Origin of the sequence: Aurantibrevibacter litoralis, assembly GCF_034651555.1 — a bacterium.
Classification (GTDB): Bacteria; Bacteroidota; Bacteroidia; order Flavobacteriales; family Flavobacteriaceae; genus Aurantibrevibacter; species Aurantibrevibacter litoralis.
This window is the reverse complement of record NZ_JAYEEQ010000001.1, coordinates 1-57,671: the sequence shown is the minus strand read 5'-3', so window position 1 is coordinate 57,671 and position 57,671 is coordinate 1. Positions and strand designations below refer to the sequence as shown.

Sequence of the window (57,671 nt, the reverse complement as noted above, 5' to 3'; positions counted from 1 at the left end):
ATCCATTACGAGATAGATCGCGAGGAAGAATTTGGTTGGTAAAACCAAAAACAGCAACACTAAAAACAGGTCTCACAGCCTTAGATCACAACAACCCCAAAGAATTGATTGCGGCGCTTTCTAACGATAATATGTTTTGGCGCATGACGGCTCAGCGTCTCTTAGTAGAAAAAGGGGATAAATCAGTTTTACCCGCCCTTTATGCTGCTATAAAAGAAAGTAAACCGGATGCGCTAGGGCTTCATCTTGGAGCATTACATGCGCTTTGGGTTGTACAGGGTCTTGGCGTTATTCCTTCGGAAGCACAGGCAGTAGAAGTTGTGAAAGGTGCCCTTGCAAATGCAGATGGTGCGGTACGAAAAGCAGCCATACAAATACTACCAAAAAACACCGATACAGACAATGTATTGCTCAAGGCAGATATTCTGAATGATGTGGATCCGGGTGTTCAATTAGCGGCTTTACTCTATTTTGCAGATCGGGATCCCTCGGTAGAAGTTGGCAAAAAACTTTATGCCTTAAGCCTAAAGGAAGGCATAGCAAATGACGCTTGGCTCTCTAAAGCACTGTATGCCGCAGGGGCAAAACACAGTGTAGGATTTATTGGTGAGGTACAAAACCTGGATCCCCAACAACTTGAAACACCAATAGCAGAAAAAATAGACTGGGAAAGCCCACGACTAAATGATGCAGAATGGAAAACCATGAAAATACCTCAATACATAGAAAATGCCGGTCTAGATATAGATGGAATAATTTGGTTTCGGCGGGAAGTACCTATTTCTGCCGCAGACGCAGGTAAAGCCGGCACCATATCCTTGGGCCCTATTGATGATTCGGACGTGGTGTATATTAACGGTCAGAAAATAGGAAATACAGACAATTATGAAGTCCCGCGGGTATATGCTGTAAAAAGCGGTATTTTAAAGGCGGGCAGCAATACTATTGCCATATGGGTTAAAGATACCGGTAGCGGCGGCGGAATTTACGGAAATAAAGACCAATTATTTCTAAAGGTAGGTAATACCTCTCTTCCCTTAGATGGCGACTGGAAATATAAGGTAGCCGAAGATTATACCAAAAAAGAAGGCAATCAGTTTCAGGAAATTTCCATAGCAGCATTACTGGTTAAAAATTACGGGGATAAAGTAGCCCTATTAGCCACATCCCAAAGTACGGATAATGCCCCCGCCAATGTAATTCGGATTAAAACCATACAAAACGAAATGAAATTTGATATTTCTGAGTTTGTAGTAGAAGCCGGAAAATCTATAGAAGTAGTGTTTGAGAATAACGATTTTATGCAGCATAATTTATTGATTACGGAGCCTGGCACCAAAGAAAAGGTAGGGGCAGCGGCAGATAAGTTAGCCATGGATCCCAAGGGAGCCGAAAAGAACTATGTCCCCGACATGGCAGAAGTGCTGTTTTATACCCCCATCGTAGATCCGGATAGTACGTTTAGTCTCAAATTTACGGCACCCACAACCCCCGGAATGTACCCCTTTATTTGCACCTTTCCGGGGCATTGGCGCATTATGCAGGGTGTTATGAAAGTGGTGGCTGCAACCTCTTAGTCCCTTTTAAGATTCGTTTTTATTTCAAAACAAAACGCAAGTAGCGTGCAAAAAAGGCATTAAAACAATGAATACAACAACAAAATTTGGCGTAAGTACTTGGCTTTGGGAATCGCCTTTTACCTCCCAATCGGTGGCCCTATTTCCAAAAATAAAAGCAATGGGATATGATTTGGTCGAAATTCCGGTCGAAGACCCTTCGCTTATTGATGGCGAATTGGTTAAAAAAGCCTTGGAAGCGAACGACTTAGGGGTAGTAGTTTGTGGTGCTTTTGGCCCCACCAAAGATTTTACACATGAAGATAGGGCGGTGCATCAACACTGTTTTAATTATATAGAACAGTGTTTTCAACTCTGCACTATTTTGGGCGGTGGTTTTTTAGCAGGTCCTATGTATTCTGCCGTAGGAAAAGCGCGATTGGTTTCATCGGAACAGAAGAAAAGAGAATGGGACAGCGCCGTAACAAACCTTACAGCAGTCTGTAAAATGGCAGGTAGGTATGGCTTAGAAATTGCCTTAGAACCGCTCAATAGATTTGAATCCGATTTGGTGAATACCGCTGAAGATGTAATGCGCTTAGTAACCGATATTAATCAAAAAGAGGCGAAAGTATTATTAGATGGTTTTCACATGACTATCGAAGAAAAGAACATTAAAGAAGCCATAAAAACCGTGGGAAACAAACTACTTCACGTACAAGTTTCTGAAAATCACAGAGGTGTTCCGGGTACCGGACTCACACCTTGGAATGATTTTAAAGAGGGTTTGGCTGAGATTCATTATCAGGGTGCTATAGTTATAGAAAGCTTTACCCCGGAAATTAAAGAGTTGGCAGCAGCCGTCTGTATTTGGAAAAATTTGGCTCCTAATCAGGATGCGTTTGCTACAGACGGACTTCAATTTTTAAAACAAACATTTAATAGCTAAAGCATACAAAAATGAGTACTAGAAAAATTAATGTGGCGATTGTAGGCCTTGGATTTGGGGCAGAATTTATTCCGATTTATCAAAAACATCCCCATGCTAACTTGGTGGCCATATCCCAGCGAAACGAACAAAAATTAAATGAATTGGGCGACGCTTTTGGTATTGCCAAACGCTATACCTCCTATGATGAACTATTAAAAGATCCCGATATTGATGCGGTACATATCAACACCCCTATTCCGGATCATGGCATTCAATCTATAAAAGCCTTAAAAGCAGGAAAACACGTAGCCTGCACGGTACCCATGGCAACCACAGTAGCCGAATGTGAAGAAATTGTACGATTAACTCAAGAAACGGGACTCACCTATATGATGATGGAAACTGTAGTGTATGCGCGCGAATTTCTCTTTATGAAAGAGTTATATGAAACTGGAGAACTTGGCAAAATACAATTTCTAAAGGCTAGTCACCAACAAGACATGGACGGTTGGCCTAATTATTGGCCCGGTTTGCCCCCCATGCACTACGCCACACATTGTGTAGGCCCTGTACTAGCACTTACCCGCGGAGAAGCAGAATATGTGTCGTGTTTTGGCTCCGGCACTATACGGGAAGAATTAATTGCACATTACAATTCGCCTTATGCGGTAGAAACAACGCACATTAAGTTTCGAAATTCAGATTTAAGTGCGCAAGTATATCGTTCTCTTTTTGATGTAGCACGCCAATATAGAGAAAGTTTTGAGGTTTATGGTTCTATAAAGTCCGTAGAATGGCCCCTTATTGAAGGACAAACCCTAGTGGTACACACTGCGAAAAAACCGGAACCTGAAATTCCCGAAGAAGTAGAAAGCCCCGATTTTGCAAAACTTTTGCCCAAGGAAATACAACATTTTACCACCCAAGGTGTATACGACGATGAGCACGAGCACTTATCGTTTACCCAAGGTGCAGGGCATGGTGGCTCTCATCCCCATTTGGTGCACGAATTTGTAAATGCTTTACTGCAGAAAAAAGCACCATACCCAAATGCGAAACAATCGGCTAACATTACGTGTGTGGGTATTTTGGCGCACGAATCTGCTTTAAATGGAGGTGCATTAATGCGATTGCCGGAGTTTACGTTTGAGGGATAAACAAACCCGCCCTATAGCTGTGGCGGATTTTAAAAACATCATAACCAAAGATTTGGGATACATTAGCTGGACACCCTTGTAACCTTTCGGAATAGTAAGGCGATTGGGGGTGAAAATTGTATTTTGCGTTTAGATTTTTGTTCTTCGAAGTTTGTCTTGTCGTAGCATGCAGTGTGATGATATTCATAAAAATATTTTTGATTTAGGTTTCACATCCTAGAATTATCATCAACGTATCACTTCTAGGGAAAGGTTCGAAGTTTGAGGAGCCAGCGCATACGTAGATTTAAAATTAATTGGTATGGTTAGGAAGGCTACGGAGTACGCTTCTTTTTTCATTGTAACTAGTTTCATCCAACTATGCGGTAGCATTTCAGATTGGCATGCTAAAAAATCATCGAAGTATCCGTAAAAAAATAGTCTTAAATTTGCTAAGGGCTGTTCCATTTTTACTTCAATATTATTAAAGCTGTTAAATAAACAAGCAAACACCGGATTCCTTATGTACGAATATTTTTTTCAATGCCCTTACTGCTGGGAAAATATATCGATGTTATTAGATCCTTCCATTCACAAGCAAACTTATATTGAAGATTGCGAAACATGTTGCAACCCTATCGAGGTGTCCCTATGTTTTGAAGACATTGAATTGATTTCTTTTGAGGCTAGGAATATAGAGCAATAATTTATTTAGGCAGTAATGGTCAACTAAAGGGGCTATCTTTTGATTTGCCGGATGCCGAAAGACATAAAATAATAGAGGCAAACTCGTATTACACCAAAAACGAAAAGCAAAAGAAAGCCCTGAAGCTAGCCAAAGAAATGGAAACGACATTTTTCACCGCTGAAAAGGAAGGATTTTTAAGTACTTACGAAAAAAAAGAAATATCAAATGTTACAAGCTTATTAGAAATCCGTTTAGATGACGAAATTAAGCAGTACTGTATAATGGTTAACTATCGCAGGATTATGGATTATTAGATTATTTTTTAGGTTTGACTGCAAGGGGGAAAGATAAAGACATTTCTTTCCCCCTTTTTATTTAATAAAACCTCCACCGAACATTAATCGTACAAATAAACAAAACAAAAAACCGTAAAAACTTAATTAATAAGTAATTACGGTTTTTACTCGTACAGGCGGAGAGACTCGAACTCTCACACCTTGCGGCACTAGATCCTAAGTCTAGCATGTCTACCAATTCCATCACGCCTGCAAAAGTCCCAAAGGCACCACTCCGGCACATTTCGGGTTGCAAATATAGCGCAAAAATTCAATTCCGGAATACTTCAATAATAAAAAGTTGATTTTGTAAATTTAAGTCCTCTACCAATTTAGTTTCTATGCAAAAAAGTATCGATTACGTAAACGAACACAAAGACCGATTCATTGAAGAACTTGTAACCCTACTGAAAATACCTTCGGTTAGTGCCGATCCTGCGTATACGCAAGATGTGCTTAATACCGCACAGGCTGTTAAAGCATCGCTACTAAATAGTGGCTGCGATCTGGTTGAAATATGCGAAACCCAAGGATACCCTATTGTGTATGGTGAGAAACTCATTGATTCCCAACTACCCACTATTTTAGTGTACGGGCATTATGATGTACAACCCCCGGATCCGGTTCATCTTTGGAATTCGCCTCCCTTTGAACCCATCATTCAACAAACGCCATTGCACCCTGAAGGGGCTATTTATGCCCGTGGCGCATGTGATGATAAAGGGCAAATGTACATGCATGTAAAGGCATTAGAATTCATGGTGCGTACCCATCAATTGCCATGCAATGTTAAATTTATGATTGAAGGCGAAGAAGAAGTGGGCAGCAAAAGCCTCGCTGCCTTTGTTATTGAAAATAAACAGAAACTGGCAAATGATATTATCCTGATTTCCGACACAGGAATGATCGCCAAAAACGTACCGTCTATTACTACCGGGCTAAGAGGGTTAAGCTATGTGGAGGTAGAAGTTACAGGCCCAAACCGCGATTTGCATTCCGGATTGTATGGGGGTGCCGTAGCCAATCCTATTAATGTACTTACCAAAATGATTGCCAGCCTTCATGACGAAAATAACCATATAACTATTCCGGGATTTTATGATAAGGTAGCAGAGCTAAGCCCCGAAGAACGTTCTAAAATGGCCGAAGCCCCATTTGACCTACAAGAATACCAAAATGCGGTTCATATTGATGCGGTATATGGCGAAAAAGGCTATACCACCAACGAACGCAACAGCATTCGCCCCACCTTAGACGTAAATGGTATTTGGGGAGGCTACACCGGAGAAGGTGCAAAAACGGTAATTCCAAGTAAGGCCTACGCTAAAATTTCGATGCGACTGGTGCCGCATCAGCATTGGGAAGAAATTACCCAACTTTTTAAAACGTATTTTGAAAGCATCGCTCCCAAGGGGGTAAAAGTAAAAGTTACCCCACACCATGGGGGTCAGGCGTACGTAACTCCAATTGATACCATCGGATACAAAGCTGCGGCGAAAGCTTATGAAACCACTTTTGGAAAAAAACCGATTCCGCAGCGCAGTGGCGGAAGCATCCCTATCGTTTCCCTTTTTGAAAAGGAACTGGACAGTAAAACTATTTTAATGGGGTTTGGGCTAGATAGTGATGCCATCCACTCTCCTAATGAGCATTTTGGTATTTGGAATTACCTTAAGGGCATTGAAACCATCCCTTATTTTTATCAGTATTTTACAGCGATGAGTTTGAAATAGTTGATGGTTGACGGTTGATCGTTGATGGTGATTTATTAATGGTAAATGATTAATGCTGAATGTTGAATGTTGAATGGTAAAAATAATAAAACCCATAGTACCAACAAAAAAAGTGAGGCAAAAACCGGGTAGATCATTCAAGACGTTTGAAGCATAAACCTTTTTCTTAATGTGCGTTATAGTTTCTTTACAAATTTTGTAATAATCACTATTTGTTGCCCATCTACCCTACCTTCAATATACTCGGCATTTTCGCGATCCAAAGAAATCTTCCTCACGGCCGTTCCCTGTTTGGCTACCATACTGGATCCTTTAACTTTTAAATCCTTTATCAGCACCACGGAATCTCCGTTTTCTAGGATCACGCCATTGGCGTCTCTATGTACTATGCGTTCGCTATCGGTCAATCCCACCCCACTCGCTTTGGCCCATAGCAACACACTGTCTTCCAAATACATCATATCTAATAGGTCTTGTGGCCAGCTTTCCGTTTTTAAGCGATGCAACATTCGCCATACCGCCACCTTAACGGCATCATGTTCGCTCCACATGCTATCGTTTAAACACCGCCAATGATTTACATCTACCGTTTCAGGATTTTCAATTTGGCCCATACAGGTTTCGCATACAAATATGGATCCATCTACTCCGGATGTTGGCGCGTGAGCCACTTCAAAAACACCTAAATTCAATGTTGAATTACATAATTCGCAGGCTCCTCCGCTTCTGGCCATCAACGCTTCTTGTACCTTCATCCTATCTATATTTTTTTAAGTTGCAAACGTACTACTTTCTCCTATAAAGAGGGGTTGTCACTTTACAAAATCAACATTTTTTAAAAAAGTATCCAAATCCTTTGTTGTGTTGCAATATCCTCTGTTTCTATAGAGGCGCCTATTTTCCTCTTCCTTCATGCACTTTATCAACCCGATGTTCATTTTGACTTGATTTCTTCAATTTTTGCCGCAGTCTGAAGGATACATCCAAGAAATCTTCATTACTTCCTTCAGGATCGAGGCAAATAATGAAGATTTTGTATCAAACAAGCACTAAACAATCAAAATGCACAAAGCGTTTTATCCATAAGTATTTACACAAAATCGGTGTTATACTAGGGCTAAAACTACCTGCTCTAGATGACCCTAAGGTCTTTAAAGCACAATAAAAAATTTCTTGAAACTGACTATCCCCGAGGCAAGCCATAGGGTTATTTCGCCAGTTTCATTTTGGCCTTTGGGCCAAAATCCGAAATTTTGTATTTTACCTCACCCGGAACTGCAAAAAGGCAGTTCCGACCTCTCCAAAGGAGAGGTAAATAGGAAACCCCCACCCAAGGGTCGGGGAATCTTTAGATTGAAGCGACATGAAATCGAAATAAACAAACCAAATTGATCATCCGCATAAAAAAACCATCTCCAATGTGGCGATGGTATTTCTTCGCTTTACCAAAACGGTTGCAAGGGATACTGCGCCTAAACTAAATTTTTTGCCACCAAATATTCTGCAATTTGGACGGCGTTTGTTGCGGCCCCCTTTCTCAGGTTGTCTGCCACAATCCATAAGTTTAAGGTGTGTCTTTGAGTCTCGTCTCTTCGGATACGACCCACAAACACATCATCCTTGTCGTGCGCATAAATGGGCATAGGATAGGTATTGGTATCTGTATTGTCCTGAACAATTACACCCGGTGTTTCACTTAAAATTTTACGCACCTCAGACAGTTCAAAATCATTTTCAAAAGCCACGTTTACGGATTCTGAATGCCCTCCCGAAGTGGGTATCCTCACTGCTGTAGCGGTAATAGAAAAGCTTCTGTCGTTTAGTATTTTTTGAGGTTCTCTAGCCAGTTTCATTTCTTCTTTAGTGTAGCCGTTCTCTAAAAACACATCGCAATGCGGTAAGGCATTTCTGTTGATGGGGTACGGATACGCCATTTCTCCGCTTACGCCGGCCATTTCATTTTCAAGTTGCTTTACCGCCTTGAGCCCGGTCCCGGATACGGATTGATAGGTAGAAACCACTACCCTTTTCATTTTGTATTTTAAGTGCAAGGGATACAACACCATAACCAATTGTATGGTAGAACAATTAGGGTTGGCAATGATCTTATCGGCAGCAGTAAGTTCTGAGGCATTTATTTCGGGAACGATTAATTTTTTGGTAGGATCCATGCGCCATGCTGAAGAGTTGTCTACTACCGTGGTGCCCACTGCTGCAAATTTAGGTGCCCATTCCAATGAGGTATCGCCCCCTGCTGAAAAGATAGCAAGATCCGGTTTGGCATTAACTGCACTTTCCAGTCCAATTACGGTATGTGCTACGCCATTAAACATCACTTTTTTTCCTACAGAACGTTCCGAAGCTACCAAAATCAATTCTGTTATGGGAAAATTCCGTTCGGCCAATACCTTTAACATGACCTCACCAACCATTCCTGTGGCTCCTACTACTGCTACTTTCATATGTTATACTTTAACTTTTATTCGATGTAACAAATACCGTAACTGTGTCCATAGCATATTTCCCGTTCCTCTAGCATCGGTACTACCACCATGGCGTAAGGCCTAAACTACGAAAGACCAACACACAGATCGTATCATTCCTTTTATACTATTTTGGATATATCCTTATTGCAAGACCGCTACCCAAACCTTTTTAAAATGACGGCAAAGGTAGCGCAAACGCACAAGTCTGCAAATAGCAATCTAAAGAATAATTAAAATATAACAAAATGTTATTTTTGTAACATTTTAAACTGTTTAAGGTCCCACGAGATCTTAAAAGAACGCCTTACATTACCTTTCCAGGCCTGCGTATCCGTCCGTACATCATAAGATCAGGAAAGCGTGGAAGAATTTACATCTCGTGTATTGCGTAAAATAATTTCTACAAAAAACGGCATAGAAAGTACTATGCCGTTTCCAAAATATTTGTCTGCCAGAAAGGTAATTAAATGCTCTTGACCCTGACCTATAACCGAGGTGTTATTTCTTTTTAAGGAGATCCCGAATTTCGGCCAATAAGTCTTCCTGAGAGGGTCCGGCTGGAGCCGCTGGTTCCGGAGCCGGCTTGGTTTTATTATATGCCTTGATAATAACAAACATTACAAACCCCACAATAATAAGGTTTACAATGGTATTAACCCATGCTCCCCAGCGAATGGCATTCTCTGCAATGAAACCCGCTTCGCCCTCTACGCCGGAGGCGGCTGTGAGTACAAATTTAAGGTTAGAAAAATCAGTGCCACCTGTAAGTGTACCTACAATAGGCATCATAATGTCTGATACAAATCCATTGACTACGGCACCTACGGCACCGGCCATGATAACCGCGACGGCAAATTCAATGACATTGCCAGTCATAATAAAATTCTTAAATTCTTTGAGCATGATTTTGTGTTTTAATAGATTAATTGGAAGTGCAATGTAATAAAAAAATACATTTATTTTAGGTTGAATTATGCTATCCTCAGTTGTCTATAAAAATTCTTTTTACCCGTTGTGAAATGCCTGTAAGCAACTCATAGGCAATGGTATTACCCCCGGCAGCAAATTGTTCGGCGGTGGGGTATGTTCCAAACACAATCACTTCGTCTCCTTCGTTACAATCGATGTCGGTGACATCTACCATAATCATATCCATGCATACATTGCCAATAATGGGGGCTGGTTGCCCATGTATGGCCACGTAAGCGTTACCCTTGCCGTAAATTCGGCCAATTCCGTCGGCATGGCCTAGAGGTAACGTTGCGGTTTTTCTAGGCGTATCGGTTCTAAAAGCCCGATTGTACCCTACGGTCTCATGAGCCTTTATATGATGTATTTGGGAAATTACTGTTTTTAAGGTAGCTACGGGCTGCAATTGTTCATCTATTGGTTTTTCATTGCCAAATCCGTATAATCCAATACCGCTCCTAACCATGTCAAATTGTGCCTCGGGATAGTTTATAATGCCGGAGGTATTCAGTACATGCCAAAGGGGATGGTATCCCAGAAACCGATCTACTTTAGTTGCTATTTCTTTAAATATTCGTAATTGCCTTGCTGTAAACTCCCTTTCGTTTAGATCTTCGGATGCAGCCAAATGCGATAAAACCGAAGCAATTTTTACTTCGGCCACATCTTTTATACAGCGCAGTACCTCATCTATTTGATTCGCCTCAAAACCAAGCCGATTAAGTCCCGTATTCCATTTTAGATGCACAGGGTATTGCTTCAGGGTATTCGAAATTGCTAGCTGTTTAAAAGCGGATAACATTTTTAAGGAATAGATGCTGGGTTCTAACCGGTAGTCTATAAGCAGTTGAAAATTTGTAGGCAGCGGGTGTAGCACCAAAATAGGCGTTTCTATGCCCGCCTTGCGCAATGCCACACCTTCATCGGCATAGGCCACTGCAAGGTAATCTACACCTAATTGAGTGAGTTTAAGGGCAATCTTAGCGGCATCACTGCCGTATGCAAAAGCCTTGACCACGCCTAAGAACTTGGTTTTAGAATCTAATTTACCTCTTAAATAATGATAATTATGCGCCAATGCTCCTAGGTGTATTTCCAAGGTAGTTTCTGAAGTTTTAGCCATTCGCTTTCTTTTGGGGGAGCACTTCTTCTGACACCACAGGAAATTGATTTATTTTTTCGCGTAACATGGCTTTATAGTAAGCCGCTCTGCTTAAGGGCTCATAGGCCTCGGTTTCGCCGAGCAGTACTAATTTTTCATTGCTCGATTTTCTAAAACTGTAATGGGCTAAATTTCCGGTACGTGTGCAAATGGCATGTACCTTGGTTACGTATTCTGCTGTAGCCATTAAGGCCGGCATAGGACCAAACGGATTTCCTTTAAAATCCATATCAAGGCCGGCTACCACCACACGAACGCCACGGTTGGCCAAATCATTACAAACTGTAATAATTTCGTCATCAAAAAACTGAGCTTCATCAATGCCAACCACATCGCAACCATCAGCCAGCAAACGAATATTAGCAGCAGCGGGCACCGGGGTAGATCGTATTTCATTGGCATCGTGCGATACCACCAAATCATCATCATACCGGGTATCTACGATGGGCTTAAAAATTTCTACTTTTTGTTTGGCAAATTGGGCGCGGCGCAACCTGCGAATAAGCTCTTCGGTCTTTCCAGAGAACATGGATCCGCAGATGACCTCGATCCATCCGAATTGTTCTTTGTGATTCACCGTATTTTCGAGAAACATTTTGTAATTTTAGACGAAAGTTAGTTGTTTTTCGTTGTTGATTAATACAGGGATAAAATTAATAAAGATAGTACACCTTTTGTATAAAGGTTAAATAAAAAGGTAGAATTGATGAAACAAGTCATGCTAAAAAGTATAACACACAAAAGAATGATTATTGACGAGTTACATGTGACCGATGTAATAAAAAAGATATAAACACATGAAAAGAAAATTAAAAGAGGAATTGGTACGGATGTCTACTGATATCATTACCTCCAGAAACATGAACGAAATTAGCGAACTCTACGATGCTGCAAAAGCCTTGTATGAAAAGTTAGCGGTCTTAAAATATATTGAGGAAAAACTCAATGACTTGGAAGTTGATGTGAGCAAAAATGCGATTGCGAGCAAATTTGAAAAAATGGCTACTGCAGTAATCAATGAAAACAAACTTGTGCCGGAAACTAATCCGCACGAGGAAGATATTATTACTCCAGGTATGGAGACCATAAGAGATATGGTTAAGGAAATGCACAGTGGTAGTATTCCGGTAGATGAAATTTTTGCAGAATTTAAAGCAAAACCCGAATTTACCAAAAAAGAAAGTGTAGTGTCAGACAACAACGGGGCTAAAACTTCAGATTCGTATTCTAAATGGTCCGTAGAAAAACCCGGGAAAGAAATAAAAATAGATCTTAATGATCGTATCGCTTTCGTAAAACACTTATTCAACGGCAGTACGGAGGATCTTAATCGCGTTATATCGCAGTTAAACACCATTGACTCGCAGGAGCGCTCCGTAGCCTTTGTTGAAAATATGATTAAGCCCGACTACAATCAATGGGCAGGAAAAGAAGAATACGAAAGTCGCTTTATGGCACTTATAGAAAGGCGCTTTTCATAAAACCTAATGGGTATTTAAATTTTAAGAAGAACGTTCTTTTTTCAATTTTCGACTTCTTATTTTTAAACCTTAGCTTACAGCATGGGAAAATTATTTGTTGTTCCAACGCCCATTGGGAATTTGGAAGATATTACACTAAGGGCGCTTAAAGTACTCAAAGAAGTGCAGCTTATTTTGGCCGAAGACACCCGTACAAGCGGTAAATTACTGCATCATTACGGCATTACAACACCCATGCAAAGCCACCATATGCACAACGAGCACCGCAGTGTAGACAGCATTATTAAAAAACTTCGGAGTGGCGCAGATGTGGCTCTTATTTCCGACGCCGGAACCCCTGCCATTTCAGATCCCGGATTTTTAATTTGTCGCAGTTGTATAGAAAATAACATCCACGTGGATTGTCTTCCGGGAGCCACAGCATTTGTACCCGCCCTAGTGAATAGTGGATTTCCGTGCGACAAGTTTGTGTTCGAAGGATTTTTACCCGTTAAAAAGGGAAGAAAAACCAGGCTAGAAAAATTAGCCGAAGAAACACGAACCCTAATTTTTTATGAATCACCGCATAAACTTCTTAAAACCCTAACGCAATTTACGAGCTATTTTGGTGCAGACCGACCTGCTTCCATTTCTCGCGAACTCAGCAAAATGTACGAAGAAACGCGTAGGGGAACCCTAGCCGCATTAGTCGCACATTTTACAGAGAAACCGCCCAAAGGAGAAATAGTAATTGTAGTAGCCGGCAAAAAGTAGTCCCTTTTTCTATCCGTAAACCGCAATCCTTTTCGGTACGCTAAAGTGCTAATCCTGAATTGGGTTAAAAAATGGTTAAATTGTTGTATATACAATTATTGTATAGAAAAATGAACTACATTTAGTCATCTAAAAATATAAATTATGAGTTATAAAGAAAAAGCATTAGACATTTACCATCAATTACAACAAGGTAAGCTATTAGAAGCCTTTGACACGTACTATGCCGAAGATGTGGTAATGACCGAACCTAGAGGCGAAAGAGTTGGAAAAGTCGCATGTCGTGCCTACGAAGTAGAATTTTTAAACGGGGTCTCCGAATTTCATTCGTTAACTATTGACAGTATTGCCGCCAATGAAGAAGATGGGGTTACCTTTGTAGAATCTACCATGGACGTAACCTTTAAAAACGGGTACCGAGCCAAAATGGAACAAGTAGCTGTGCAACGTTGGAAAGGCGATCAGATTATTCACGAAAGATTTTACTACAACAACGCCCAAGAATAACGGCAAATTTGCAGTGTACCCCTTAAAGGTTGTTCTATGAGAACAACCTTTTTTTAGTCTAAATAGAATCATTATATGGCAATTAAACTAAAGTCGTCGCCTAAAGGCGAGGGATTTTCCACCAGAGGGATACATTAATACCCCTATCGACTACCTTATAGCCTATCTGCTAGTACTTTGTAGGTGGGATCCTCCATTACATTTACGTCTATAATCTCATCCGCATTTTGCAATAATTGCCTACAATCTTTACTCAAATGCTTCAGGTGCACTTTTTTCCCTACTTTATGATAGCGTTCTGTCATTTTATTGAGTGCCTCTATGGCCGACATATCTACTACCCTACTTTCTTTAAAATCGATAATTACCGCATCGGGATCGTTGAGCACATCGAACTTTTCGTTGAAGGCAGCCACAGAACCAAAAAATAGTGGGCCGTAAATTTGATAGTGTTTTGCGCCATTTTCGTCTATGGATTTTCGTGCTCGAATACGCTTGGCATTGTCCCATGCAAAAACCAAGGCTGCAATAATAACACCAACTAAAACGGCGAGTGCCAGATTATGTAAAAAGACAGTAACCAGCGTAACCAATACCATCACCAAAACATCGGATTTAGGCATGCGCTTGAAGGTTCGCAAACTAGCCCACTCAAAGGTGCCAATAGCGACCATGATCATTAGTCCGGTAAGTGCCGCCATGGGTAATTTTTCAATAAGATCTGAACCAAACATCACAAATACTAACAGCAAGACGGCAGCAACGATGCCGGACAACCGAGCCCTTGCCCCATTAGAAGTGTTTATTAAGCTCTGACCTATCATGGCGCAACCCCCCATGCCCGAAAACAAACCCGATAAAATATTGCCCGCACCCTGAGCCACAGCTTCTTTATTTCCGCGGCCCCGAGTTTCTGTAATTTCGTCTATAATATTAAGTGTAAGTAAGCTTTCTATCAACCCCACACCGGCTACAATAGCCGCATAAGGAACTATAAGTTTTAGCGTTTCTAAAGACCATGGTATATTTGGTATGTGAAAGGGAGGAAAACCACCTTTTATAGAAGCAATATCTCCTATGGTTCTTGTTTCTATATCTAAGGCAGTCACCATTGCAAAAACAGTAAGTATAGCAACCAAAGAAGCAGGTATTACTTTTGTTAGCTTTGGCAACCCCCAAATGATGAGCATGGTAAGGAATACTAATCCGAGTAAGATATAGAGGTAATTTCCGGTGAACCAATTTCCGGAAGCGTCCTTAAACTGATCTAATTGCGACATAAAAATAATTACGGCAAGACCATTTACAAATCCAAAAATCACGGGATGGGGTACTAAGCGCATCAATTTACCCAAGCGCAGAAACCCTGCTGCCATTTGAATGATACCTGCCAATATTACCGTAGCAAAAATATACTCTACGCCATGCGATTTCGCTAACGAAACGATAACAATGGCGATAGCGCCTGTAGCGCCGGATATCATGCCCGGCCGGCCACCCAAAACAGCAGTAACCAGTCCCATTACAAACGCAGCATACAAACCGGTTAAGGGAGATAGACCGGCAATCATCGCAAAGGCAATAGCCTCTGGAATAAGTGCTAGTGCCACGGTTATGCCCGACAAGACCTCGGTTTTATAATTAACGGTTTGTGAAAAATCAAATAAATTTAAGTACTTCTTCATCCTTCCTTTTTTGAAAGTGCAAAAGTACTCCAGCATTAAGCTTTAGGAAAATTAATTTCTATTATTACAAATTAAGCCCAGAAACCCCCTGTTATTTTGCGATAAACTCAAAACACACGCTAAACTACTACCAATTTCTCAACCCAAGTAATTTCTCTCCAAGCTCGGTGAGTTTTGCGGTATCGTATTTTGTTTGTTCCCAATTTCTGGGGTCTCCGGGAAAGGCATATCCCTCCGGAGCAATTCTATTTTTCCATGAATTTATACGCCATTCTCGTAAGGTCTCATTCTCTTCCTCTGCGGGCATCATAGAAATATACTGAGCCATACGCACTTTATCTTTGGAATTATTTGGGCGTATGCCATGCGGTTGCGTGCTATTAAAGATCAGCAAATCGCCCGCCTCTAGGGGTACTTTTACAATTTTATCTTGTAAATCGGACACATCGGGTTTAAATGGATCTCGGTCTTTGGGTTGGGTTTGCTTCCATGTTTCGTAGTTGCGATATAGCCATGGAATGCATTGAAAGCCACCCATATTCTCATCGGTTTGGTCTGCCAATGCCAAAACGCCCTGTACATTCTGCGGTTTGGTTTCGGGGTCGTAATCCCAATGTATAAAACCCTTATAGGTATACCCGGGTTGTATGGGAAAGTTTAAATTGGCTCGGTCTATAGTGACCCATAAATTTTCGGTCCCCCAAATATCTACAAAGGCATCGTACACTTTTGGCACTTGTCTGTTGTTCCACAAATGCTGATGGTTATACACTTCTACCATGCCGGTGCCCGTAAGTTCTTTCATTTTCATCTCGGCTCGTGCAGGAGCATACCAAGTCTCCGGGTGCTGAGGATCTTTTTCCTCAAATTCCCATAAAAAATTGGCTGTAGCCTTTACTTGGGCTTTGGACACCGCATTTTTAATGACAATATACCCGTTGTGTTTCCAAAAATCCCAGTCGGCCTCACTTAATACCCGAAGCGGCTGTCCATTGCTTCTATCGTTTAAATGTTTTTTACTGCTGGTCGCCGTAGATGGATTTCCGGGTATGGCCTCATGCGCCTTGTTAGCCATTTCGAATTTTGATTTTGCATTTTCCATGAGTTTGTTTTTTTTAGAATTAATTTAGTGCATGCCCTGTGGTATCAAAAGTAGTCTCCGTTGGTCACTAGTGCCACCGTAATATTGATTACAATTTGTACTTTATTGATTATTTGGCTTAAAATAGTCTAATTTTAATACAGTATAGTTAAATTTAAGACGTGCTTAGAAAGTATTCCGGGGTCATTATTTCGGAGAACTTCCTCGGAAAGATAGCAATGACAGATGCTACCCCTCCCACAATAAAACAAAACCTATCGTAGAGGTTATCATTTTTTTAAGTAGCGATGAAGATTCAATTAGAAACCATACGACCTGCAAGTGAGGGGGTTTTTCGTGTATTACATAATCCGCGATTAAACCATCTCTTTTATTGGCATTTTCATCCGGAACTAGAATTGGTATACATTGAAGGTGCTAGTGCTACACGGCACGTTGGTGACCATATTTCTACCTATGTGGACAGTGATTTGGTCTTAATTGGTCCCAATATACCACATCTTAATTTTGATTATGGTGTACAAACGAATTACCGCAAAGAAGTACTCCATATAAAGCCCGTCTTTTTGGATAAAATTATTCCTGAAATTCCGGAACTTGCCAAGATACAAGATCTTTTTAAAAAAGCTACCCACGGTCTTGCCTTTTCCGGTACTACTAAAAAAAGGGTAGGCCATTTAATGAAAGGGCTGCATGTGCTATCGGGATCGGCTTTATTTGTAGAAGTGCTTCAGATGTTACAACTTTTGGCGGGTAGTTCGGAATTTCATGTCCTGCATCACAGTCCGTTTGTGAATCCCTATAATCAAAGAGAACAAGAGCGGTTGCGTAACATACACGCTTTTATTGCCGCACAGTACCAACGGAAAATAGATGTAGATGAAATGGCCTCCCTTTGTTATCTCTCTAAAGAGGCCTTTTGCCGATATTTTAAGAGAACAACAGGCAATACCTTTATAACCTTCCTGAACCAATACCGCATCAGTCAGGCAAAACGACTATTAATGACAGGCAAAAACGTTAGCGAAAGCTGTTTTGAATGCGGGTTTGAAAGTCTTTCTTACTTTAATCGTACTTTTAAAAGAATAACAGGTGAAAATCCGTCTGAGTTTCGGCAAAAGCATTGGAGACCCTAAAAGGGTGCACAAAGCCCAGCTGTAACAACTAAAAACCGCCACGAGTAAGGAGCTCGCAGCGGTTTCTAAATAAATAACCAACCAAAAAACTTTGTATACCCAACTAGTCGGGCACAATGAGGCTTCCTGACACTGTTGCGCTATAATTGGGTATAATTTAACATTACAGCGCTATGTGTACCGTGGAGATTCCCAAGCCTATTATTGGACTTTTATCTCCTTTGTAATTTTAAGTACCTTTGACCGCGGAACTATTTAGGGAAGATATTTATAGGATGGGCAAATCTTTTAATTTTGCGGTTTTGGGAGGTGGTAGTTGGGCTACGGCTATTGTTAAAATGCTGACCGAAAACCGCGATAAGGTTGTTTGGTATATGCGAAACACCGATGCATTAGCGCATCTGAAAAGCCAAAGGCATAATCCTCATTATTTGAGTTCGGTAGAATTTGATCTGAATCAGTTGCAATTAACCGATGACATCAATACCGCTGTGGCTGCTGCCGATGTATTGATTTTTGCCATTCCTTCCGTTTTTTTGGAGGCCGAATTGGGAAAGCTTACCGTGCCTTTAGCTCCTAAAATTGTATTCTCGGCCATTAAGGGAATCGTACCGGAAACCGGTTTGATTGTCGGTGAGCATTTCAATACAAAATACCATATTCCCTTGGAGAACATCGGCGTCATAACAGGACCATGCCATGCCGAAGAAGTGGCCTTAGAACGATTATCGTATTTAACCATTGCATGTGCCGATTTGGAAAAAGCAAAAATGGTAGCAAAACATCTCAATAGCCACTATATAAAAACCAAGATTTCAGGCGATATTATAGGCACGGAGTATGCGGCAATGCTAAAAAACATCTATGCCATTGCGGCGGGCATAGGGCACGGATTGGGTTATGGCGATAATTTTCAAAGTGTGCTCATGAGCAATGCGATTCGGGAAATGAACCGCTTTATTAAAAAAGTGCACAAAATAAAGCGCAATATCAACAATTCGGCTTATTTGGGCGATTTATTGGTTACAGGGTATTCCACATTTAGTCGCAATAGAATGTTTGGGAATATGATTGGTAAAGGGTACACGGTAAAAAGCGCCATGATGGAAATGAGCATGGTGGCCGAAGGCTACTATGCCACCAAAAGCGCGTATCTTATGAATAGGGGCTTTACAAAGCCGTCTCGTACGCCCATTATGGATGCCGTCTACGGCATTTTATATGAAGGCAAAAGTGCCAAATACACCTTTAAAGAATTGGCAGATCATCTGGATTAAATTAACACTAACGCATCCTTTTTTGAACTTCAATTATCGTTGTACCTTGAGCCGATATTAAGGATATCATTCACAACCTCTAATATAATTTTTAGTGCCCTTGCTTTATACCTGATTGTTTTGCGCTAATTTCAGTATTTTCATACTTCACATTGGTAGAAATATTAAATTAAAAAGTAAAAGTTATACCTTTATAAAATTTAAAATACCTTTTAATCCCTACTTCCCGATGAAAAAAAATCTGTTTTACGCCTGCTGCTTCCTTTTTCTGTTTGCATGTAAGGAATCCAATCAAAAAAGAGAAATTCCTTCAGCCGTTGAATTTATAATAGACAGTACTGCCAAAAATCGTTTGAATACTGCCTTGGAATCGTTTGTTGCTTCGGGAAATATTGCCGGAGTTTCTGCTCTTATCATAGAAAAAGATACCGAAGTCTACTACGGTGCTTTTGGCTATAGCGACAAAGAAGCCCAAAAACCCATGGAACGAAATACCATTGTACAAATCTATTCCATGACCAAACCTGTTACCGGAACCGCATTAATGACCTTGTATGACCAAGGAAAGTTTAGGTTAGACGATCCGCTAGAACAATATGCCCCTGAATTTGCAGATATGAAGGTTTATGTGGGGGAAGATACCAATGGCAACCCCATAGTAGAACCTGTAAAAAGACCCATTACCATTAGGGATATTACGCGGCACACCGCCGGTTTTGGCCGAAATGCCGATATTCCCGGTTTGGGCAAACACATTGCCAAAGCAGACGCCCTAAATCGTGAAAACACCCTAACGCAAATGGCCGAAAAAATGGGGCAAACGCCCTTGTATTTTCATCCAGGAGAACGCTGGGAGTACGGTCCTTGTGTAGATGTACAGGCTTTTTTGGTAGAACGCATATCGGGTATGCCGTATGCTGATTATGTGAAGCAGTATGTTTTGGAGCCATTAAAAATGAAAGAAACGCGTTATTTTATACCTGAAAACGATCGGGATCGCTTTGCCGCCCTTTATATTCGCACAGGAGAAGGTGCCTTAGAACGAGATACGGTAACGTATAGCAATTATACCAAACCATGGCCGTTGACCAGAGGTGGCTCGGGGCTTACGGCGACCATAGATGATTATATGCGCTTTGCGCAAATGCTGGTTAAAGAAGGAAGTTTGGACGGCACACGTGTTTTAAAACCTGAAACGGTTCAACTCATGGCTACCAATCAACTGGATGAGCAGGTTACGGAACGTTCCTTTTTGCCCAGCAAAGGCCAAGTAGGTTTTGGAATTGATTTTGCAGTGCGACTTGCCCCTCCGGCTGCTACTTCGGAGGCCAATGGTGTGGTAGGCGAATTTTTTTGGGATGGTGCTGCGAGCACCCTTTTTTGGGTAGACCCCGTAAACCAACTTACAGCCGTGCTGTTTGTGCAACTGTTTCCTTACGACCAAATTGGATTACATAAAGCCTTTAGAGATGCCGTGTATGGCCCTGTACAGGTAGATTAAGTACTGTTAAGGTAAATTACATGAAATCGTTGATTGTTTTGGCAAACCTCGCTCCCACTGATTTCAAAATTAGTGACGCCTAAAAATTAGAGGTACAACGAACTAAAGTAGTTTTAAATCTTTAATCGTTTTAAACGCCACATCTACGTGCTCATCATTCACCACAATGGTAAATTCGTTCGTGGTAGATATCACTTCATAGAGTATTATCCCTTCCCAAGCCAAACGCTGAAAAATAAAATAGTAAATACCGGGTACGCTCACGTTCTCAGCAGGTAATTTTACAGTAATGGAAGAAAGTCCCTCGGCCTTTTGTGTGCACTTCTCATTTTTGAATAATTCTTCCACCGTTTTATCCAAAATAGCACTCACCACAATATTCATTTCGTTAACTCCGCGCGAAGAAGTGTAAAAAACCTCCTTGTTTTGATTTACGGCTTTCATCAGTTCTACCTGATTTTCCAAAATGGTATCGGAAACCAAAAAAGTAAAATCGGTTAAGGAAGAACGTACTGTTATTTCGCCGATATTCTTTAAAACTTTTATGATTTTGTGAGTGGCTCTAAATTCCAAATCATCAGACAAGCGCTTCAAGGCCATAACAATAGCTCCATTTCTAATATCCTTGCCCAGCTCACTTTCAATTTCGGGTCTTATAATTCTCGACAAAGAAGTTAAATTGATGATTCCCTGCGCTAAGGCACTTTGCAAAAATGGCTTTTTTTTGATGTAATCTTCTACAACAGATGAAATGGTTTTCATTCGTTCTTTTTAATTGGTTTTTAAAGGCTCTAGCTTCACGTGTTGTAAGGCATAGATCACTACCGTGAGACGCACATCTATCGATTCGCGTATCGCCCTTTTTGATTTTAAGGTTGTAGGCAAAAATAACAAATTGTTACAAATAACACAAACAATATTTTCCTTTAATTTCAAAAATTTTCAAAAAAGGTCATTCTAATTTGCTTTATATAAATGCATTGTAAGTTTTTACTTCTATTTTAGGGTGAAATAGCACAGCCGCTCACGAATTCCCTAAAAATGATAAAATGCATTTTCCACATGGGTTAGGGTATAGCGGTTACCTTGTTTTAGGATCGTAATAATATCAAACCTTACGTCTACATCCAAGTCATTTTGAACCACATAATGATTTGCCGCCATCACCACAAGCTTTATTTTTTTTGCATTAACCGTATTGGCAATATGCTCCAAAAAATAGGAACTTCTCGATTTTACCTCCACAATAGCCAATACCTCACCCTTTTGGGCAATAATATCAATTTCTGCTTTTTGGTAACGATAGTTTCGATGTTTTATGCGATACCCTTTTTCAATTAAAAAATCTACCGCCCGCTGTTCTCCCTCCTGTCCAAATTCATTATGCTTTCCCATAATTTTAAAGGTATGGCTATCAAATTGTTGCATTTCATCGAATAAATAAACAATTCATCGGTTTATTTAAACACAACATCGTAAATTCAGCCTCTGAATAACGAAAATAATGGGAATACTATACTTTCCAAAATATTCGTTCGTTTATATGTAACCCCATTACTATAAACCTACTTAACGTAATGTAGCCTATGGAATATTTCATTAATTGTAATACTTCGTCGCTAGCTCCCTATACCACCCCTTTGGATGCGCAACGGGCAGCGCATTTATACCGAAGACTGGGTTTTAGTGGATCTGTAGCCACCATAAATCAGGCGGTAGGACAAACCGCTAACACCTTGGTAAACACTTTAATCGACCAGGCTCTTGCTATGCCGCCCTTGGCAGCCCCTGCATGGGCTACCTGGAATAATAGCAATTATCCCGAGGACGATGATCTTAGAAATCAGCTTATACGTGCTCAGGCAGAAGATTTTGGGGTAAGTTATACCAATGCGTTACTCAACAATACGCTTAGAGATCGCTTAAGCTTTTTCTGGAGCAATCATTTTGTAACCGAATACGATGTGTATAATTGCAACGCCTTCTTATATGGATATATAAATTGCCTTCAGCGAAATGCCCTAGGTAATTTTAAAACCTTTGTAAGCGAAATTGGCCTTACCAGTGCTATGTTGTACTATTTGGATGGTGCTTTTAACAATGGCAATAACCCCAACGAGAATTACGCACGTGAACTTTATGAGCTGTTCACTTTGGGCGAAGGCAACAATTACACCGAAGCAGACATCGTAGAAACAGCCAAGGCCATTACGGGCTACGTGAACAGAGGTGAGGTGGGTTGTACCGAAGTAACGTTTGATCCTACCCGATTCAACACCGAAAACAAAACCATTTTTGGGCAAACCGGCAACTGGGATTACGCCGATGTCATTGATATCTTGTTTGAACAACGACCCAATGAAATCGCCGGATTTATTTGTAAAAAATTATATGAGTTTTTTGTACACCCAGATTCAACCGATGCCGCAGGAAATGCCCAGACCATAATTCAGGGGATGGCCAACACCTTTATAAGTTCTAATTTTGAATTGGCACCGGTGCTATCGCAGTTGTTTAAAAGCCAACATTTCTTTGATGACGAAGCCATTGGGGTTATTATAAAAAGTCCGTTCGATTTGTATCTAAATTTTATCAAGGAGACCAACTTTGCCTATGATGATAATACGGTACTAAATGTGATCGATGCCAGTGATCTTTTAGGACAAACCCTGTTTGATCCCTTTGACGTGGCCGGATGGCAGCGAAATCGGGATTGGATCAATACCAATTTTATTATAGGGAGGTGGCTTACCTTAGAAGTGTTCCTAGATCGTTTCTTTAATGAAAATCCTGAACAATTCCGAAACTTTGCTCTGGAGGCCGTTGGGCCTAGTCATAGCAACACCAGTAACCCAAGGGTTGTGGTTGAGGCTATTGTGGACAAAATTACACCTAAAGGCCTACTGACAGAAGCAGATTTTAACAACGCCCTGTCTGCCTTTATGATAGAAGATGTACCCGAATTTTATTACAGTCCGGATTTTACGCCCGACGGTGAAAGTATTTGGGCTATTTCGTACAGCCAAGAAGTACCCTCACAAGTGTACTTGCTTCTTATTCACTTATCCAGACAACCCGAATTTCAATTAAAATAAAACCTACGCTTATGTGCGATACCCCTCACCCTAAAGGTTCTTCAAAAAAGCCACGTCACCACGACGAACACGATTTTGAACACAAATACTGGAGCCGCCGTTCCTTTTTACAAGCTTTAGGCATAGCGGGCTCGGGCACCATGATGCTGGGCAGTAATTTTCTTACCGCCTCTGCCCCATCCCCCTTAACAGCGGCACTAACCGCCGCCGAAACCGACAATATTTTAATTTTGATACGATTATCGGGAGGGAACGATGGCCTTAACACGGTGATACCCATACAACAATACGACACCTACCGAAACGCCCGTCCTAACATTTATATACCGGAAAGCAAAGTGCTGAAATTAACCGACGATTTTGGCGTTCCGTCCTATATGAAGGCGTTTGAACCCATGTGGGGCGACGGTCAGTTTAAGGCGGTGCACGGCGTGGGATACCAAAACCAAAGCCTATCGCATTTTACCGGATCCGATATTTTTGCCAATACCGATTTAACGACTACCGGATTTAGTGGTTTAGATACCGGATGGATGGGGAGGCATTTTGAAAACCTCTACCCCGATTATTTATCCGATGCCCCCGGGAGCAGACCGGATTGGCCCGCCGCCATTCAAATCGGAAATTACGGAAGTTTGGTGTTTCAAGGCGAAGAAACCAACTATGCCTTTGTAACCAATAATATTGATCAATTAGAACAAATAGCCCAAACTGGGTTACAATATTCTTTAGATCCGGCTCTTTTTGACAATTGTATGTACGGAGATCAGCTTCGATTTTTACGAGGCGTCTCTAATGTAACCAACGATTATGCCGGTGTTATACATGAAGCCTATGAACGCGGACAAAATCAAGTAGCATATCAAAATAACGGATTTGCACGGCAGATGGCCCTTTTGGCGCGGTTAATAAAAGGCAATTTAGGCACCAAGGTGTACATGATATCTATGGGTGGTTTTGATACGCATGGCAATCAGCCCATAGCGCACGAAAGGTTAATGACCGACCTCTCTATAGCAGTGAACAATTTTTATGAAGATTTGGGTTTTACCCAACAGGACGATAAGGTACTAAGCATGACCTTTTCAGAGTTTGGCCGCCGTATCTTTGAAAATGGCTCTAACGGCACCGACCATGGTAAAGCTGCACCAACCTTATTTTTTGGTTCCGGGCTAAATGGCAGTGCTTTTGTGGGTGAACATCCTACATTGGACGATCCGGACGGTCGCGGAAATTTGGAATATACCATGGACTTTAGAGATTTGTATGCTACGGTAATGGCAGAATGGCTCTGTGTACCCATTCCTTTGGTAGAGCAGCACTTATTAGGACACCCTTATATGCCCGTAAACCTAGGCTTCAATTGCAGCGGCGTGGATTTTCCCGATATTGTATATAATGATGGCGCACCTACCCTGCCGACACAACCAACGCCGGTAGACCCCAACAATCCTGGCGAGGATTTACTGAACGCTATTGTGCATAAACCTTTTTATCCCAATAAAAACTCGCCCCATATTTATTTGGAAATGCCTTTTACCGCACATGTAGATATTCAGTTGTACAATATTTTAGGGCAGAATGTTGGTACCGTATATAACGAAATGGTGTTAGAAGGATCCATGGAAATTAATGTGCAAGATCGCATGCCCATGAGCCTAGCCACCGGAAAATATATTTACCGTATACAAGTGCAGAACAAAAAAATGAGTAAATCATTATTGGTCTCCTAAAAATTCCCCCAAATCTGTAAAAGTCTTCCTTACAAATTCGTTTTGTGATGAAGACTTTTTTTGTGGGATCAGTACCGGGTTTTGTAGGCAGCTTACTAATGGTTCAAAGAGCCTGTCCTGAGCCTAGCCGAAGGATTACCCCTGCCCATAAGGAACTTGCACCCTCTAGATTAATTTTTTATCTTCCGATAAATAAAAGATGCCCATGCTGGGCACACACAATGGCTATAGTTCATTGCGGCGGAAAATCCTCGCGAATTTATCCGCAACAAAACCATAGCCACAAACGTTGGGAATAATTAGAGAATGGAACGACTTTTTATAACTATACTTACAATTTTATGTTTGAGTTGTTCTAATGAGAAACAAAAGATGAAATCAGAATTAGAAAAATTAGATAGTCAGCTAAAACAAAAACGTCCAGGCTATTATGGCAAGCTTCAAAAACCATTGTCTGAAGCGCAAATTTTAGATTTAGAAACAAAATATGAAATCAAACTACCGAATGATTTAAAAGAACTTTACTTATGGAAAAATGGACAAGAAAGTAGTTGTTATGAACCGTTTGTCAATAATTCATTATTTGAACCTTTAGGGGAAGTTTTATCTGGAAATAAAGAATTCACTCAAATGATTGGTTACGATTTTGAGATTGAAAATTGGTGGAATAAAGCTTGGTTACCCATATTCGGAAATGGAGGTGGTAGTTACATTTGTTATGATATTGAAGGTGTTTTTACAGGAGAGCGTGGACAATTAATTGAATATTGGAATGAATTTGATGATAGACCAGTAATTGCACCGAATCTTTTAAGCTTTATAACAAGATTAAATCAATATTATGAAGAAACACCATTAGAAGAATTTGATGAATACTTTGATATTAGGGAAAGAATCTCAGAATGGAATAAGGAATTTATTGTAAACAAACCTATTAAAAAATAACTATTGCCAGTCTAGTAGACAGCTCCGCCATTGACTGACGGAGTGCGCCCCTGCATTGCCGGCAGCCAGGTCTCACACCACCTTACACTTCGGCTAGGCTCGGTGTAACCCAAGCGGGTCTCGTATACGGCGGTTCGTAAATTGACAGGGGGGTCAATTCTATGTAAAGCTGTAACATTGCTTGGTAGCCTATTGGTACGAAACCAAAACACCTACAGATTTTACAATCCATAATATGGGGTAACCCCCAAAAACTGTATTTTTGTGCCCAAATCGGATTTCATGGCTCAGAAGCAACAAAACCACAATAACACAACGCAACCTAACAGGTATACCATTACCGCTGCATTGCCCTATACCAATGGTCCTATTCATATAGGCCATTTGGCCGGAGTGTATGTCCCCGCCGATATCTATGCGCGTTACCTTAGATTAACCGGCAATGATGTGCTTTTTGTGTGCGGCAGCGATGAGCACGGGGTGGCCATTTCTATGAAAGCGAAAAAAGAACAAGTGTCGCCTAAGGAAATCATCGACAAGTACCATGGTATAATTAAGCAATCTTTTTCCGATTTTGGAATTTCTTTCAATAATTATTCCCGTACCTCCGCTCCTATACACCATCAAACCGCTTCCGAATTTTTTAAAAAATTATATGATAAGGGCGATTTTATAGAGGAAAACACGGCCCAATTATTTGATGAAGAAGCACAACAGTTTCTGGCCGATCGCTTTGTTATTGGTACTTGTCCCAAATGCAGTCATGTAGATGCCTACGGAGATCAATGCGAAAATTGTGGTTCTTCTTTGAATGCCACGGACCTCATCAACCCCAAGTCTACCTTATCCGGAAGCATTCCGGTGCTGAAAGAAACAACACATTGGTTTCTTCCCTTAGATCGGTACGAGGATTTCCTAAAGGAATGGATTTTGGTGGGTCATAAAAACGACTGGAAACCCAATGTGTACGGACAATGCAAATCTTGGATTGATGATGGCTTAAAACCCAGAGCAGTAACCCGCGATCTGGATTGGGGCATTCCTGTACCCCTAGATGGTGCCGACGGAAAAGTACTGTACGTATGGTTTGATGCTCCTATTGGTTATATATCGGCCACCAAAGAATGGGCCGCAAGAGAAGGAAAAAAGTGGGAACCGTATTGGAAAGATGCCACCACAAAATTGGTGCACTTTATCGGAAAAGACAATATTGTCTTTCATTGCATCATTTTTCCTGCGATGTTAAAAGCAGAAGGCAGCTATATTTTGCCCGAAAATGTGCCCGCCAATGAGTTCCTTAATTTGGAGGGACAAAAATTATCAACTTCCAAAAACTGGGCGGTTTGGTTGCACGAATATTTGGAAGATTTTCCAAATATGCAAGACGTTTTGCGCTATGCGCTTACGGCGAACGCTCCGGAAACCAAGGATAACGATTTTACTTGGAAAGACTTTCAGGCCAGAAATAATAACGAACTGGTGGCCATATTCGGGAACTTTATAAACCGTGTGGTAGTGCTTACCCATTCGTACTACGAAGGCGAAGTTCCAGAACCGGGCACGTTGAATGATGTAGATAAGGCTACTTTAGGTGATATCCAAAAATTTCCGGGTCTCATAAGTGCCGCTATAGAAAAATACCGATTTAGGGAAGGGAGTCAAGAAGTAATGAATTTAGCACGCCTTGGCAACAAATACCTGGCCGATGAAGAGCCGTGGAAAGTAATTAAGGAAGATAAAAATCGGGTTAAGACCGTTATGTTTGTTGCCCTTCAGATTGCTACTGCGCTGGCTGTATTAAGCGAGCCTTTTCTGCCCTTTACATCAAATACACTAAAAGATATGCTGGGCTTGTCCAAAAATGGAAAATCAAGCGGTAGCGGTAGTGGCGGATATGCCACAGAGGGCATAGCCAACCATTGGGATGCTATTGCTTCAAATGAGATTGTGCTCCCGGCCGGACATAAAATACGCAAAGCGGAGTTGCTGTTTTCTAAAATAGCCGACGAAACCATTCAATTACAATTAGATAAACTCAGTGCCACCAAAAAAGCCAACGAAATCATGAATAAGGAAATAGCCCCACAGAAAGAGACCATTCAATTCGACGATTTTTCTAAAATGGATATCCGTATCGGGACTATTGTAGAAGCCGAAAAGATGCCCAAGGCTAAAAAATTGCTGGTTCTAAAAGTAACCACAGGACTAGACACGCGGACAATTGTTTCCGGCATTGCCGAAAGCTTTACCCCCGAAGAAATTATTGGGAAAAGAGTGAGTGTATTGGTTAATTTAGCTCCAAGAGCCCTTAGAGGGGTTGCAAGCGAAGGCATGATTTTGATGACTGAAAATACCGAAGGAAAATTAGTGTTTCTAAATCCCGATGAACCCGCAGTAGCCGATGGCGTAGCAGTGAGTTAAACAGCGTATTCCCTTAGTTAATCGAAAAATTACAAGGAATAACCAATGCCAACAGTCCTCCTTTTTGGCAATTAGTAGGTGTACCCGCTTCCGAGAACTCATTTACAAGAAAGAAGCTTTTTCCTTTCGCAAAAAAGCTATTCTTTGTAACTTTATAAAAAATCGAAAAAATGTTATCCAAAAAATTAGAAAAAGCACTTAACGATCAAATCCGCATAGAGGCAGAATCGTCTCAGACCTATTTGTCCATGGCTTCTTGGGCAGAAGTAAAAGGGCTGGAAGGCATTGCCCGATTTATGTATACCCATTCCGATGAGGAACGCATGCACATGTTGAAACTGATAAAATACGTGAACGAACGGGGCGGACAGGCGTATGTGTCTGACCTAAAAGCACCGAAATCCGATTTTGTGTCGTTTCAAAAAATGTTTGAAGAATTGTATGCGCATGAGCAATTTGTATCAGACAGCATAAATGAACTGGTACATGTTACTTTACAGGAAAAAGATTATGCCACGCATAATTTCTTGCAGTGGTATGTGGCAGAGCAAATTGAAGAAGAGGCTCTTGCGCGCACTATTCTAGATAAGATAAATCTTATTGGAAACGACAAAGGCGGTCTCTATCTTTTTGACCGAGACGTGCAGCAAATTACAGCCGACAGTGCTGCAGCCAATGCGGCACCCTAAAATTTTAACGTAATTATTTATTTAGATTGAATTAAAATAAGTAAGTTTGTCTATGCTTTTACTATTGGCATGGGTAAGAAGAAGAAAAAAGACGCTACAAAAGGTATAAAAGAGAAAGAAGTTTTAAAAAAGCTTCAAAAAAAGGCATTACAACGGTGCAATCCGGAGAAGTGCAAAACCAAATGTTGCGAAAAATATGAAAAAGGCGAATCGAAACGCTGTGGGCGATGCCCCTGTTACGATTTGCTGCAACGTGTAGCATAAAAAAGCACCGCCATGGCGGTGCTTTTCCTTTTTTAAGATGATTAAATTAGGCATTTATTCTAGTTTAGGGCTTGCCTATAAGTAAGATTTCGTTGCATTTTACTTCGGTAACATACCTTTTTTCGCCTTCTTTAGTTTCGTAGGAGCGGTTGGTAAGTTTGCCTTCTATAGCCACTTCCTTTCCCTTGGTTAAATAATTCTCTGCCAATTCTGCGGTTTTGCCCCAGGCCACGACATTGTGCCATTGGGTTTCCGTAACCTTTTCGCCTCTAGCGTTCTTGTAGGTTTCGTTCGTAGCTATGGAAAATTTGGCAAGTTTGTTGCCGCTTTCCAAGTTTACAATTTCTGGGTCGTTGCCCAAGTTTCCAATCAACTGTACTTTGTTTCTAAGTGCGTTCATAATAAAAAAAATTAAGGTTAAACAGTTAATACTATCGAGTTCTTATGTTTCGACAGGGCAAACATAACATCCTTAAAATCAGGTATTCGGTTGGAAATTATTTATTTTCGTTTGTAATCGTTTGTAGTCGGTTGTTTTTGATTATTTAACCTTTTGGAAATAATAAGACTTCTTCAAGTTATCCACATGTTCAATCACATCCTGATTGTCAAATTTTTTTTGATAGTATGAAAGACTTTTGGTTTTAGTAATTAATTGACTTATGGCACGAACGAACTCATTTAAGGAAGTTGATGCATGAATTACCTTATTTTCATGTATGGCAACATATAAATTGCGTACTTGTTTATTCATATTCTCGTAAGAAGTTAACCAAATATAATAAATATCTCGATTATTAATTATTTACTGTTGTTAGTTTATCAAATTTAACTTTGGTAAACAATTGTCTGTTTCGTACTTTTATAGCACAAAAAACGCCGGTAGTGGAATACCGGCGTGAAAAATTTAAAACTAACTGTTGATGTTTGCTACAACCCATCTAGGAACAGCTCATGAGACCCTCTTCGACCAGTTGATTTTAACTTTTTTAAAAATTGGGCGGAATTATAATATTATTCCATTCCACCCCTTGAAAGACTATTCATCTAACAAGTTTCGTTTTGGATTACCTACTTACTTTAGTGGTAATCCGAACGGTTCTGGTAATACGAATCCTTCTAACGGGAATCGTAACTGTTCTTCTAATAACTCTAATTGCCATAACGCTTAGTGTTTTAGTTGAATAGATGTCGGATTAGGACTCTCCTAATCCCAAAAAGGCCACTGTCCTAAAGTGGTCTTTTACTTTATATCAAACTTTGACAATCATTTGTATTAAACTTCAACAATATCGTTTCTACCATATTATTAAATGTTCTATAGTTTTGGTCTGCTAACTAATTTACCTTCCACATTACATCAGGTCTAAATCTTAATGTCTTTAGAGTTATTTCAGTTTTCATGATGCATTGATTTTTAGATTAATAGATTTTCAAATTTAATGCTTTTTAAACGCATGAATCAATCGCAAACGATAAAGAATTACAAAGTTTTTAACGTATAGTGTTGAAAAGTGAATTGACTAGTAATGTTTGCTGCCTTCAAGTATGAGTTAAATTTTTTGTAGGCTTCCCTTTTTTACTAAACCAACAAACCATCACCGAAAAGCACAAACGAAAAAAAATTAACGCTCAGGCTTATAATGGAAGAAAGATGAGAAATAAAAAATAGATCGTTAAAACCCGGTCGCAACCAATCAAACGCTTCCCATAGTAAAAATACCGCCCCCAACGTTTAATCAACACCGCATTCATGCTTTGCTTTGCAAGCGGCATGAATGCTTATTTGTTGTGTGCAGTTTTTATTCCGCTATTTTTTTCTTTAAGTCCATTCTTTCGTGCAATATTCTTGTTATCTCAACATAATTTTCATTTAGAGTTCTGTAGAAAATTATATGTCGATTTGCTTTCATTCCGAGAAGTTGTCTTGAAATTCCATCATATTTTTTTCCTAATTCTGGATTTTCAGCGATTTCTTGGCAATTGGAAATAAGTCCATCGTAATATTTGTCAGCTTGTTGTTCAGACCAAACCTCAAACGTGTAATCCCAAATCTTTGATAAATCCTCGACAGCTTTGTTGGTCAGTTTATATTCAGCCATTCGAGTGCTTTCGCGCTTTTAAAGATTCAAGATGTTTTTTTGGGTCAAAGTCGTGAGCTATTCCGCTGTCAATTCCTTCTTGAATTGCTTTTTTCAATGCAATCACTTTACTTTCTTCCTCTTCTAAAAGTCTCAATCCTGCACGAATAACTTCGCTTACATTTTTGAACCTTCCTTCGCTTATTCGGCTTTGAACGAATTGGTCAAAATAATTTCCGAGTGATATTGATGTGTTTTTGTTCATTATATTACTAATTTTATCAAATATACCAAAAATTGGTATAAACGCAAAATTTTTCTCAAATTGCACACTACGGTTTAGCTATGAACAGTACGGGAGCAAACTGGCGTTTACTTTCCCCCACGCACCTAGCAAAATCTTTTGGTTTTGGTTTTCTTTTTTTTCGACAAAGCAAAATCCCAAAGATTTTGCGGTCATCATAACTATACGCAAACCCTGCGATTAAGCCCTAAAGCCTGTATTGTTTATAGATTTTGTTGAACTAAACCCCAAAGTGGTAGCCTTTCCAAACTCAAAAAAAGTACCATCTTTAGGGTTTAATCTTTCAATCTAAAGATTCCCGGACCTTTGGGTCGGGGTTTCCTATTTATCGCTCTTTTGGGGAATCGGTTCAAAAACTTCGCCGACAGTATGAACTGGCGGGAAAAAGTGAGAGTACGGTGGTTAATTACAGCCACTGTTTATCGCAAATGGCACTGCATTTTGGTTGCTGTCCGAGCGAACTTGACAAAGAACAGGTCTTGGATTATTAATACTGGCAAAACCTATTAAACCAACAAACCATCACCGAAAAGCACAGACTAAAAAAAATTAACGCTCAGCCGTAATGGACGAAAACTGCCCAAAAAACAGGAAGAAAGATGAAAAATAAAAAATAGATGGTTAAAACTAGGTCGCAACCAACCAAACGCTGTTTTGCTGACCGAAAAAGCTACTTGAAACCACTCAGAAAGTGCTTTTGACCAACAACTAGATCAAACGCTTTCCCCCATAATAAAAATTACCGCCCCAACGTTTAGTCAACACCGCGTTCATGCTTTGCTTTGCAAGCAGCACGAACGCTTAGTTGTTATCCACAGTACTTTCACTCGAATAGTCCTTTTATTGTGTTCATTGGTAGAAACATTTTTCCGCTATCTGGCAATTTAATAAATCCATATTTATCATAAAATCTTTCAGCATCTTCATCGATTGGGTCAACTACGACAGCAAACGAACCAATACTTTTTGAAATTTCATAACTCCTTTTTAAAGCATCTACTAGTAATAATTTTCCGATTCCTTGTTTTTGAAATCGATTATCTATTGCCAAACGTCCGAGAAGAGTAGTGGGAATTGATTTATATGAATTCGGTAGTTTCTTTTGAAATTCGTTTGGTATCAGTTCTTGAGATATACTATTATTGGCTAAAGTGTAATAACCTTTTAATAAATCGGTTTCCTTGTCGTTCAGAACGAAACAAGCGGATAATTTTCTTTTGATGTCTTGGTTTGCTTGTTTATGCAAATAATCATCGAGCATATCTTTTCCGCACGAGAATTCCTTTTTTCTATGGGTTGAATTTAGGTTTTCGGTCAGTTCGTTCATTAATCCAAAAGAGCTTTGTATTCATTGGCAGCATTGATAAGATTCTTATTCGCTTTCGATGAATTAGTGATTGCATCAAAGAATATTTCGCTATCTCTTTCTGACGCAATAATCCGCTCTTTTTCTGAAATGATTTCTTTAGCTTTTTCTTGTACTGTTAAAACGACAAAATCCGTTAAACTTCTGTATCCACCAACTCGTGCAGCTCTTTCAAAAAATACTTTTTGTTCTTTTGATAGTCGAGTGTCAAATCTCGCTTTGTTCTGTTTTATTTCTTTCGTTGCCATAATTATAAGTTTGTAGGAATCAAATGTACGCTTAAAATACGTACTAAACAAGTAATTGTACGGTTATTTTCCGTGAGTTTGGATTTTTTCGTGTTCTGACTAACTATTTACAATATATTTAAAATCAAGTATTTGCAAATCCAAGATCTTCATTATGTAGCCTTCCCCAAATTTATCGATTTGTTTTTTAATCCTCTTGACTAAACCCAATTTTCTCTTCGGATCTAAAAACAGATATCCTTCCAGATTGATTAAAACCAGGTCGCAACGATAAGGCATACCCGGATTATTAATTGCGCTTTGCCACTAGACAGCCCGCTACACAGGTTTAAATATTCATATTTATCCGTTTATCACTCCAAAAAGGGAAGTAAGCTCGCTCGGTATTCCCACGCCTTATACACAAATATGCCCAGGTAAATCACGGCTACCATAAATTTTAGAAAGGTCCCGGTAAGAAACCCTATAAAGGAACCAAAGGCTGCTTTAAAGGCGGTTTTTTTGTCGGCTTTATTTAAAAGCTCACCCAGCAATGCCCCAATAAATGGCCAAATGATAATACCGAAAAAACCGAATATCGGAAAAACCAAGGCGACAATCAGCCCAATCGTTGTGCCTAGCATTCCGGCTTTGCTGCCACCAAACTTTTTAGCGCCCATAGCCGGTATAACATAATCGAGCAGCAGCACCAATAGCGCTACAAGCAAGGTCGTTCCCAATATCCACCAGTCTAGCGGAATTGTACGGGTAAGATACAATAGCAAAAGTCCGATCCAACTTAAGGGTGGTCCGGGAAGTACCGGTAGAAAGCTGCCCAAAATACCGACAATGATAAAAATAAAACCTAAAAGAAGGAGTGCTAAATCCATGTAAACTGCTTTTGAATTTGACGAAGATACTGCAGATTTGTTACATTTTATCAGACTGAAAAAAAGACATACTTCGCCCCGCTTCACCTCTAAAAGTGGAAAAAGGACGCACAATTTCTTTTGAGTTAAAATTATCAACTAAAAAATTAGTTTAAACTAATTTTTTAGTTATATTTGCATAAGCGTTAAACTAAAAACATAGTTGAATGAAACAATTAACCAAGGCAGAAGAAGAGGTAATGCACCTATTGTGGGAGTTACAAAGGTGCAATGTAGCCGCTATAATTGAAGAACTTCCGGAACCCAAACCCGCGTACAACACGGTATCGACCATTGTTAGAATATTGGAAAGCAAAGGTTTTGTAGCCCATCAAAAAGAAGGGAAAGGGCACGTGTATTATCCGTTAGTAAAAAAATCGGACTACAGCCATCAAAGCCTTCATAAATTGGTGGATGGGTATTTTCAGGGCTCTTACAAGAGTATGGTTTCTTTTTTTATGAAAAAAAATGATATGAGCCTGTCCGAATTAGAATCCATATTAAAAGAAATTAAAAAGGACGAAAAATGATACCGTACATTTTAGAATGTGTTGCATTTCAGTTGGTTTTTCTGCTGGTGTATGACCTGTTTTTAAAACAAGAGACTTTTTTTCAATGGAATAGAGTTTACCTCATGGGAACTTATAGTGTGTCCTTGCTTTTGCCATGGATGAAGATTGAAGCATTGCGCACCACTTTGCCAAACCAATATGCTTTGAATCCTAGGTTTTTGTTGTCGCTAGATGAAGTGATCTTGACTACAGATGCATCAAAAAACACCTTTAGCAGTGTCTCTTGGCAAGAGGGCGTATTTCTTTTGGGAATCGTAATTTCACTACTCTTGTTTAGTTTAAAAATCTATCAAATTATAACATTAAAACGCAATGGAAGCGTCCATCGTTTCTCTGAATATACACGAGTTATTGTAGAAAACAGTACTATAGCTTTTTCCTTTTTTAAATCCATTTTTTTGGGAGATCGGGTGGCCAAAAAAGACTACGAAAACATTATTCAGCACGAGTTGGTGCATATAAAACAGGGGCATACGTGGGACTTACTATTTTTTGAACTTATGCGCATTATAGCGTGGTTTAATCCGCTGGTGTACCTCTATCAAAACAGAACATCCGAGTTGCATGAGTATATCGCCGATGCCCAAGTGGCTAAAACCAATAAAAAAGAGCAGTATCAGCTGTTATTATCACAGGTGTTCCAAACGCAACATATTTCATTCATCAATCCATTTTTTAAAACATCATTAATCAAAAAACGAATCGTCATGTTACAAAAAACAAAATCAAAAAAAGTATCGCAGTTGAAGTATTTAGTATTAATCCCAATGCTATTAGGAATGTTAGTCTATAGTTCTTGCATTGCAGATAAAGAAGGTAATACAGTAATACCGTTGAATGAACAGGTTAAAATAATATATGAAGACGGTACTAAAATCTTCACATTGGACATCAATGATTTGGACTTTGTAACGGAAGAGGAAACGAAAAGTCAAAATGACCTTTTGAACAAACTTTCAATAGCCAAGGAAACCGCACTCATTAAGATGGTGGATAAAGAAGAACGATCCATTTTAATCCAGGTAGAAGAAGGTACAATAGTTAGCATGAAAGTGGAGAAGAATATCGGGGACAGGGTCAACTTTAAGATGGAAAATACCACTCCATTTTCCATTGTTGAACAGGTACCTATTTTTCCCGGCTGCGAAGATGCGGAGGATAAGCGTGCCTGTTTTAATGAAAAAATGCAACTTCACATCAGCAAAAACTTTAATTACCCTCCAGATGCTCAAGAAAAAGGCATTCAAGGACGTGTAAATGCCTTATTTTTAATTGCTACAGACGGCAGCATACAGGATATTAAAGTAAGAGGGGTAGACAAAATGCTTGAAGACGAAGTGGAACGCATTATATTGCGACTACCAAAAATGAAACCGGGCGAATCTAATGGACAGAAAGTGGGGGTACCCTATTCTATTCCGGTTACTTTTAAGCTACAGTAACATTATTTTATCTATGTTGAAAAAAGTAACCCTTTTTATCTTCATAATCATCTTTAGTAAAGCCGAAGCCCAGACTTCGGCTTTGGCCATTGCCGATAGTTTGTACGCCACAGGGAATTATACCACTGCGATAAACCAATATGCCAAAGTAGGAACAAAACAATCCCATTTACAAATTGCCAGAGCCTATCATCATATAGGAAACTTTGATAAAGCTATAGCGCAATATGAAGCCCTAATTCTAAAAGATACGGCACTGCAAATAGCAGCGTTTGAATTGGGCAAACTCTATGTAAAGGTAAAAAACTCGGAAAAAGCGCTCCCTCTTTTTAGCGAATTGTCTCAAAGGCAGCCCAATCCCGAATATTTTTATTATTTAGGGATGGTACAGCAAGATTTGGGAAAAAATATGGAAAGTATAGCGGCATTTAAAAAAGCCGTAGTCATAGACAGTACGCATCTTAGGAGTTTGTTTCAGTTAGGCAAACATTATCTTGGTGAACGTGAATATAATCTGGCACAACAGTATATCAATAAAGGATTAACCGAATATCCTCAAGATGTATCACTGATCAACCTAAAGGCCTTAACATTCTATAACAACGACCAATACCAAGAGGCTAAACCGCTTTTTGAATTGCTCATTGACTTAGGTGAAGAAAAAGATTTTCTGTTTGAAAAACTAGCTACCTGCTATTATAAACTGTGGGAATTTGAAGCGGCTAAACATACCTATCTTCGGTTACTCGAATTTGAAAATGCAATACCAAAAGCCTACTTTGGTTTGGGTGAAGTCTATTGGCGTACTACCCAACGAGACAGTGCAGCGATATACTTCCACAAAGCCATTGCCTCTAAGAAACCTTTTTTAGCAAAAGAATATACGGCACTTGCCGGCTTGGCAAGAGAAGAAAATAAGCTTTCTAAAGCCCTAGAATACTATAAATTGGCATTTGAGGAAGATACGGAAAACCATATAAATTACTATCAGATTTGCACCGTGGCAGACCAATTATTCAAAGATCCAAAACTCAAATTGGCCTACTACGAGAAATTTATAGCCCAATTTGGAAACGACAAACCCTATTTTTCGCAAATTGTGGACAAACGAATCTCGGAGTTAAAGGAGGAAATACATTTTGTTTCGGAGTAATTTTGTGCAAAAAATCGTAATTTCCGCACAAGAAAGTATAACTCATGCGAAACATTTTGGTTTTATGTGCTTTATGTCTCTTTAGCTCCTGCGATTGGTTCTCCTCTAAGGAAGAAAAAATACAAAAACTGGTAGATGAAGAGTTAAAGAGCATAGATTGGAACGATGTAGACCAATACCCTTTGTTTGCAGATTGTGATGAAACTGCTTCTAAGGCAGATCAAAAAATATGTTTTGAATCCAATGTATTGCTCCATTTTTCGATGATTCTGCAAGATTTTGAGTTTGTATTGAACGAAAATGTAAACGACACCATTTTTGTTGATTTTTTAACCGATCCGCAGGGTATGATTTCCGTATTGGAAATAGAAAAAAATCCCTTAGTGGAAGATCAGATCCCGGAATTTGAAGCTATTGTAACACAAAGTCTCAAAACCATGCCTAAAGTGGCACCGGCACTAAAAAGAGGAATTCCGGTAAGCGCAAAATTCCGTATTCCCATAGTTTTAAATTCTAATTAAATACCCTTTTGGCAAACGAAAAAATTATATTAGGTATCGATCCGGGTACAACCATCATGGGATTTGGCCTTATTAAAGTGGTTCATAAACAAATGCAATTCCTTCAGATGAACGAATTATTACTGAGCAAATACAGTGATCCGTATATGAAGCTAAAACTCATCTTTGAGCGAACCCTAGAACTTATAGACACCTACCATCCCGATGAAATTGCCATAGAAGCCCCTTTTTATGGCAAAAATGTGCAATCCATGCTTAAACTAGGTAGGGCACAAGGTGTGGCAATGGCCGCCGGACTTTCCCGACAAATTCCTATTACGGAATACCTGCCAAAAAAAATAAAAATGGCAATTACCGGTAATGGGAATGCAAGTAAAGAGCAGGTAGCCAAAATGCTGCAAACTACGTTGGGGCTAAAAACACTCCCTACAAATCTAGATAGTACAGACGGACTCGCAGCAGCGGTTTGCCATTTTTACAATGAAGGAAAGATCGATTTGGGCAAAGGACACAGCGGCTGGGAGGCTTTTGTGAAAAGTAAAATCGCTCTAGCTCCTAAAAGGGCAGTTAAAAATACGGAGGTTATTGATTTAAGAAAAAAGAAAGCGCCCTAGCTCGCAAGGGGGAAACTCATTTCCATCAACCCAAATATGAGAAATACGAAATAATATTTAAATGAAGGGAGTCCAAATTCAACACCCAATTAAAACTCCCCCTTTGGGGGGAGGGGGGCTCTACATCCACATCCCCTTCTGCAAGCAGGCATGCCACTATTGCGACTTTCATTTTTCTACTTCTTTGAAAAAAAAAGAGGCTATGATCTCGGCTATTTGCAAAGAACTTGTTTTGCGCAAAGAGGAGTTTAAGACTATAACCGTGGACACGATTTATTTTGGGGGTGGTACACCATCCGTTTTGGAGGTTTCGGAAATCTATCAAATTATTCAAACCATTTATGACCATTACCGAATATCTGATACGCCGGAAATTACCTTAGAAGCCAATCCCGACGATTTGTCAAAAGAAAAACTAAAGCAGTTGGCTGCGACGCCCATTAACCGTTTAAGTATAGGCGTGCAATCCTTTTTTGAGGCCGATTTAAAACTGATGAATCGGGCGCATAATGCTGTGGAAGCGGAGCAATGTATTCATGAGGCAAAGCTGTATTTTAACAATATTTCCATAGATCTTATTTACGGAATTCCGAATATGACGCATGAGCGGTGGCAGGAAAATATAACTAAAGCCCTAGCATTTCACATCCCTCATATATCCAGTTATGCCCTTACCGTAGAGCCCAAAACAGCTTTGGCCCGTTTTATTGAAAAGGGAATTATTGACCCGGTGGATGATACCTTAGCACAAGCGCATTATGCTATTTTGGTAGCACAACTGGAAGCCGAAGGTTTCATCAATTATGAGATTTCTAATTTTGGAAAACCGGATTATTTCTCTAAAAACAATACGGCCTACTGGCAGGGGAAAAAATACCTTGGTATTGGGCCATCGGCACACTCCTATGATGGCATTCGTAGGGGGTGGAATAGTAGCAATAATTCAAAATACATCAAGGCTATTGAAGCCGGTTCGCTATCATTAGAAGAAGAAGTGCTATCCAAAACAGACCGCTACAATGAGTATGTCATGACGGGTCTGCGTACAATTTGGGGCGTTTCGGTAACCAGAATAGAAAAAGAATTTGGAGCGCCATACCATACATATCTCCTAAAACAAGCACAAAAATATATAGCGGAAAATTTACTTTTTCTGGATGATGATACCCTTTTGGTAACCAAAAAAGGAAAATTTTTGGCCGATGGAATTGCTAGTAATTTGTTTATGGTTAATTTGTCTTAAAAAGTCCGCCATATGATTGCAAGCATAACACATCAATCCGCAACCTATACCATAGACCTCTCCAAACCCTTGGATATTTCTATTCCGTTGCGGGGAAATGCGACCAATGTAACTGCGTGGTATGTGGGTCATCCAAAGATTGAACCTCATAGCGAGGGGAGTTTTGTCGGAAAGGTGTCCGCCGGCGGCTCCACCAACTTTAATGATATCCAATTTAATCCCCATGCCCATGGCACCCATACCGAATGTGTGGGCCATATCACCAAGGAGTTTTATTCGGTAAATAAAAATTTAGATCGATTTTTCTTTTTGGCAGAGGTGATTACGATTGCTCCCGAAAAGCAAAAAGACAATTTTGTAATATCCAGAAAACAACTAGAATACGCTTTGGGCAACAAATTACCGGAAGCCCTAGTGATACGCACCTTACCCAATGTAACAGCTAAATTGTCCAGGCAATATTCCCATACCAATCCGCCGTATGTATTAGAAGAGGCTGCCCAATTTTTGGTTGCAAGAGAATTGCAACACCTGCTCATTGATTTACCGTCTGTGGATAAGGAAAACGATCAGGGTGCCCTTTTGGCGCACAAAGCCTTTTGGGATTTTAATGGTACTATAAGGCAACACGCCACTATTACGGAATTTATATATGTAGACAATTCCATTAAGGATGGCAGTTACTTTTTAGATTTGCAAATGGCGCCTTTTGAGAATGATGCCAGCCCAAGCAGGCCGGTGCTGTATAAAATTTTATAGCAGTAAAAAACGGGGAAATGGGTATAGAGGCTTCTTGGTTTGAAAGAAGTCTTATTTCAAGGGTTTCGTCAAACCGATAACTCACAATGATTCTAAAGTATATATCTTTAAGTATCTTTGCGGAACTTTGGAGGAAGCAAAAACAATTAAATACTATGTTGGAAGCCTTTTTAGGCCTTGTTTTAGGGGCTATATTGATGTACTGGCTTTTTTCCTTCTTTCGTGCTAAGAAAGGCAAGGAGCTTACCGAACATCAATCTATTATCTTATTAGATAAAATTAGAAGCGTCTGTAAACTCATAACGGTTGAAGGCGATTTCGCCGAAATTTATCGCTATGAAAACACCAAAGAGCGCTTTCTAAGTTTAGTAAGTAGTCGGAAAAAAGCACTCATAATTATACATGCCAGGGCGCTGATTGGGTACGACCTTAAAAAGGTGTTGATGCATGCCGATACCGGGAAAAAGACCATAATTTTAACCAATTTCCCAGAACCCGAAGTACTTTCTATAGAACCCGAGTTGCAGTTTTACGACATACAAAACGGCATGTTCAATTCTTTTTCTCCAGATGACCTAACGGCATTAAATCAGGAGGCAAAAAAGCATATCCGGGAAAAAATACCCCAAAGTGGATTAATGGTAACCGCTCGCAAAGAAGCACTACAAGCCGTTCTTTTAATAGAAAAAATTGTGGAAACTATTGATTGGAAATTGGACTATTCTGCATTGGAAATTCGCCATCATGAAAAACAGATATTAGAAGATTAACCCTTACAATAGGCTATGAATCATTATGTAGTTGGAAAATACGAAATTAGAAGTACGAAATACGAGTAATTGCCATCTGCGAAAAAATATAAGGTTTCTAATTTTATCTTTTCAACTCTTATTTTGCTTCAAGCAGCTAAAAGCAAACAACCGGCAGCTAATAACCAAAAGCAAACAGCAAACAGCTAAAAGCTAAAAGCAAACAGCAAACAGCAAAAAAGTAAAGCGTTAGAAATTGCAAGAATGACCTTCAGATGATAGCATTTAAAAGCAAAATTAACTAAATTGGCTCCTTAATAAAACATCTTCGGTCTGCCGACTTCCGTCTATTGACTGATCGTAATTTCAAAAATGAAAAAAATGAAAAAAATGAAAAAACAAATACCCATTATCTTATTTTTACTTATCGCACAATTAAGTTACAGTCAAACTAAAGACACTATGAAAGAATTCGATTCCAATTTTGCGCACAACGTTTATTTCTGGTTAAAAAATCCGGATAGCAAAGAAGACAGAGCTAAATTCGAAACCTCTCTTAAAAAGTTTTTAGGCAGTTCTAAATACGCCAAAACCGCATTTATAGGCACCCCTCCAAAGGCCACCCGCGACGTAGTCGATGGTTCTTTTACCTATTCCATGGTGGTTACCTTTGATTCGGCTGCTTCACAAGAAGCCTATCAAACAGAGGAGGTACACTTAACCTTTATAGAAGAATCTAGCAATCTTTGGAATAAGGTGATTGTATATGATGCTGTTGGCATTTAAATCCTTCAAATGGTTTCTTACCGTTTAGCAGCCACAGCCGATTTCGTTGAAATTGCGAAATTGCACACCCGTAGTTGGCAGGAAAATTATCGAGGTTCTTATAGTGATTATTTTTTGGATCATGAGGTGTATCAGGATCGCACTGCCGTTTGGGAAAAACGGTTGACTTCCCCGGCTGCAAATCAGTTTACGATAGTGGCCGAGAAGGATGGTAAACTCATAGGATTTGTCTGTGCTTTTTTAGATGCCGATCCTCAGTATGGCACATTAATAGATAATTTGCATGTTTCTAAAGAAGCCAAAGGGAAAGGCATTGGCAAAGAATTAATACGTAAAGTAGCATCCAAATCGGCAGAAAACAATCCGCTTTCCAAAGTCTATTTGTGGGTTTTGGAGGCCAATGTAAATGCCTTTGAATTTTATGTGCATTTTGGAGCGGCGCACGTAGAAACCGCACGTGCCGATGACATTGGGGATACCGCAGTTTCCGTATGTCGCATGGTTTGGGAAACTCCGGAAAACCTTATAGCTTCGCAAAAAAGTTAGCGCCATGAATATCGAAGAATTCCGCAGCTATTGCCTCAGTAAACAGGGAGTAACCGAAGAATTTCCTTTCGATGAAAGCACTTTGGTTTTCAAGGTTATGGGAAAGATGTTTGCTTTGACTTCTTTGGATCGAGTTCCATTGCAAGCTAGTTTAAAATGCGATCCGGAAAGGGCTTTGGAGCTAAGGGAGATTTATGATGGCAGCATTACAGGTGCCTATCATATGAATAAAACACATTGGAATACGTTGCATTTGGAAGAAAACCTACCCCAAAAACTCCTTATAGAATTAATAGACCACTCCTATGATTTGGTGGTAGCCGGATTAACCAAAAAGTTAAAGACGGATTTGGAGGGCTTATAAGGGAATAGATGCATTTTACTTCAAATTAATAGTGCAATATAATCTGATAGCTTCCAAGGATGATTTTGTTATTTGCAAATCCCGTGGGTCAATTTGATAATTTTTATATCTGGAATTATGACAAAGATCGTAAAGGTCATTGTAGCTATTCCAGATATGAAGATTAGTATTGTGCTTAACAAACCTTTTCATGATGTCGTGAGGTGTACCCTGACAAAATCTGGAAAAAACCTGTTTATATTCATTATAAGATTGAAACTCTCTCTTTTCACCAGTGTCTTCTTTTCCCGGGTGTAAATAGGTCTCAGGAAATAGGCTTCCTTCAAAGAACTTAAGACAGCTATAAAACGCAGTAGTAATTTCCCAATCGGGAAATTCTCCGGATTGTTTAACGAAATTATGGGCTCTTAAATTATGGGAAGCGTGTTCGAATGCATTATACTTTTTCTGTGCCATACTTAAAAATGAAACCATCTGAAGTAATGTTGTCAACCATAAGCTGTTCAGAGCTTGACATAAAGGAAAAAGTCAAATCAATTCTGCTATTCGTGTTATTGATCTGTTCAGAAATTTTATAAGATGTCCATCTTTTGTTTTCGGAGTAATAATCTTCTTTGTTGAGAATTACGAGGCATTTGAATGTATTGAAATTGACAATCTTTAAATACATATCCTTTACATCAACTCCAATTTCCGATAATTTTGATTTTAATAATGAAGAAGAATGAGCCGCGGATTGGATATTTTTTTTAAAATCAACTTCAACTTCCTTTTGAAAATCTTCCCGACCTCTTACATATGAAGAATGCAGTAGTTCACTTATAGATAATTGTTCGCCTACAATACCAAAGTCTAATAAATTTAAATTATTTTCCGATTTACCTACCATGAAAAGTATGTTTTCATAACAAACTAATTACTAAATATAGTGCTATTTGAAAACTTATACAAAAGTAATGTTTCTTGGATTAATAAGCAATAGTGTTATAAGAATCAAAGTTTATTGATAATAAACTAGGTAGTATTGATATCTTTATGCTTTTTAGCAATCCGGTAGCATACAACACCCAATGAAAGATCCTATTTCCTTTTACAAAAGGCAGTTACATACCCACCGTGCCCAACTGGCCAAGGTTAAAAAGCAACTGTATGTTTCAGGCATGTTAAGGCTAACTATATTTCTTCTGATTGTTTTTTTGGTGTATTGGACCTTTGGAAATACACAATTGGTTTTAGGGATAAGTGCAGTAGGCGTTGCCCTGTTTCTGTTTCTGGTTTCCAGACATACTCGGTTGCAATATCTTCATGATAAAACCAAGGCACTTATCAGCATTAATACTACCGAACTTGAGGTACAAAACCGCAATTTTCATCATTTACCCGAAGGAAATGAATTTAAAAATCCGGCCCATTATTTTAGTCAGGATATCGACTTGTTTGGTCGGGGTTCTTTTTATCAGTATGCTAACAGAACTGCGTTACGAGAAGGAAGTGCTGCGCTGGCAGCGGTGTTTACGGAAAATGCAATACAGCACATAGTAGTGAAGCAGAAAGCCATTCGGGAACTTAGCGAACTTCCCGAATGGCGTCAGGAGTTTTCTGGGGTGGCCGCGCTTATTAAGACCTCTACAGACACCAGAACTATTGCGACGTGGTTAGAAAAATATCAACCCTTTGTTTCCCAGCGTATAAAATACTTTACGCCTCTTTTTTCAGTAGGCTCCATAGCAATTTTAATAGCGACCTTCTTCTCCCTTTTGCCCTTTTCAGCACTTCTTATTTGGTTGTCTATAGGCCTGTGTTTTTCCTTTTTTTTCTTCGGAAAAATTCGGAAACTGGCAGCTTTCGCAGAGAACGCTCAAAGTACATTTAGACAATACCAGCAGTTAATCGTGCAGTTGGAAGGCATCGAATTTCAATCGTCATTATTAAAAGAACAACAACAAAATTTAGTTTATGCAGAAAAGAAGACTTCCGACTTGCTAAAAACCTTTTCAGACATATTACATACCTTAGATCACAACAACAATCTTCTGTACCTTATTTTTGCCAATGGTTTTTTTCTACAAGGTCTGCACAAGGCGTATCGTATTGAAAAATGGATTGGGGAACATGGCATAGACGTAGCGAAATGGTTTGATACCGTGGCTACTTTCGATGCCTATAACAGTCTGGGGAACTTTGCTTTTAATCACCCCGATTATACTTTTCCTACCATAACTGACGGTTCAGTGCTGTTAACCGCAACGAAAGTTGGACATCCCCTATTGGCTCCGAACAAAAGGGTGTTAAATAATATTCATATTGAGAAAACCCAATTTTTCATCGTCACAGGAGCCAATATGGCGGGAAAAAGTACCTTTTTGCGCACCGTATCCCTACAGATTATGATGGCTAATGTGGGACTTCCCGTTTGTGCCGCAAAGATGGATTATTGTCCAATGAAACTAATTACCAGCATGCGCACCACCGATTCGCTTACCGATGAAGAGTCTTACTTTTTTTCTGAGTTGAAGCGGTTGCGATTTATTGTAGATGCCTTAGAAAGCGACACCTATTTTATTGTATTAGACGAGATTTTAAAAGGCACCAACAGCAGCGATAAGGCCATAGGTTCGCGTAAATTTTTAGAAAAGCTGGTCGGTGCCAAAGCTACCGGCATTATTGCCACCCACGATTTAAGTCTTTGCGAGGCGGCCGAAGAAATGAAGCAATTGCAGAATTACTATTTTGATGCGGAAATTGTAAACAACGAATTGCATTTTGATTATACCTTTAAAAAAGGCATTTGCCAAAATATGAACGCCTCTTTTCTGTTGAAAAAAATGGGGATTGTGGATTAAAAAGCATAGGTAAAATGATACACTAAAGACTTTTAATTGTTACTTTGAAACGGCAACACAAGATGTCTTTTATAGCACACACAACATACACATGAACGCATGGATTCACTAACGCAAATTATACTTGGTGCTGCGGTTGGAGAGGCCGTTTTGGGCAAAAAGGTGGGGAATAAAGCCATGCTTTATGGAGCCATTGCGGGTACAATCCCAGATTTGGATGTATTAAGCGGACATTTTACCGACACGGTTACCGCAATAGTATGGCACAGAGGATTTAGTCACTCGCTCTTCTTTTCCTTGCTTTTTGCGCCGGTATTTGGATGGCTCATTAACAAGGTCGAAAAGAAAGCCGATGCAGGGTGGAAGGATTGGACGCTTCTTATGTTTTTAGGCCTATTTACCCATCCCATTTTGGACGCTTTTACCACCTGGGGAACGCAACTGTTTTGGCCCTTTGAAATGCGACTGGCTTTTCAAACTATTTTTGTAATTGATCCACTGTATACGCTTCCGTTTTTACTCTTTCTTATTTTAGCCATGTGCGAAAAACGAACTTCATCCAAAAGAAGGAAATACAATACCTTAGGATTAGCCATAAGTAGTGGTTATCTGGTTCTTACCATCCTTTTAAAGGGACTGGCTTATAAAACTTTCGTCCATAGTTTGAAGGCCCAGCAGATTGCTTACGAACAAATTTCAGTTCGGCCTACCCCCTTTAATACTATTTTATGGACTGCAAACATAGATACAGGGGATACCTATTTGTTAGGGAATTATTCCTTTTTTGATTCCGACGAAATTGCGTTTACATCCTATCCAAAAAATCATGAGTTGTTGGGGGATTTGGTTACAAAAGATAAGATTAAGCGCCTTATCAACATTACAGAAGGCTGGCACACGATTACACAACAGGAAAATAGCTTGTTTTTTAATGATTTGCGTTTTGGATTGTTGAGTTTGGATCCTAGTGAAACCCGATTCGCTTTTTCCTATGAACTGCTAAAAGTAAAGGACGAGATTGAAGTGATTGAAAAACCAAAATTACGACCCGATGCCAAGAAATTATTGGCAGCGCTTTGGATGCGTATGTGGGGAAATTCCACCCCATATTAGGGATGGAATTTTACCTCACCCGGAACTGCCATTTTGCAGTTCCGACTTCTCCATACCTCAACAAGCTTTGCGCAAGCGGAGCGGTAAAGCGGAAACCCCGACCAAAGGATTGGGGAATCTTTAGATGAAACTTTAACCTATGAAACAACGTATTTTTTATTCAGGGATTCTTGGGGTATTGCTCTTTGTTACGGCAGTAATTTTGGGCGGACTCCAATTTGAATCTAATAGTCATGTTCAGCACTATATTAGTGAAAGTTACGCTACCGGAACGCCTTATGGGCCACAATTGCGATATGGATTATACATTCCCGCCGGAATATGCATAGCGCTCTTTGCTTTTTTATCCCCCACGGTGTTACCCCGATCGCCCTTAATGAAATGGAGTTTTTACGGAATCGGTATTTTTTATGGATTAGCTACTGTAGTGGTAAGTCTATTTCCATGTGATGCAGGATGTAACCCGGAACTTATCAATCCGAGTATATCACAGATGATCCACAATGCTATGGGAGCATTGACCTATCTGATTGTTCCCCCCTGTATGGTAGCTATCGGAATTAAAGCGACAAAATGGACTCATGGAACTCGACTCTACAAAGTTTCCCTTTTTTGTGGGATGACCGCTTTTTGTTTGATGCTTGTGCTAGCCCAAAATCCCTTCGGAACTTACGTTGGACTTCAACAACGAATTATAGAAGGAAGTATCCTTTTTTGGATAGTGTATACTGCCATCTATATCAAAAAACTATAACCTCTTTATTTGTAAATCGTGAAACGCATCTGCTTGTAACCGCAGCAACTCTTCGGCTTTCTTTTTCTTATAGGCATATACCGCTTCTTCCTCGGCAATTTCCCCGTATATTTTAGAATTCAGGGCGGAATCAGCCGCAAAAAGTTGTTCTCGTTGCTGTATTTCTTGGGCTACCCATGTAGCCACCACGGTTTCTTCTTCTTCCAGTTTATAATCATAACTTCCCTTTGGAGATAGCAATTTCGAAATGATAGGCGAAGTTTCTATGGCCAGAAACAACAGAAAAATAAAGAAAGAAGGCCACCAGGGCAATTTGTTTAAGGCATCGATCCGAGCCATAAGTCCATCGAAGCCATCAATTATAGGTTGGGAATTTTTTATCGCTTCTGTATGTTCCGTATTTAAGGTAGAAATTTGCCCTTCCAAATCCGTTATTTTTTGGGTGTTGGTTGCTTTTAGTTGCTGTAATTCTGCCAAAGCAGCATCGTGTTTTTCGCGCTTTTCTTTGTATACAGGCCCTTTTCCCAAACGTTTTGTTCCTGATGTGCCTTCCGCTTCAGCAATAAACGTATCGTACAAGGCATTGGTTTCAATTTCTTTTGCGGTTACTTCGGCTTTTAGCGCCTCAATATTCTGGTTTAAATCGTTTAACGCAGGATGGTACTGCAGGGCAATCTGATCTTTATTGGCTAAGGTGAGCTCGTTCTTCTTTTCGAGCAACACCTGATTAATTTCCTTTTCAAAAATTTTCATTTCCAAAGGTTTGGATATTACTACTGCAATAATCACCGCTAAGACAATTCGGGGAACAGCCTGTAGAAGCTCGCTTTTAAAACTATTTCTTTTTTTAATGGTAGAAACAATAAATCGATCCAGATTAAAGATTAACAAGCCCCAAACAAGACCAAAGAAAATGGCAGTATAGGCATTATCAAATACCGTGTATAGGGCGTAAGACGCAGCAATACAAGCCATAACAGCCGTAAAGAAAACCGTAGCCCCAATACCGGCATACTTGTTTTGCTCTCCCAAAGAACAGCTTTTTAGAATCGTCGTATCTGCCCCTGAGCAGAGGATAAAAAAGTGTTGTACCATAGTGTTCTGATTTGATTGATGTGCTAATACACCATTAGAACGCAGATGGTGATCATTTGTTACATGTACGACACCATAAAACAAACTATTTTGGAAACACCTAGTACCGCCGAAACGTATGCTTAGAAAAAATGATGTTCGCCTTCTTTTTTCACTCCAAACGGGCAGAAAAGCGCAGGGAAAGTCGGTTTTTAGAATCCAAAATGCCGCTTCTTTTACCTCCTTGGGAGGCCTAGTACGCTCTTGTGTTTTCAGGACTACTATACACTGACCCGTTGGGGATGAATGGAACTCAAGTTAAAAACAAAATTCACAAAACTTTAATCATTTATTATGATTGCTGTGCACTAAATATTGAATTTCTGGACTATTTTTGTAAGTCCTAAAACAAGCACGTTTTGATTATGGATTTAATAGTCGCCATTCTCTGGAGTTTATCCCCTTTTGGGGAAGCCAAGGTAGGTATTCCGTATGGTTTACTCAGAGGGGTTAATGTGTATACTGTGTTTATTGCTTGCTTTTTAGCCAATGCCTTAGTTTTTCCTATAATGTTATTGTTCCTAAATAAGGGCAACCACTTCCTCTTAAAATGGCATTATTATAAGAAAGCAGCCATCTACATTGCGCGAAGAGCAAAATTAGGATCCGGAGCAAAAATTCAGAAATACGGCTTTTGGGGCCTCATCTTTTTTGTTATGTTGCCTGTGCCGGGCACCGGCGTTTATGCCGGCACCATTGCCACCTATATTTTAAAAATAGAACGGCCTAAGGCGTTTTTAGCCAATGTCATTGGTGCATTTCTGTCTGCGATCATTGTGTGGAGTACCACCATGCTTTCCATGCGAGGGCTGTCCTAGTACAAAGGATGCCAAGACCAAGAAGAAATGGCTATCTCTTGTTTGCTACAGACACTTAGGGTATGCCTACGTACAAACTAAAAACGATTTGCTAAATCATACTAATATGTATATAAACTACCTGAATACATTGTTTTTAATGTGTCCTAGGGCATCCGATACGCCATCAACGGTGGTGCCCGGCATAAAACAACAATAAAAGCTGCTAAAAAGCGAAACGCAGCAGGTGCTAAAAAAGTTCTTGAAACCCGAGATTCATAGAACCAGAATTAGGCGGGCAAGACATAGGCGTATTTTCGTAGGATTTATTTGGATGAGCTCAAAAACGGCTCATTTTCGCCTTTAAGCCAAAAACAAAATTGTTATGGTACCACACTCACTGTACGGGTAGGAAGAAGAGGAAACGCAGAAAACCTAACCCAACGGAAGAAGCGTGTGTAGAATAAAAAATTACTTGAAACTGACTATCCCCGAGGCAAGCCATAGGGGTATTTCGCCAGTTTCATTTTGACCTTTGGGCCAAAAACGGAAATTTTGTATTTCACCTCACCCGGAACTGCAAAAAGACAGTTCCGACCTCTCCAAAGGAGCGATAAATAGGAAACCCCGACCCAAGGGCCGGGGAATCTTTAGATTGAAAAGCCGATTTTTTGTTTCCCCTTAACCTATTACCTTTGTACTCTAATGCCAAGAAATCCATGTTAAAAGTTGAAAAGCTTACGTTTGCCTATGACAACGTTAATGTGTTAAAAAACATCGATTTTACACTACCAAAAGGCAAATTTCTCGCTGTTATGGGTGAAAGTGGAGGTGGCAAAAGCACCCTTTTAAAACTCATTTACGGCTTGCTTCAATTGGAAGAAGGCACAATTTTTTGGAAGGACGCTCCTGTGTTAGGTCCCAACTTTAATTTGGTGCCGGGCGAATCTTATATGAAATTTTTATCACAGGATTTTGATTTGATGCCCTTTATCTCAGTCGAAGAAAACGTGGGGCAATACCTATCGGTTTTTGAACCCAAGGTGCGACAAGCTCGGATATCGGAATTGCTACACATGGTTGAAATGTCGGACTATGCAAGTGTCAAAGTAAAAAATTTAAGCGGCGGTCAACAGCAACGAGTGGCTTTGGCGCAGGTATTGGCTCAAGAGCCCGAACTTTTATTGCTGGATGAACCCTTTAGCCATATCGATAATTTTAGAAAAAATAGTCTGCGCCGAAATCTGTTTTCACATCTTAAAAAGGCGAATATAAGCTGTATCGTAGCCACGCATGACATGGACGATGTACTTTCCTTTGCGGATGAAATTTTGGTGCTCAAAGACCAAAAAATGTGTGCAAAAGCCACTCCGATAGAACTTTATTCACATCCAAAAACAGCCTACATAGCTTCATTATTTGGGGAGGTTACCCTTGTTCCCATGACGCTTTTAAAATCGTATTCGGAAATCAACAAATCGATCTTGGTCTACCCCAACGAGTTTCTACTTTCCGATAAATCGGGAATTAAAGTCATTGTAAAAAATACGTTTTATAAAGGTGCTTATTATTTAACTGAGGGCGTTATGGAGAATGAGCAACCGATTTTTTTTAATTCCAAATACAAGCTCCAAACGGCGCAACCTGTTTTTTTAAATGTGGCTCTAGAAACCGTTAATGTACGCTTAAAGGATCTTCCGTAATCGGATAAAACTGTAGTAGGTACCACCATTCGTAATACAAATGAAATGAATACAAAACTCATTGCCGAAGAGTTGGTTTTTAAAGCCGTTAGAAGTGGTGGCGCAGGAGGTCAGCATGTTAACAAAGTGTCGAGTAAGGTAGAGCTTTCCTTTGATGTAGGCCGTTCTCAAGGACTTACCCCAAATGAAAAGGAGAGGCTGCTTCAAAAATTATCCGGTAAACTTACCAAAGACCACCTCCTTTTACTGCAATGCGATGAAAGTCGCAGCCAGCACCGAAACAAAGAACTCGTGGTTTCCAAATTTTTTAGCATGTTAGAGAAGGGATTATTGGTGCCTAAGCGAAGAATTCGTACCAAACCCGGCAAATCGGCCATTGAAAAACGTTTAACGGCGAAGAAAAAATCGGCATTAAAAAAAGTAAATCGCCGTAAATGGCAAGCAGACTAAGGCTATACAGGCGTTCCATTCGCTAAGAATTCTTCTTAAAATGAGGCAGCATGCTTCCCAATTTTGGCTTCTTTGATTTCCATATTCTCAGAAATACGAAAATTTTGAACCAAAATAGGAAAGACCTTTGTCGTTTGGCTAATTTTCGCATAAAATGATACGAATATCCCTCATAATTTATATCTTGCATATCCCCCGTTTGCAATAGCTGCGTATTCTTATTTTGCATGTTATACTGTGGTAATCGTCTCCCTTTAAGGTACGGAACAGTGCGGCTACTCAGATACGATTTGTTTACCCAATAAAATCTCAATAACGGGTTATGAAAGAACTGGAAGATTACAAATATGCCTTAGACCAAATTGCCATTGTAGCCGTTACAGACGCCAATGGGATTATTACCTATGCCAATGATAATTTTTGTAAAATCTCAAAATACACCAAAGAAGAGTTAATTGGGCAAGACCACTGCATCATAAACTCAGGACACCATCCAAAAGATTACTTTAAAGAACTATGGGCAACGATTAAGGCCGGAAAGGTTTGGAAAGGACAATTAAAGAACAAAGCTAAAGACGGCAGTGAATATTGGGTAGAAATGACTATTGTGCCCTTTCTAAATGAAGAAGGTATTCCGTATCAATATTTAGCCATTAGAACCAATATTTCCCCGTTAAAGGAAGCCAACGAAGCCTTATTAAAAAGCCATAAAAAGGTTTCGGATTTTAAATACGCCTTAGACGCTGCTGCCATCGTCGCTATTACAGATGCCGAGGGTACTTTGCTTTTTGTGAACACCAATTTTTGTGCCGTTTCCAAATACCAACGAGACGCTTTAGTGGGGCAGCAGCTAAGTTTGCTTAACTCCGGGCATCATTCAAAAACATTTATAAAAACCCTATGGGAAACCATTGGTTCGGGTACTATTTGGCGGGGAGAGTTTAAGAATAAAGCCCAAGACGGGGCTTATTATTGGGTTCAAACTACCATAGTACCTTTTCTGGATGAAAATGGCCAACCTTGGCAGTATATGAGCATACAGCAAGATATCACCGAGAAAAAAAACGCTGAGGAACGCTTGCTGGCCAATGCGGAAGCGCTAGCACATAAAAACAAGCAACTCATAGATTTCTGTAATATTGTATCTCATAATTTAAGAGCTCCCCTAATTAATATCACCATGCTGGTCGATTTTTTAGAGGAGAGTACCGACCCGGAAGAACAACAAGAACTTTTAACCAAAATTAAGCCTGTTACAACGCATTTAATGGATGTATTTAACGAATTGGTGGAGTCTTTGCAAGTGCAGCAAGACAAAGACCTTGCTTTAGACAAAATTGATATAAACAGCACTTTACGTAAAGTTTTGTTAGGGTTTGAAACTCAAATTAACGAATATGATGCCGAGGTTATACTAGAAATAGAAGCCGCTCCCACACTATATTGCCCCCAAAAATACATGGAAAGCATTTGCAATAATCTGCTAAGCAATGCCTTAAAATACAGGTCGCCACATCGAAATCCTACGATCCGTATAAAAACAGAAAAAATTGAAAAGGGTGTTCGTTTAGCGGTGCACGATAACGGGCTGGGTATCGATTTGACCTTGCATCAAAATAATCTATTTAAAATCAGGAAAACCTTTCATGCCCATCCCGATGCCAAAGGCTTTGGATTATTTATGACCAAAGCACAGGTAGAGGCCATAGACGGAAAAATATGGGCAGAAAGTTATCCCGATAAGGGCAGCACTTTTTATGTTGAATTTAAAAACCCATTGCAATGAATGTCGCAAAAAAACTCTCGATTATTGATGATGATGATACCTTTATTTATTTAACCAAAAAAACGATCAACAAAATCAGTAACGTAGAACTTATTAAGGTATTTAGCAACGGTTTAGACGCCATTACCTTTTTAAAAGAAAACAAAACGAAACCGGAGACCTTACCAGAAATCATATTGTTAGATCTGAGTATGCCTATAATGGATGGGTGGCAATTTCTGGAAGAATATGCCGTATTGAATCCCAAAATTGGCAAAAAGATCACTATTTACATTTGTTCCTCCTCCATTTCTCCGGAAGACATTGTTAAATCTAGAGCGATAAGCGAAGTAACCGATTTTATTATAAAACCCATTAGTCGGGAACAACTGGAAGAAATGATAGAAAAATTGTAGCCTTAAATAATTTCCATGATGACAATTTTGGCATCTCTGAAACAGACCGTTTCACCCACAGCTTTACCCAATAATAAATGTCCAATAGGCGTATTGGGTGAAATACAACATATCTTAAGTGCTCCTACGGTGCATTCTCCTGCTGAAATGGCTAAAAAATAATTGGCCGCTGTGGTTATTACCAAACTTCCAACGCAAACTTGTTTGGAGGTCTGCTTTACCTCTACCCTATCCAAGGCAGTTTTCATGAGGTGTGCTTCGGCTAACTGATTCCCGGATTTTTCCAATTCTAATTGCAACATAGCCCTCCCTGTTTCGTGTTTGTCACCGGTACTACTTTTGGTCTCCGAATCTAAAGACTCCCGAAGGTCGTGTATGCGCTCTTGTATACGAGAAATTCGTCCCTCTATAAATTTAAGACAAAAATGATACAATTGTTCTTTTGTAGTTGCGCGCATTTATAGTTTCTATGTAAAGTGGTTCTATAGTAATTCTGCCATTTCCTTTCCCACAAGACTACCCAAAGCAATGCCCATACCGCCCAGTCTAACCCCACAATAGACATGATTGGTAAATTGTTTAACTATAGGCCGTTTTTCCCGTCCCGTTCCCATAATGCCGCTCCACCGTTGGTCTATTTCGAAAGGAGTATCCGGTAAAATAACATCGCTGAGGAGAAATTCCAAACGTTGCTGTATGCGCTTAGTTTGTCCAAAATTCATCGTTTTTTCACCCTCAAAATCAAGATTTCTACCACCGCCAAATAACAGTCGGTTCCCTACATTACGAAAATAATAATAGCCCTCATCCAAATGAAAAGTGCCTTTAATAGGTAATTTAGCGATTGGTTTTGTAATGAGCACTTGCGCTCTTGCCGGCACCACATCTTCATGAAGCAATTGAGAAGCAAAGCCGTTGGTGGCAATACACAATTTTTTAGTGATCATCTCAAAATGATCTGTACGCACTTCAACATGGGTATTATGGTCTACAAATTCCTTTACCGTGATACCGTTGAAAAGTATAATATTTTGTTTGTGAGCCAAGTGCACCAATGAAGACATCATCTTTCCGGTATCTATTTGGGATTCGAAGGCGTGGGTAATATACTGTGGTTGAATCTTGGCAAAATTAAAGCGATTGGGTTGTACGCTAAAGGGTAATGCCTTAAAAACAGGTTCTAGAAGTTGATTAATTTCGTTCAGGTTATCTAGGCAATGATGAAACACGGATTCTTGCGTCTTAAGAAATACTTCATGCCCGCCGTAGTTTAAAAAATTAAGGTTGTCATCGCCTAGCATGGTTCGAAGTAGTTGTATGCCTCGCCATCGCCGGTGCACTAATTGTTGTACGTCCCATTCCGAACTTGTTTTAATATCGGCTAAGATTTCGGAAATGCTTCCAAAACAGGCAAACCCTGCATTCTTTGTGCTTGCACCTTGGGGCAAAATACCTCTTTCTAAGACCAAAATTTTAGCTTTTGGAAAACGCTTGCGCAGCCCCAACGCACAACTTAGCCCCACGATACCACTGCCCACAATAGTGTAGTCTATGTTGGAAAGCCACGTTTTATACTCCCAGTAGCTCAGGTTGTTGCTCATTACAAAAAACTTATAGGTTAAAATAAAGCGATTATTGGTAAATGACCTACGAAATACGTCATAAAAACAACCACTACAAATAAACTACAACCAATTCTATCCGTTCTTGTCGAGCAACAAAAGAATGTACCGCAAGAGTGTTATTATAACTTTTTCTATTTTGTACACACAGTTTAAAGGCTTTTCTGTCGTCATTATTTTTTTGAGGATATTTTCAGCTACCTTAAACATTGACCTCAACATATTCCGTCATCGTATCAACAAAATTCCTTATCCTTTTGAAATTTTTAGAGTAGTACAAACGCTATTATCTGTATATTAAAGATTCAACTTGACTAGACGATTTGCTGCCAATAGTAATTACATACGATCTGTGATAATAACTTCTTACTTTTTAGTATCAACAGTTGACCAAAGAGTTTCTGTTTCCCAGTTTTTAGGAAATCCCATTGCAAACACGTCTACATTGGGGTATTTCTCCAGTAAAGCTTTTAACCTAACGACTATTGTGTGTTCTGGATTAATAGTCTGCATTAGAAATAAAATGATTGTAAGTGTGTAGGAAGTACGGTTATTTGATACTCCGTCGTTTTTTAACCAAGTTTTATAAATATTTCTAGGTCTAACAGGTTGTATACTCATAACCCTATTCCATAGCCGACTATGATGCGCGCACACATTTCTTAAGTAAACGATGCTATGTATCCACGATGAGAAGGTCTTATCATTTAATCCAAAGTGGCTAGCTATTTCTCTTTTTACCTTTCCCGGCTTCAAATTACTGTACAAGAAAGATAATGTTCCAAAAGAAGTAATCTCTAACATTATCCAACTTGGGGGTAATGGATTAGAATATTTTTTTTTAAAAGCCTCTATGAATTCTTCATCACTTCGATAGTATTCGTGCTCTAAACTTCAAAGACTTTTACTATGATTAATATGGTTTTTGAACAGATTAGCGTCTTGATACCAAAAAGCACCATATTCATGGGATAGCAAATAAATCATCTTTGCCCGAATCGAAACCTCAATTTTTTCAAGTTCCCTTCAAATCAAAACTCTTAATTCCCGATCAAAAGAATAAAGGTGAAACGCAGATTGAAAAGTAGAGTTTGCTTTGAGTTGATGATTATTTTTATCTGCTAGCATTGGATACCAATAACCACTTAGGCGATAATAACTGATACTTTCCAATAAGTGGGTAGCCCTAAGTATATTCTTTATTTCGAGTCCTCTTTCTTGTAGCTGCAGAATTTGCTCCGCATAAGTTAATGCAGGCTTGTCATAAGGAACTTTAGGCATTTGGTAAAAATAAAAAGCTTACCCTGAGCGCGCTGTTCTAACGGGAAGCGGGGTAAGCATGTTGATGTAAATTTACTAACTTTTTAATTATGAAACATGCTTATTAACAAAACAATAAATCAAATACCTTAAAAAACATTATGAAAGAGTATTTTGTAGCCATAAATTATAACTAAACGCCCTAAAAAATTTAGTAACAGAAACACAACTTTTGAGATTCATCCATTTATTGTTCTTGATCCCATACGTTGATTTGCGTGCAAATTACAAACAAATAAAAAAAGCCTCAAAAGTTAAAAACTCTTGAAGCCTTATATTTACTGGTGGAGAATACCGGATTCGAACCGGTGACCTCTTGCCTATGCACATTTTTTACAAATAGTTAAGCCGTTTGAGTTTTAAAAAATTCTTCATTGTCATTTTTTTAGAGATTTCAACATATAATTGCAAACAACGGACATAGTATACCACTTTGGCCGGGATAAAGTGAGCATAGCTCGCCGGATGAAAGTGAACCACCTAGGCCGGGCAAAAATGAGCCACCCTTAAAAC

At 39.6% G+C, this 57,671-nt stretch carries 56 protein-coding genes, 2 tRNA genes and 1 pseudogene (1 of these 59 running past the window's edge); 36 read left to right on the top strand and 23 right to left on the bottom strand.

Annotated features, from left to right (window positions below; all coding sequences use genetic code 11):
* The 5 genes from U1E44_RS00290 to U1E44_RS00275 all read left to right on the top strand — a co-directional run.
* Positions 1 to 1,577, top strand: partial view of a PVC-type heme-binding CxxCH protein gene (locus U1E44_RS00290; protein ID WP_322928857.1) — the 3' end only. 1,936 nt of this gene lie to the left of the window's left edge; only the last 1,577 of its 3,513 coding nucleotides appear in the window; its start codon lies off the left edge, out of view; it ends in the stop codon at positions 1,575 to 1,577.
* Positions 1,578 to 1,644: 67 nt separating this feature from the next.
* Positions 1,645 to 2,505 (top strand): sugar phosphate isomerase/epimerase family protein, encoded by an 861-nt coding sequence (locus tag U1E44_RS00285; RefSeq protein ID WP_322928855.1) that lies wholly within the window; start codon positions 1,645 to 1,647, stop codon positions 2,503 to 2,505.
* A gap of 11 nt (positions 2,506 to 2,516) precedes the next feature.
* Positions 2,517 to 3,644 carry a Gfo/Idh/MocA family protein gene (locus U1E44_RS00280; RefSeq protein WP_322928854.1) on the top strand — a complete coding sequence of 376 codons (1,128 nt, stop codon included), beginning with the start codon at positions 2,517 to 2,519 and terminating at the stop codon, positions 3,642 to 3,644.
* Between the two features lie 502 nt (positions 3,645 to 4,146).
* Positions 4,147 to 4,329, top strand: a complete 183-nt coding sequence (locus U1E44_RS16740) for a zinc ribbon domain-containing protein (protein WP_323673822.1) — start codon at positions 4,147 to 4,149, stop codon at positions 4,327 to 4,329.
* Between the two features lie 44 nt (positions 4,330 to 4,373).
* Entirely contained in the window at positions 4,374 to 4,625 is a 252-nt protein-coding gene (locus U1E44_RS00275) for a hypothetical protein (RefSeq protein WP_322928852.1), read from the top strand.
* Between the two features lie 153 nt (positions 4,626 to 4,778).
* Here U1E44_RS00275 and U1E44_RS00270 read toward each other — a convergent pair.
* A tRNA-Leu gene (locus U1E44_RS00270) sits at positions 4,779 to 4,860 on the bottom strand.
* Between the two features lie 127 nt (positions 4,861 to 4,987).
* Between U1E44_RS00270 and U1E44_RS00265 the strand changes: the two genes are divergently transcribed.
* Positions 4,988 to 6,379, top strand: a complete 1,392-nt coding sequence (locus tag U1E44_RS00265; protein ID WP_322928851.1) for a dipeptidase — start codon at positions 4,988 to 4,990, stop codon at positions 6,377 to 6,379.
* Positions 6,380 to 6,555: 176 nt separating this feature from the next.
* Here U1E44_RS00265 and U1E44_RS00260 read toward each other — a convergent pair whose 3' ends face one another.
* The 5 genes from U1E44_RS00260 to U1E44_RS00240 form a co-directional block, all read right to left on the bottom strand.
* The gene (locus U1E44_RS00260) at positions 6,556 to 7,134 is read right to left on the bottom strand and encodes a PhnA domain-containing protein (RefSeq protein ID WP_322928850.1); all 579 of its coding nucleotides are present in this window, start codon (positions 7,132 to 7,134) and stop codon (positions 6,556 to 6,558) included.
* A gap of 717 nt (positions 7,135 to 7,851) precedes the next feature.
* Complete coding sequence (locus U1E44_RS00255; RefSeq protein ID WP_322928849.1) at positions 7,852 to 8,841, bottom strand: aspartate-semialdehyde dehydrogenase; 990 nt, start codon at positions 8,839 to 8,841, stop codon at positions 7,852 to 7,854.
* Between the two features lie 522 nt (positions 8,842 to 9,363).
* Entirely contained in the window at positions 9,364 to 9,768 is a 405-nt protein-coding gene (mscL, locus tag U1E44_RS00250; protein ID WP_322928848.1) for a large conductance mechanosensitive channel protein MscL, read from the bottom strand.
* Positions 9,769 to 9,847: 79 nt separating this feature from the next.
* A complete protein-coding gene (gene alr / locus U1E44_RS00245; RefSeq protein ID WP_322928847.1) occupies positions 9,848 to 10,957 on the bottom strand; it encodes an alanine racemase in 1,110 nt (369 codons plus the stop codon).
* Positions 10,950 to 11,591, bottom strand: a complete 642-nt coding sequence (locus U1E44_RS00240) for a thymidine kinase (RefSeq protein ID WP_322928846.1) — start codon at positions 11,589 to 11,591, stop codon at positions 10,950 to 10,952. Before U1E44_RS00240 ends, alr begins: the two co-directional genes overlap by 8 nt.
* Positions 11,592 to 11,793: 202 nt before the next feature.
* Between U1E44_RS00240 and U1E44_RS00235 the strand changes: the two genes are divergently transcribed.
* The 3 genes from U1E44_RS00235 to U1E44_RS00225 all read left to right on the top strand — a co-directional run bounded on the left by U1E44_RS00235 (position 11,794) and on the right by U1E44_RS00225 (position 13,737).
* Positions 11,794 to 12,477, top strand: coding sequence for a hypothetical protein (locus tag U1E44_RS00235; protein WP_322928845.1), 684 nt, complete (start codon positions 11,794 to 11,796; stop codon positions 12,475 to 12,477).
* 81 nt (positions 12,478 to 12,558) lie between these two features.
* The gene (gene rsmI, locus U1E44_RS00230) at positions 12,559 to 13,230 is read left to right on the top strand and encodes a 16S rRNA (cytidine(1402)-2'-O)-methyltransferase (RefSeq protein ID WP_322928843.1); all 672 of its coding nucleotides are present in this window, start codon (positions 12,559 to 12,561) and stop codon (positions 13,228 to 13,230) included.
* Between the two features lie 144 nt (positions 13,231 to 13,374).
* Positions 13,375 to 13,737: a nuclear transport factor 2 family protein gene (locus U1E44_RS00225; protein WP_322928841.1), complete on the top strand. Its 363-nt coding sequence runs from the start codon at positions 13,375 to 13,377 to the stop codon at positions 13,735 to 13,737.
* A gap of 155 nt (positions 13,738 to 13,892) precedes the next feature.
* Here the strand turns inward: U1E44_RS00225 and U1E44_RS00220 are convergent, their stop codons facing one another.
* Positions 13,893 to 15,422, bottom strand: coding sequence for a SulP family inorganic anion transporter (locus U1E44_RS00220; protein ID WP_322928839.1), 1,530 nt, complete (start codon positions 15,420 to 15,422; stop codon positions 13,893 to 13,895).
* 127 nt (positions 15,423 to 15,549) lie between these two features.
* Complete coding sequence (locus tag U1E44_RS00215; protein ID WP_322928838.1) at positions 15,550 to 16,524, bottom strand: phytanoyl-CoA dioxygenase family protein; 975 nt, start codon at positions 16,522 to 16,524, stop codon at positions 15,550 to 15,552.
* Between the two features lie 287 nt (positions 16,525 to 16,811).
* Between U1E44_RS00215 and U1E44_RS00210 the strand changes: the two genes are divergently transcribed.
* The 3 genes from U1E44_RS00210 to U1E44_RS00200 all read left to right on the top strand — a co-directional run bounded on the left by U1E44_RS00210 (position 16,812) and on the right by U1E44_RS00200 (position 20,438).
* Positions 16,812 to 17,660 (top strand): helix-turn-helix transcriptional regulator, encoded by an 849-nt coding sequence (locus U1E44_RS00210; protein WP_322928837.1) that lies wholly within the window; start codon positions 16,812 to 16,814, stop codon positions 17,658 to 17,660.
* Between the two features lie 275 nt (positions 17,661 to 17,935).
* Positions 17,936 to 18,937 carry an NAD(P)H-dependent glycerol-3-phosphate dehydrogenase gene (locus U1E44_RS00205; protein WP_323673826.1) on the top strand — a complete coding sequence of 334 codons (1,002 nt, stop codon included), beginning with the start codon at positions 17,936 to 17,938 and terminating at the stop codon, positions 18,935 to 18,937.
* A gap of 229 nt (positions 18,938 to 19,166) precedes the next feature.
* The gene (locus U1E44_RS00200; RefSeq protein ID WP_322928835.1) at positions 19,167 to 20,438 is read left to right on the top strand and encodes a serine hydrolase domain-containing protein; all 1,272 of its coding nucleotides are present in this window, start codon (positions 19,167 to 19,169) and stop codon (positions 20,436 to 20,438) included.
* Between the two features lie 102 nt (positions 20,439 to 20,540).
* Here U1E44_RS00200 and U1E44_RS00195 read toward each other — a convergent pair whose 3' ends face one another.
* Together U1E44_RS00195 and U1E44_RS00190 are read right to left on the bottom strand one after the other, a co-directional pair.
* Positions 20,541 to 21,200, bottom strand: coding sequence for a hypothetical protein (locus U1E44_RS00195; RefSeq protein WP_322928834.1), 660 nt, complete (start codon positions 21,198 to 21,200; stop codon positions 20,541 to 20,543).
* A 273-nt stretch (positions 21,201 to 21,473) separates the two neighbouring features.
* The gene (locus U1E44_RS00190; RefSeq protein ID WP_322928833.1) at positions 21,474 to 21,866 is read right to left on the bottom strand and encodes a YraN family protein; all 393 of its coding nucleotides are present in this window, start codon (positions 21,864 to 21,866) and stop codon (positions 21,474 to 21,476) included.
* 158 nt (positions 21,867 to 22,024) lie between these two features.
* Between U1E44_RS00190 and U1E44_RS00185 the strand changes: the two genes are divergently transcribed.
* The 5 genes from U1E44_RS00185 to U1E44_RS00165 all read left to right on the top strand — a co-directional run bounded on the left by U1E44_RS00185 (position 22,025) and on the right by U1E44_RS00165 (position 29,321).
* Positions 22,025 to 23,533, top strand: a complete 1,509-nt coding sequence (locus U1E44_RS00185) for a DUF1800 domain-containing protein (RefSeq protein ID WP_322928832.1) — start codon at positions 22,025 to 22,027, stop codon at positions 23,531 to 23,533.
* 11 nt (positions 23,534 to 23,544) lie between these two features.
* On the top strand, positions 23,545 to 25,266 hold the full coding sequence (locus U1E44_RS00180) for a DUF1501 domain-containing protein (RefSeq protein WP_322928831.1): 1,722 nt from the start codon (positions 23,545 to 23,547) through the stop codon (positions 25,264 to 25,266).
* 372 nt (positions 25,267 to 25,638) lie between these two features.
* Complete coding sequence (locus tag U1E44_RS00175; RefSeq protein ID WP_322928830.1) at positions 25,639 to 26,211, top strand: SMI1/KNR4 family protein; 573 nt, start codon at positions 25,639 to 25,641, stop codon at positions 26,209 to 26,211.
* A 282-nt stretch (positions 26,212 to 26,493) separates the two neighbouring features.
* Entirely contained in the window at positions 26,494 to 28,632 is a 2,139-nt protein-coding gene (metG, locus tag U1E44_RS00170) for a methionine--tRNA ligase (protein ID WP_322928829.1), read from the top strand.
* Positions 28,633 to 28,802: 170 nt separating this feature from the next.
* Positions 28,803 to 29,321 (top strand): ferritin, encoded by a 519-nt coding sequence (locus U1E44_RS00165; RefSeq protein ID WP_322928828.1) that lies wholly within the window; start codon positions 28,803 to 28,805, stop codon positions 29,319 to 29,321.
* Between the two features lie 328 nt (positions 29,322 to 29,649).
* Here U1E44_RS00165 and U1E44_RS00160 read toward each other — a convergent pair whose 3' ends face one another.
* The 6 genes from U1E44_RS00160 to U1E44_RS00135 all read right to left on the bottom strand — a co-directional run bounded on the left by U1E44_RS00160 (position 29,650) and on the right by U1E44_RS00135 (position 34,453).
* Positions 29,650 to 29,985: a single-stranded DNA-binding protein gene (locus U1E44_RS00160; protein ID WP_322928827.1), complete on the bottom strand. Its 336-nt coding sequence runs from the start codon at positions 29,983 to 29,985 to the stop codon at positions 29,650 to 29,652.
* 1,402 nt (positions 29,986 to 31,387) lie between these two features.
* Positions 31,388 to 31,687: a type II toxin-antitoxin system RelE/ParE family toxin gene (locus U1E44_RS00155; protein WP_322928826.1), complete on the bottom strand. Its 300-nt coding sequence runs from the start codon at positions 31,685 to 31,687 to the stop codon at positions 31,388 to 31,390.
* On the bottom strand, positions 31,680 to 31,931 hold the full coding sequence (locus U1E44_RS00150) for a type II toxin-antitoxin system ParD family antitoxin (RefSeq protein ID WP_322928825.1): 252 nt from the start codon (positions 31,929 to 31,931) through the stop codon (positions 31,680 to 31,682). The genes U1E44_RS00155 and U1E44_RS00150 overlap by 8 nt, the downstream gene beginning before the upstream one ends.
* Positions 31,932 to 32,793: 862 nt before the next feature.
* Positions 32,794 to 33,297, bottom strand: coding sequence for a GNAT family N-acetyltransferase (locus U1E44_RS00145; RefSeq protein WP_322928824.1), 504 nt, complete (start codon positions 33,295 to 33,297; stop codon positions 32,794 to 32,796).
* Positions 33,297 to 33,584 (bottom strand): type II toxin-antitoxin system TacA family antitoxin, encoded by a 288-nt coding sequence (locus tag U1E44_RS00140; RefSeq protein ID WP_322928823.1) that lies wholly within the window; start codon positions 33,582 to 33,584, stop codon positions 33,297 to 33,299. The genes U1E44_RS00145 and U1E44_RS00140 overlap by 1 nt, the downstream gene beginning before the upstream one ends.
* 353 nt (positions 33,585 to 33,937) lie before the next feature.
* On the bottom strand, positions 33,938 to 34,453 hold the full coding sequence (locus U1E44_RS00135; RefSeq protein WP_322928821.1) for a DUF456 domain-containing protein: 516 nt from the start codon (positions 34,451 to 34,453) through the stop codon (positions 33,938 to 33,940).
* Between the two features lie 206 nt (positions 34,454 to 34,659).
* On the opposite strand from U1E44_RS00135, the gene U1E44_RS00130 reads away from it, so the two are divergent.
* From U1E44_RS00130 to U1E44_RS00080, 11 genes are all read left to right on the top strand, one after another.
* The gene (locus tag U1E44_RS00130) at positions 34,660 to 35,022 is read left to right on the top strand and encodes a BlaI/MecI/CopY family transcriptional regulator (RefSeq protein ID WP_322928820.1); all 363 of its coding nucleotides are present in this window, start codon (positions 34,660 to 34,662) and stop codon (positions 35,020 to 35,022) included.
* Positions 35,019 to 36,506 carry a M56 family metallopeptidase gene (locus tag U1E44_RS00125; RefSeq protein ID WP_322928818.1) on the top strand — a complete coding sequence of 496 codons (1,488 nt, stop codon included), beginning with the start codon at positions 35,019 to 35,021 and terminating at the stop codon, positions 36,504 to 36,506. The genes U1E44_RS00130 and U1E44_RS00125 overlap by 4 nt, the downstream gene beginning before the upstream one ends.
* Before the next feature lie 13 nt (positions 36,507 to 36,519).
* Positions 36,520 to 37,659: a tetratricopeptide repeat protein gene (locus U1E44_RS00120; RefSeq protein ID WP_322928817.1), complete on the top strand. Its 1,140-nt coding sequence runs from the start codon at positions 36,520 to 36,522 to the stop codon at positions 37,657 to 37,659.
* A gap of 44 nt (positions 37,660 to 37,703) precedes the next feature.
* On the top strand, positions 37,704 to 38,180 hold the full coding sequence (locus U1E44_RS00115; protein ID WP_322928816.1) for a hypothetical protein: 477 nt from the start codon (positions 37,704 to 37,706) through the stop codon (positions 38,178 to 38,180).
* Positions 38,181 to 38,188: 8 nt separating this feature from the next.
* The gene (gene ruvC / locus U1E44_RS00110) at positions 38,189 to 38,794 is read left to right on the top strand and encodes a crossover junction endodeoxyribonuclease RuvC (protein WP_322928815.1); all 606 of its coding nucleotides are present in this window, start codon (positions 38,189 to 38,191) and stop codon (positions 38,792 to 38,794) included.
* Between the two features lie 61 nt (positions 38,795 to 38,855).
* Positions 38,856 to 40,037 (top strand): radical SAM family heme chaperone HemW, encoded by a 1,182-nt coding sequence (gene hemW, locus U1E44_RS00105; RefSeq protein ID WP_322928814.1) that lies wholly within the window; start codon positions 38,856 to 38,858, stop codon positions 40,035 to 40,037.
* Positions 40,038 to 40,049: 12 nt separating this feature from the next.
* Positions 40,050 to 40,796, top strand: coding sequence for a cyclase family protein (locus tag U1E44_RS00100; RefSeq protein ID WP_322928813.1), 747 nt, complete (start codon positions 40,050 to 40,052; stop codon positions 40,794 to 40,796).
* Positions 40,797 to 40,951: 155 nt separating this feature from the next.
* Positions 40,952 to 41,566: a DUF4230 domain-containing protein gene (locus U1E44_RS00095; protein WP_416242040.1), complete on the top strand. Its 615-nt coding sequence runs from the start codon at positions 40,952 to 40,954 to the stop codon at positions 41,564 to 41,566.
* 369 nt (positions 41,567 to 41,935) lie between these two features.
* Complete coding sequence (locus U1E44_RS00090) at positions 41,936 to 42,331, top strand: Dabb family protein (RefSeq protein ID WP_322928811.1); 396 nt, start codon at positions 41,936 to 41,938, stop codon at positions 42,329 to 42,331.
* A 9-nt stretch (positions 42,332 to 42,340) separates the two neighbouring features.
* Entirely contained in the window at positions 42,341 to 42,877 is a 537-nt protein-coding gene (locus U1E44_RS00085; RefSeq protein ID WP_322928810.1) for a GNAT family N-acetyltransferase, read from the top strand.
* Positions 42,878 to 42,881: 4 nt separating this feature from the next.
* Entirely contained in the window at positions 42,882 to 43,241 is a 360-nt protein-coding gene (locus U1E44_RS00080; RefSeq protein ID WP_322928809.1) for an MmcQ/YjbR family DNA-binding protein, read from the top strand.
* A gap of 15 nt (positions 43,242 to 43,256) precedes the next feature.
* Here U1E44_RS00080 and U1E44_RS00075 read toward each other — a convergent pair whose 3' ends face one another.
* Positions 43,257 to 43,697 (bottom strand): hypothetical protein, encoded by a 441-nt coding sequence (locus tag U1E44_RS00075; RefSeq protein WP_322928808.1) that lies wholly within the window; start codon positions 43,695 to 43,697, stop codon positions 43,257 to 43,259.
* Positions 43,678 to 44,130, bottom strand: a complete 453-nt coding sequence (locus tag U1E44_RS00070; RefSeq protein WP_322928807.1) for a hypothetical protein — start codon at positions 44,128 to 44,130, stop codon at positions 43,678 to 43,680. Before U1E44_RS00070 ends, U1E44_RS00075 begins: the two co-directional genes overlap by 20 nt.
* 181 nt (positions 44,131 to 44,311) lie before the next feature.
* On the opposite strand from U1E44_RS00070, the gene U1E44_RS00065 reads away from it, so the two are divergent.
* From U1E44_RS00065 to U1E44_RS00055, 3 genes are all read left to right on the top strand, one after another.
* The gene (locus U1E44_RS00065) at positions 44,312 to 46,084 is read left to right on the top strand and encodes a MutS-related protein (protein WP_322928806.1); all 1,773 of its coding nucleotides are present in this window, start codon (positions 44,312 to 44,314) and stop codon (positions 46,082 to 46,084) included.
* Positions 46,085 to 46,183: 99 nt separating this feature from the next.
* Positions 46,184 to 47,197, top strand: coding sequence for a metal-dependent hydrolase (locus tag U1E44_RS00060; protein ID WP_322928805.1), 1,014 nt, complete (start codon positions 46,184 to 46,186; stop codon positions 47,195 to 47,197).
* Positions 47,198 to 47,336: 139 nt separating this feature from the next.
* Entirely contained in the window at positions 47,337 to 47,951 is a 615-nt protein-coding gene (locus tag U1E44_RS00055) for a DUF998 domain-containing protein (protein WP_322928803.1), read from the top strand.
* Here the strand turns inward: U1E44_RS00055 and U1E44_RS00050 are convergent.
* Positions 47,946 to 49,046, bottom strand: coding sequence for a DUF4407 domain-containing protein (locus tag U1E44_RS00050; protein ID WP_322928802.1), 1,101 nt, complete (start codon positions 49,044 to 49,046; stop codon positions 47,946 to 47,948). The genes U1E44_RS00055 and U1E44_RS00050 overlap by 6 nt on opposite strands.
* A 404-nt stretch (positions 49,047 to 49,450) precedes the next feature.
* On the opposite strand from U1E44_RS00050, the gene U1E44_RS00045 reads away from it, so the two are divergent.
* The 5 genes from U1E44_RS00045 (at position 49,451) to U1E44_RS00025 (ending at position 54,216) form a co-directional block, all read left to right on the top strand.
* Positions 49,451 to 49,903: a COG2426 family protein gene (locus U1E44_RS00045; protein WP_322928801.1), complete on the top strand. Its 453-nt coding sequence runs from the start codon at positions 49,451 to 49,453 to the stop codon at positions 49,901 to 49,903.
* 698 nt (positions 49,904 to 50,601) lie between these two features.
* The gene (locus U1E44_RS00040; RefSeq protein ID WP_322928800.1) at positions 50,602 to 51,585 is read left to right on the top strand and encodes an ABC transporter ATP-binding protein; all 984 of its coding nucleotides are present in this window, start codon (positions 50,602 to 50,604) and stop codon (positions 51,583 to 51,585) included.
* Between the two features lie 45 nt (positions 51,586 to 51,630).
* The gene (gene arfB / locus U1E44_RS00035) at positions 51,631 to 52,035 is read left to right on the top strand and encodes an alternative ribosome rescue aminoacyl-tRNA hydrolase ArfB (RefSeq protein WP_322928799.1); all 405 of its coding nucleotides are present in this window, start codon (positions 51,631 to 51,633) and stop codon (positions 52,033 to 52,035) included.
* 322 nt (positions 52,036 to 52,357) lie between these two features.
* The gene (locus U1E44_RS00030; RefSeq protein WP_322928798.1) at positions 52,358 to 53,821 is read left to right on the top strand and encodes a PAS domain-containing sensor histidine kinase; all 1,464 of its coding nucleotides are present in this window, start codon (positions 52,358 to 52,360) and stop codon (positions 53,819 to 53,821) included.
* Positions 53,818 to 54,216 (top strand): response regulator, encoded by a 399-nt coding sequence (locus U1E44_RS00025; RefSeq protein ID WP_322928797.1) that lies wholly within the window; start codon positions 53,818 to 53,820, stop codon positions 54,214 to 54,216. Before U1E44_RS00030 ends, U1E44_RS00025 begins: the two co-directional genes overlap by 4 nt.
* A 2-nt stretch (positions 54,217 to 54,218) precedes the next feature.
* Here the strand turns inward: U1E44_RS00025 and U1E44_RS00020 are convergent, their stop codons facing one another.
* From U1E44_RS00020 to U1E44_RS00005, 4 genes and pseudogenes are all read right to left on the bottom strand, one after another.
* Entirely contained in the window at positions 54,219 to 54,674 is a 456-nt protein-coding gene (locus U1E44_RS00020) for a hypothetical protein (protein ID WP_322928796.1), read from the bottom strand.
* A 24-nt stretch (positions 54,675 to 54,698) separates the two neighbouring features.
* Positions 54,699 to 55,817 carry an NAD(P)/FAD-dependent oxidoreductase gene (locus tag U1E44_RS00015; RefSeq protein WP_322928795.1) on the bottom strand — a complete coding sequence of 373 codons (1,119 nt, stop codon included), beginning with the start codon at positions 55,815 to 55,817 and terminating at the stop codon, positions 54,699 to 54,701.
* A gap of 387 nt (positions 55,818 to 56,204) precedes the next feature.
* Positions 56,205 to 57,119, bottom strand: a pseudogene (locus tag U1E44_RS00010) (Abi family protein).
* 321 nt (positions 57,120 to 57,440) lie between these two features.
* Positions 57,441 to 57,531: transfer RNA gene (locus U1E44_RS00005), tRNA-Ser, on the bottom strand.
* Positions 57,532 to 57,671 lie beyond the last annotated feature (140 nt).

Excerpts from the sequence above, each read along its gene's own strand:
- U1E44_RS00285 (WP_322928855.1), top strand. The coding sequence starts at position 1,645 with ATGAATACAACAACAAAATTTGGCGTAAGTACTTGGCTTTGGGAATCG.
- U1E44_RS00280 (WP_322928854.1), top strand. The coding sequence starts at position 2,517 with ATGAGTACTAGAAAAATTAATGTGGCGATTGTAGGCCTTGGATTTGGG.
- U1E44_RS16740 (WP_323673822.1), top strand. The coding sequence starts at position 4,147 with ATGTACGAATATTTTTTTCAATGCCCTTACTGCTGGGAAAATATATCG.
- U1E44_RS00265 (WP_322928851.1), top strand. The coding sequence starts at position 4,988 with ATGCAAAAAAGTATCGATTACGTAAACGAACACAAAGACCGATTCATT.
- U1E44_RS00260 (WP_322928850.1), bottom strand. The coding sequence starts at position 7,134 with ATGAAGGTACAAGAAGCGTTGATGGCCAGAAGCGGAGGAGCCTGCGAA.
- U1E44_RS00255 (WP_322928849.1), bottom strand. The coding sequence starts at position 8,841 with ATGAAAGTAGCAGTAGTAGGAGCCACAGGAATGGTTGGTGAGGTCATG.
- mscL (WP_322928848.1), bottom strand. The coding sequence starts at position 9,768 with ATGCTCAAAGAATTTAAGAATTTTATTATGACTGGCAATGTCATTGAA.
- alr (WP_322928847.1), bottom strand. The coding sequence starts at position 10,957 with ATGGCTAAAACTTCAGAAACTACCTTGGAAATACACCTAGGAGCATTG.
- U1E44_RS00240 (WP_322928846.1), bottom strand. The coding sequence starts at position 11,591 with ATGTTTCTCGAAAATACGGTGAATCACAAAGAACAATTCGGATGGATC.
- U1E44_RS00235 (WP_322928845.1), top strand. The coding sequence starts at position 11,794 with ATGAAAAGAAAATTAAAAGAGGAATTGGTACGGATGTCTACTGATATC.
- rsmI (WP_322928843.1), top strand. The coding sequence starts at position 12,559 with ATGGGAAAATTATTTGTTGTTCCAACGCCCATTGGGAATTTGGAAGAT.
- U1E44_RS00225 (WP_322928841.1), top strand. The coding sequence starts at position 13,375 with ATGAGTTATAAAGAAAAAGCATTAGACATTTACCATCAATTACAACAA.
- U1E44_RS00220 (WP_322928839.1), bottom strand. The coding sequence starts at position 15,422 with ATGAAGAAGTACTTAAATTTATTTGATTTTTCACAAACCGTTAATTAT.
- U1E44_RS00215 (WP_322928838.1), bottom strand. The coding sequence starts at position 16,524 with ATGGAAAATGCAAAATCAAAATTCGAAATGGCTAACAAGGCGCATGAG.
- U1E44_RS00210 (WP_322928837.1), top strand. The coding sequence starts at position 16,812 with ATGAAGATTCAATTAGAAACCATACGACCTGCAAGTGAGGGGGTTTTT.
- U1E44_RS00205 (WP_323673826.1), top strand. The coding sequence starts at position 17,936 with ATGGGCAAATCTTTTAATTTTGCGGTTTTGGGAGGTGGTAGTTGGGCT.
- U1E44_RS00200 (WP_322928835.1), top strand. The coding sequence starts at position 19,167 with ATGAAAAAAAATCTGTTTTACGCCTGCTGCTTCCTTTTTCTGTTTGCA.
- U1E44_RS00195 (WP_322928834.1), bottom strand. The coding sequence starts at position 21,200 with ATGAAAACCATTTCATCTGTTGTAGAAGATTACATCAAAAAAAAGCCA.
- U1E44_RS00190 (WP_322928833.1), bottom strand. The coding sequence starts at position 21,866 with ATGCAACAATTTGATAGCCATACCTTTAAAATTATGGGAAAGCATAAT.
- U1E44_RS00185 (WP_322928832.1), top strand. The coding sequence starts at position 22,025 with ATGGAATATTTCATTAATTGTAATACTTCGTCGCTAGCTCCCTATACC.
- U1E44_RS00180 (WP_322928831.1), top strand. The coding sequence starts at position 23,545 with ATGTGCGATACCCCTCACCCTAAAGGTTCTTCAAAAAAGCCACGTCAC.
- U1E44_RS00175 (WP_322928830.1), top strand. The coding sequence starts at position 25,639 with ATGAAATCAGAATTAGAAAAATTAGATAGTCAGCTAAAACAAAAACGT.
- metG (WP_322928829.1), top strand. The coding sequence starts at position 26,494 with ATGGCTCAGAAGCAACAAAACCACAATAACACAACGCAACCTAACAGG.
- U1E44_RS00165 (WP_322928828.1), top strand. The coding sequence starts at position 28,803 with ATGTTATCCAAAAAATTAGAAAAAGCACTTAACGATCAAATCCGCATA.
- U1E44_RS00160 (WP_322928827.1), bottom strand. The coding sequence starts at position 29,985 with ATGAACGCACTTAGAAACAAAGTACAGTTGATTGGAAACTTGGGCAAC.
- U1E44_RS00155 (WP_322928826.1), bottom strand. The coding sequence starts at position 31,687 with ATGGCTGAATATAAACTGACCAACAAAGCTGTCGAGGATTTATCAAAG.
- U1E44_RS00150 (WP_322928825.1), bottom strand. The coding sequence starts at position 31,931 with ATGAACAAAAACACATCAATATCACTCGGAAATTATTTTGACCAATTC.
- U1E44_RS00145 (WP_322928824.1), bottom strand. The coding sequence starts at position 33,297 with ATGAACGAACTGACCGAAAACCTAAATTCAACCCATAGAAAAAAGGAA.
- U1E44_RS00140 (WP_322928823.1), bottom strand. The coding sequence starts at position 33,584 with ATGGCAACGAAAGAAATAAAACAGAACAAAGCGAGATTTGACACTCGA.
- U1E44_RS00135 (WP_322928821.1), bottom strand. The coding sequence starts at position 34,453 with ATGGATTTAGCACTCCTTCTTTTAGGTTTTATTTTTATCATTGTCGGT.
- U1E44_RS00130 (WP_322928820.1), top strand. The coding sequence starts at position 34,660 with ATGAAACAATTAACCAAGGCAGAAGAAGAGGTAATGCACCTATTGTGG.
- U1E44_RS00125 (WP_322928818.1), top strand. The coding sequence starts at position 35,019 with ATGATACCGTACATTTTAGAATGTGTTGCATTTCAGTTGGTTTTTCTG.
- U1E44_RS00120 (WP_322928817.1), top strand. The coding sequence starts at position 36,520 with ATGTTGAAAAAAGTAACCCTTTTTATCTTCATAATCATCTTTAGTAAA.
- U1E44_RS00115 (WP_322928816.1), top strand. The coding sequence starts at position 37,704 with ATGCGAAACATTTTGGTTTTATGTGCTTTATGTCTCTTTAGCTCCTGC.
- hemW (WP_322928814.1), top strand. The coding sequence starts at position 38,856 with ATGAAGGGAGTCCAAATTCAACACCCAATTAAAACTCCCCCTTTGGGG.
- U1E44_RS00100 (WP_322928813.1), top strand. The coding sequence starts at position 40,050 with ATGATTGCAAGCATAACACATCAATCCGCAACCTATACCATAGACCTC.
- U1E44_RS00095 (WP_416242040.1), top strand. The coding sequence starts at position 40,952 with ATGTTGGAAGCCTTTTTAGGCCTTGTTTTAGGGGCTATATTGATGTAC.
- U1E44_RS00090 (WP_322928811.1), top strand. The coding sequence starts at position 41,936 with ATGAAAAAACAAATACCCATTATCTTATTTTTACTTATCGCACAATTA.
- U1E44_RS00085 (WP_322928810.1), top strand. The coding sequence starts at position 42,341 with ATGGTTTCTTACCGTTTAGCAGCCACAGCCGATTTCGTTGAAATTGCG.
- U1E44_RS00080 (WP_322928809.1), top strand. The coding sequence starts at position 42,882 with ATGAATATCGAAGAATTCCGCAGCTATTGCCTCAGTAAACAGGGAGTA.
- U1E44_RS00075 (WP_322928808.1), bottom strand. The coding sequence starts at position 43,697 with ATGGCACAGAAAAAGTATAATGCATTCGAACACGCTTCCCATAATTTA.
- U1E44_RS00070 (WP_322928807.1), bottom strand. The coding sequence starts at position 44,130 with ATGGTAGGTAAATCGGAAAATAATTTAAATTTATTAGACTTTGGTATT.
- U1E44_RS00065 (WP_322928806.1), top strand. The coding sequence starts at position 44,312 with ATGAAAGATCCTATTTCCTTTTACAAAAGGCAGTTACATACCCACCGT.
- U1E44_RS00060 (WP_322928805.1), top strand. The coding sequence starts at position 46,184 with ATGGATTCACTAACGCAAATTATACTTGGTGCTGCGGTTGGAGAGGCC.
- U1E44_RS00055 (WP_322928803.1), top strand. The coding sequence starts at position 47,337 with ATGAAACAACGTATTTTTTATTCAGGGATTCTTGGGGTATTGCTCTTT.
- U1E44_RS00050 (WP_322928802.1), bottom strand. The coding sequence starts at position 49,046 with ATGGTACAACACTTTTTTATCCTCTGCTCAGGGGCAGATACGACGATT.
- U1E44_RS00045 (WP_322928801.1), top strand. The coding sequence starts at position 49,451 with ATGGATTTAATAGTCGCCATTCTCTGGAGTTTATCCCCTTTTGGGGAA.
- U1E44_RS00040 (WP_322928800.1), top strand. The coding sequence starts at position 50,602 with ATGTTAAAAGTTGAAAAGCTTACGTTTGCCTATGACAACGTTAATGTG.
- arfB (WP_322928799.1), top strand. The coding sequence starts at position 51,631 with ATGAATACAAAACTCATTGCCGAAGAGTTGGTTTTTAAAGCCGTTAGA.
- U1E44_RS00030 (WP_322928798.1), top strand. The coding sequence starts at position 52,358 with ATGAAAGAACTGGAAGATTACAAATATGCCTTAGACCAAATTGCCATT.
- U1E44_RS00025 (WP_322928797.1), top strand. The coding sequence starts at position 53,818 with ATGAATGTCGCAAAAAAACTCTCGATTATTGATGATGATGATACCTTT.
- U1E44_RS00020 (WP_322928796.1), bottom strand. The coding sequence starts at position 54,674 with ATGCGCGCAACTACAAAAGAACAATTGTATCATTTTTGTCTTAAATTT.
- U1E44_RS00015 (WP_322928795.1), bottom strand. The coding sequence starts at position 55,817 with ATGAGCAACAACCTGAGCTACTGGGAGTATAAAACGTGGCTTTCCAAC.